Origin of the sequence: Brevibacterium sp. Mu109 (assembly GCF_900169375.1) — a bacterium.
Taxonomy (GTDB): domain Bacteria; phylum Actinomycetota; class Actinomycetes; order Actinomycetales; family Brevibacteriaceae; genus Brevibacterium; species Brevibacterium yomogidense_A.
In genome coordinates, this window is the sequence record NZ_FXZF01000020.1 from 1 (window position 1) to 55,300 (window position 55,300).

The window sequence follows — 55,300 nt, forward strand, 5'->3', positions numbered from 1 at the left end:
GCACCGGCCGCGGATTCCGCAACGCGGAGAACTACCGGACGCGTATCCTGCTCACCAGCGCCGCGAGAACCGTAGCGTGAATACCCGCCACAGCAGGGTCATTCACCACGAACCGCGAAGAGCCGCTATAGCGGACGGTGCAGCAGCGGAGTCTTCTGCCGTCAACGACGAGCGCGCGTCTCGCGAAGCGGGCGTGATACTCGCGCTCGCTGACCGAGCATCACCGGGCACGCAGCAGGTCCTCACCCGAAGGGAAGCGCCTGCGAGCACCATTCTGCTGTTCCGCGACGATAGTCAGTCGTTCCGGGCGTACGCGGCATTCATCGCGCAGGAGTTGGAACGAGCTGAGCCAGAGTTGGTGACGACCGCACGCACCTATGCACTCAGCGATTGCAACGCCTCCGCAACTGCGGAGATGCTCCAGGTGGACCGTCGGACGGTCAGTGACCGGCTCCACCGGATCTCACACCTGACAGGACTCGAGATACCCTCATTCGCGTCGAAAGTCATCATCTACCTCGCGTTCATCTCTCCCGCATCGCGATACTGATGCGGTGACTTCCCAGATGGGAAGTCACCGCACGCTAACTGCCTCATCGCGAGACAGTGACACAGGTAACAGTTGTTCCTAGGCTGGTTGACATCTGAGCTGCGAGGCATAGAAGTCCGGTTCACTGTGGCGCCGGGCAGTACGAGCACACGCTCCGCAGCTCCTGTCGGAAGCGGGGATAGTCATTCCAAGGTCCATGAATGCCAGCAGCACCCGTCTTGCAGCAGTCATCGCAGTGCTGACCCTGGCCCTCGCGGGATGCGTAGGTGGTCCGGCAACAGATTCTGACACCGTGCGGGCCCGTTTCTCCGCGGATCCGCAGAGTTTCGACCCTGCCAAGCTGGTAGGCAGCGATGACTACTACGCAAGCCGCATGCTGTTCGACACGCTTCTGCGCTATGACGACGATGGTGACATCGTCGGAGGTCTCGCTGAGGACTGGGACTTCGACGCTTCGGGCGGGACAGTCGAACTCGCTGACGGCGCCACGTGCACCGACGGCACCGCCATCGACGCCGCAGTAGTCGCTGAGTCCCTCAACCGCTTCGCATCGCCGGATACCCAATCCGGCTCGAAGATCCTGGTCTTCGGGAATGGCGACGTGACTGCGAGTGCGAAGGACTCGAATACTGTCGAGATCAGTCTGAGCGAGCCGTTCTCCGAGCTGGATGCGGGCCTGACGATGGTCGCCTCTGGGATCGTATGCCCAGCAGGACTCGAGGACCTCGACGGGCTGTCTTCCGGCAGTGTGCCCGACGCGTTCAGCGGACCGTTCACGCTGGCTTCCGCGACCAGCGGAGTCGAGTACGTGATGGAGCTTCGCGATGACTACGACATGTGGCCGGACTTCGTCAGCCGATTGGACGGTCGACCACCCGAACGGATGTCGTTCTCAGTCGGGAGCGATGTCGCAACGAACGCCAACGAGGTCCTGGGCGGATCGCTCGACGTGGCTGGGGTCAGTCCCACCGACACGGAACGGTTCCCCAACGTGGCTCTCGTCTACATCGGTGAGCAGTACATCGTGTTCAACCAGCACGACGCCAGCCCCTTCCAGGACGAAGACCTCCGTCGTGCTGTAGCCAGAACTCTGTCTGGTGAGGCGTACAACGAAGTCACTTACGCGGGCAGGAGCGAGGTGGAGTACACGATGGGAGATTCGGGGATGCAGTGTGCGAACACCGACGAAGGGCTCGTCGAGGAGTATGACCGCGAAGCCGTCCAAGCGGAGGGACTGCTCGAAGGAGTTGAGATGGTGTACTCCGCATCCAACTCGTTCGGTCCGAATGGAATCGGGGCAGAGTACGTGTACCAGGAGCTCAGCGATGCCGGTGCACACGTGGATTACCAGATCGTCGACAATTCGACATGGGCATCGCTGGTCCTGGGGCCGGACGCACCGTCATGGGACATCACCCTGTTCGGCACCGTCAATCAGACGAACACGCTGTGGACCGGGGTGAGTCGGATCATGGGGGCACCGATCGAGGACGGCGGTCGAAGTATGTCGCGTGCCGACAACCCGGAGGGCGAGCAGCTGGCCGACGAGGTCATGCGCACTACTGATCAGGACGAGAAATGCGCGACGTATCAGGAGCTCCAGCAGAACTTCCTGGAACGCGTCGATGTCGTCCCGCTGACAGCGAGTGTCGAGGTGTTCGCGCTGGCTGATGGCATCCAGTATGAGCCGCCCAACTCCCGGATGGACTACACCGCCGTCCGCGTCGCAGATTGACCGAGGAGCGGCAGATGACAAGTGTGCACAGCACCGTAGAAGGTCGCCTCGGCCATGGCGTTCCGCAGCGGTTGATTCCGGCATGGGTCGGAACTCCGTGGGCGTGGTTCCTCACCAGGAAGCTGGGGACCCTTGTCCTGTCATTCGTGTTCCTCGTCATCGTGACGTTCTCCATCGTCCTTCTCATTCCGGGCGACGCCGCCCGCGCGGCAGCCGGCCCGGACGCCTCACTGGAAGTGGTCGAGGCGACACGCCAGACGCTCGGCCTGAATGACCCCGTCTGGCAGCGGTTCCTCACGTACGTGGGTGACATCTTCTCCGGCACCCTCGGAACCTCATTCCGCGTCGGAACTGTCAGTGAGCAGATCGCCGTGCGCGCGCCATACACTCTCGTCGTCGCTGGCGCGTCGATCGTGATCACACTCGTTCTTGCCTTCATCCTCGGAGTCGGCGTGACGGTCCTTACTCGCAATGGTCGCCGCACATGGCTGGCCCAGGCGTTCAGTTGGGTCACGGCAGTCATCGACGCAGTCCCCGTCTACGTGCGTGGCACGCTTCTCATCATCCTGTTCGCCCTCACACTCGGAGTCCTCCCGGCAGGCGGAGCGCAGCAGCCATCGTCCTACGTCCTCCCGATCGTCGCTCTCGCGATCGGTCCGGTGTGCTCTCTCAGCCGCATCGTGCGCCGGGAAGCGGAGAGCGCCCTCCAGGCGAACTACATCCGCACTACAGAAGGATGGAGACTCAGCGGCCGAGTCGTGTATCTGAAGTACCTTCTCCCAAACGTGGTCACGGCTGCTCTCACGCTGTCCGGTCTCATGCTCTCGGGCATGATCGGCGGTGCGCTGGTGATGGAGCAGGTCTTCTCCTGGCCCGGACTCGGAACGAGCGTCGTGAACGCAATTCTCACGCGCGACTATCCAGTCATACAGGGCACGATCCTGGTGCTCGGCATGGTCGCAGTCATCATCAACATCCTGATTGACGTGGCTCTTGCAGCAGTCGACCCCCGCCACCTCCAGTCGAGGAGTGACGCATGAATGAGACGCGCCGTCGCAGACGCGGCAATGCGGTGTTCTGGGCCGGGGCTCTGCTGATCGCTGCGTTCGTCGCGATCGCTGTCATCGGGCCGATGGTCTTCTCCAGCTCGGCGAACGGGATCGACCCGCTGAATGCCCGAAAGTCGCCATCTCTGTCGAACTCCTTCGGGACAGATGGATTCGGACGGGACATTCTGGCCCGGGTGATAACGGCAACGCGTTTGACGTTGCTGCTCACCTTCGGGGCCAGCATCATCTCATTCGCCGCGGGCACGTTCATCGGCGTTGTCGTACGGCTACTCGGTCCCCGCCTGCAGGGTGCGATCCTGCAGGTCAATGCGGTCGCTGTTGCATTCCCCGCACTCATTCTCGCGCTTGTGGTCGCAGCTATCCTGGGCCCAGGCTCAACGTCAGCGATGGTTGCAGTGGGTATCGCAGGAATTCCCATGTACATCCGTCTCACGTCCACTCTCGCCGCGCAGGTCGTGAACGAGGACTTCGTGAGGATCGCGGAGCTCCAGCGCGTGCCGCGGGTCGTCGTCGCGATCCGCCACGTATTGCCCAATGTGGCCATTCCGCTCTCGGTCGCCGCGGCGAACTCGACTGCATTCACGCTTGTCGAGCTGTCGAGCCTCTCGTTCCTCGGACTGGGAGTCCAAGCGCCAGAATATGATTACGGTCGTCTTCTAAACGAAGGCCTGGCCGAGATGAGCAGCCAGCCCTGGGGCGTCTTCGGACCAAGCATCGGAATGGTCGCTCTTGGTCTGGGCATTCTCCTGTTCGGCGACGGCCTCGCCGCCATGGTGGATCCTAAGATGTCCGCGCCGCAGGGTGCGATCACGCGCTTCATCGAGAAAGTGAAGTCCGGCACTCGCACCTCGACGCGGTCAACCGCAGAGCCCGAACCTGCAGTGGCAGTGGAAAATCTCAGTATCGGCACGATCAGCGAAGCCGGTGACCGACACACGCTTGTGAATGGCGTCTCGCTCCATATTGCGCCTCAGGAGATTCTGGGGATCGTCGGCGAATCAGGCTCTGGCAAGTCCCTCACAGCGATGAGTATCGCCGGACTGGCTCCGAACGGGCTGTGGCGCACCGCCTCCGGGATGCGCATACGCGAGACAGACATGCTGAACCGCCCTGCTCCTTCTGTGCTCGCCCGGACGGTCTCACTCATCTACCAGGACCCCATGTCGACGTTCAGCCCGTCACTTCGCCTGGAGAGTCAGCTCGGCGACGTCTTCCGCGAGCATATGGGCTGGGATAGGGACCGGATCCACCGTGAACTGCTCGAGGCTCTCACATCGCTGAGCACGCCGAACCCCGAGCGCGTCCTGAGCCAATTCCCTCACCAGCTGTCCGGAGGACTCTTGCAGCGGTGCCTCATCGCGCAGGCGCTGCTGCTCGACCCTGAACTCCTCATCGCCGATGAGCCTACGACCGCACTCGACGTATCCGTCCAAGCCGACGTGCTCCGCAAGATCTATCGATTCCGCGCCGAGAGCGGTGCGTCCATTCTTCTCATCTCCCACGATCTGGGTGTCGTCGAGGAGCTCTGCGACCGCGTCCTGGTCATGTACCGGGGTGAGTTCGTGGAGGAGCTGACACCTGCTCAGATACGGACTCGCAACGTCAAGCATCCCTACACGCAGCGCCTTCTGGACGCCACATTGTATTTGGAAGCAGCTCGCGAAGGAGGAGACCGTTGAGTTCCCAGAAGACTTCGTCTGCGGTGGTCGACAGCGTTTCGAGCGTCAGAGTCGAGGGGGTCTCGAAGAAGTTCGGTCACGGCGTCCGTGCGAATCACGTACTGGATTCAGTGTCCTTCACCGTGGAGCAGGGTCGCTCAGTGGGGCTGGTCGGCGAGTCCGGCTCGGGTAAATCGACCATCGCGAAGATCGTGTGCGGGATGTATCGCTTGGACGCAGGTCGGCTGAACATCACGGGGACCGAGATCACTCCAGGGCAGCGGTTTCCCACTGCTGTTCAGGACGCTGTGAGCTTCATATCGCAGAACCCATTCTCGTCCTTCAACCCACGCCTATCCATCGGCCAATCGCTTACCGAGGCACTCTCGCCCCTGACGACTCGGCCGGCCAAACACAAACAGAACATCGCCGACTGGCTCGAGCGCGTGGGGCTGCCCGCGGACAGCATGAGGCGGTTTCCTCACGAGTTCTCCGGCGGACAGCGCCAACGTCTGGCAATAGCACGCGGGCTCATCCGCCGCCCGGCCGTCGTCGTAGCTGACGAGATCACGTCGGCATTGGACATGTCCGTCCAAGTGCAGGTGCTCAAACTTCTGGCTGAGCTGCGGCGTGAGTACAGCTTCTCGATGCTCTTCATATCGCACGACCTGTCCGTGGTTCGAACTGTCTGCGATGACGTCATGGTGATGCAACGCGGATCGATCGTCGAGCGAGGAGCCAGCCACGACGTCCTCACACGTCCGTCACATCCCTACTCCCAGCAGCTATTGGATTCGATTCCAGGATCACCCGGGTTCTCACTGACCGACTGACCCATATCGTCAGATGGGTAAACCGCCACACCAGCGAGGAGCGCGTCCATATGAACACTCAGAGTCTCCCCACCCCCTTGAAGGGTGGCCTGCGGGTCTTCTCCAATGCCCGCGTCTTGGCTGGTGATCACTTCACGGGCCCCTGTGACGTCATCACCGCGCAGGGACGTGTACGCGCAATCGTTCCCGCCGGGACTGGTCTCGCCGAAGCGACGTCCCCACTGGAGCAGCCCGCTGTAACGGACGTAGACGGGCAATATCTGATGCCCGGATTCGTCGAGTCCCACGGCCACCCTGTGAGTCACGGGATCAACCGTCTTCAGCTCGACATGCGGCCGGCCGCCGTCAGCAGCATCGCGGACATCCGTACAGCCGTGCGACGGAGCGCCGAGCGCAGCGCTCGAGGTTCTTGGATAGTCGGGGCCGGATTCGACGAGACATATCTCAGTGACGGCCGCATGCCTGACCGCGGGGACCTCGACGAAGCCGCCCCGGACCACCCTGTCGCCATCGCCCGCACCTGCGGTCACATGCTGGTGGCGAACTCTCGCGCTCTCGCGCTCTCCGGCATCGACGAGGCCGTCGAAGACCCACTCGGTGGCAAGTTCGTCCGCGATTCGACCGGGAGACTGACCGGTCTGGTACAGGAGGACGCCACACGGCTGATCGCGCAGCCCGAACCCGACGACGCTATGCGAGAGGAGGGCTTCTCCCTCGCACAGGACGACTTCCACTCGTGGGGAGTCACAACTGTCAACGACGCTATCGCCGAGCCGTCGCACATGCGCTTGTATCAGCGGCTCAACACCACCGGTCAGCTCCGGGTCCGCATGCGGCCCTGGCTGTACGCGATCCCTTTCTCCGGTCGTGAGGGTGTCCTCGACGACCTGGTTGCCGCCGGCATAACGTCAGGGCTAGGCAACGACATGCTTCGCGTGCAGGGCGTGAAGTTCCAGCTCGACGGCTCACTCGGAGGCCGAACTGCCGCGCTGTACGATCCCTACGCAGGAAGCGATAACCGCGGAATCCTGACTCATCCGACCGAGCGCCTGATCTCAGCTTTCCGCACCGCCGCACGCGGTGGACTTCGCATGGCGATCCACGCTATCGGCGATGCGGCGATCGGTCAGGCTCTCGAGGCATTGGAGAAGTCGGGAGAGCTGCCATGGATCATAGCCAACCGCAATCGCATCGAGCACTGCTCATTACCCACGCCTGAGCAGTTGGACACGATGGCCCAGTGGAGTCTCATCGCATCCTCGTCCATAGGGTTCGTCTACAACCTGGGAGATTCGTACCCCGAGGCGCTGGGAGACGAACGAATTGAACGGCTGCTCCCGCACCGCGATCTCATCGCACGCGGCATAGTCGCTCCCGGGAACTCCGACGTCCCTGTGACGTCCGGCAACCCGTGGCACGGCATCTTCGGTGCCATCACACGCACCACTCGTACAGGCACCGTCCTTGACCGGAAGCAGAGCATCACCCTTGCAGAGTCACTTGCGATGTATATGACGGACGCGGCTTATGCGAACTTCGAAGAGGACCGCGCAGGGATGGTTGCTCCGGGCGCTTTCGCGGACTTCCAAATCTATGATCGAGACCCGTTTGCTCAGGCGCCGGAAGAACTCCTGGAGCTCTCCCCCGAGTCGGTGTTCCTATCAGGCAAGAAGGTATACGAGCGCTCAGAACCTGTCTGAGTCCGATACGACGCAGCAAGAACCACGGTCGGCTCTTCGTCCACTTCAAGCACTGAAGGAGAAGCATGGAGATCACCCTGCCCACGGACTGCGGCAATGCCCCGCGGATCGCCATCGTCAGCGACTTCGTCGTCGCCTGGGCTGCCGGAGACATCGACGCCATGTCACCGTGGATCGCGGACGACGTGTCTTGGTCGATCATCGGCGCGCAGACGCACCACGGCCCGGACGCTGCAGAGGCAGTGGTCCCCGAGCTCTCCCCCGTACGCATCGACATCGCATCGGTCATCACGCACGGCAGACTCGCCTCGTGCGACGGATTCCTGGACGACGGCACGACGCGGATCAGCTTCAGCCACGCCTTCCGCTTCTCGAACACCACGAAGACCGGCCGCGTCGCCGAGGTCCGGACCTACGTCATCGAGTCACAGGTCGACTGAGCACGCCGCTGAGACTGCTGTCGACGGGCACAGTTCCGTTCTGCGGACCTGCCTGAGCCCATTTCCGCACCGTTGAATGCCGTGTGCCGGCCTGCGTTCTGCAGGCCGGCACACGGCATTCAACTCTCCACGCAACCGCTGTCCGGCTCACCGCCGCCGGTCATGGTGTGACCGGCGGCGGCTGGCGCGCTTCCGTCAGGCGCGGTGCCTGCGGACCGTGTACAGGTACACGCCCGCACCCAGTGCGATCAGCGCGAGACCTGCACCCAGTGCGCCCCAGGGGGACATGCCGGTACGCGGCAGCGGGTCGCCGCCATCCGGCGTCCCCTCGCCACCCGGATTGCCCGGCGTACCCTCGTCGCCCGGCTCACCCGGCGTACTGTCGTCACCCGGCTCACCCGGCTCACCCTCGTCGCCCGGCTCAGCCGGCACCTCGGGCACCTCATCGGCGTCGATCGTGTTCGTCAGCGTCACCTCGGCGGTGGTGCTTTCGCCGATCGTCACCGAATCCGTGCTGAACTCGTGACCGGTCCACTCGCCACCCTCGACCGAGGTCGGAGCAGCCTCCGTCAGCTTCAGTTCCGCACCGTAGGGCAGAGCACTGCTGGTCGTGACCATGCCGTCGGCACGCACGATCAGCTCACCGCTGCCGGCCTCGAAGCCGTTGCCCTCCGAGTAGGAGTACTCGACCGTGAACTCGGTGGTCGGGTTGACCAGCTCCGCTCCGGTTCCGTCCAGAGCCTTCACCACGGAGAAGTGACCCGCGCCCAGCTCATTGACGTTCGTGAGCAGGACGTCGACCGTCGTGCCGTCACCGATCGTCAGCGTGTCCGTGCTGAACGCGAAGTCCACCCACGTACCGCCTTCGATCTCGACGGGCTCGACCTCGGCCAGAGTCACCTCGGCGCCGTACGGCAGCGGGTCACTCTTCACGGTCTCGCCATCGGCTCGCACGATCAGTTCACCGCTGCCGGCCTCGAAGCCGCTGCCGGCCGGGTACGAGTACTCGACCGTGAACTCGGTGTCAGCCGGAACCAGACCGGAACCTGATCCCTCCACACTCTTCGTCACAGAGAAGAAGCCGTCGTTGAGACCGACCGTGTTTGTCAGCGTGACCTCAGCAGTCTCACCGTCACCGATCGTGACGGTTTCCGGGCTGAACTCGTGGCTGACCCACTCTCCACCCTCAAGGGGCTCGGGTGCGACCTCGGACAGCGTGACCTCCGCGCCGTAGGGCAGTGGATCGCTGGTCGCGACCGTGCCATCCGCCTTGACCGTCAGCTCACCGCTGCCGGCCTCGAAGCCGTTGCCAGCCGGGTATGAGTACTCGACCGTGAAGTCGGTATCCGAATCCACCAGCCCCGCACCGGACCCTGCGAGAGCCTTCACCACGGAGAAGTGACCCGAGTTGAGGTCATTCGTATTGGTCAGCTCGACCGCGACCGTCGTGCCGTCACCGATCGTCAGCGTGTCCGTGCTGAACACGAAGTCCACCCACGTACCGCCCTCGATCTGCACGGGTTCCACCTCGGCCAGAGTCACCTCAGCGCCATACGGCAGCGGGTCACTCTTCACAGTCTCGCCATCCGCCTTCACGACGAGCGAACCACTGCCCGCCTCGAAGCCGTTGCCCGCGGGGTACGAATACTCCACGGTGAACTCCGTGTCAGACGGGACCAGGCCGGAACCGGATCCCTCCACGCTCTTCGTGACAGAGAAGTAGCCCTCATTGAGGCCGAACGTGTTCGTCAGCAGCACCTCGGCGGTGGTGCCGTCACCGATCGTGATCGTAGACGGGCTGAACTCGTAGCCCTCCCACGTCGCCCCTTCGATGTTGATCGGCTCCGCCTCCGTCAGGTGCACCTCGGCACCGTACGGCAGCTGCCCGCTGGTAACGGGGGTGCCGTCTGCGGACACCTCGAACTGTCCTTCACCGGCTTCGAAGCCGTCCCCGGCCTCGTACTCGTAGTGCACGACGAAGCTGGCGTCGTCCGGAAGCAGACCGGAGCCTGCACCGTCGAGTTCCTTGGCCACGGAGAAGTTGCCCGTGTTGAGCTCGATGGCGTTCTCCAGAACGACCGCAGTGGTCTCATCCTTGCCGATCGTCAGGACATTGCCCTCGGTCCACGAGACATCGGTCCATGTGCCGCCCTCCGGATTCTCCGGAGCGACTTCCTCGAGCGTCACCTGCGCACCGGCAGGCAGGTCGGTCACGACCGCCGGATCGCCCCCGGGTGTCACGACGACCTCGCCCTCGCCGGCCTCGAAGTTCGGGCCTTCGGGGTAGGAGTACTTCACAGTGAACTGAGCATCGTCGGCCACGAGGTGGTCGCCGGTGCCGCTGACCAGCTTGTCGACGCTGAACCCGCCGAGGTCCAGCTCGATCGTGTTCGTGAGCGTCACTCCGAAGGTGGTCTCGTCACCGATCGTGAACGTCGAGTGATCGAAGGCCGAGCCGGTCCAGGTCGCAGCCGCGATGGGGCCGGGCTGGACCTCGGAGAGAGTCACCTGCGTGTCGTACGGCAGCGGCTCACTGGTCACGGCCTCGCCGTCGTTCAAGACGGTGAGCGTCCCCTCTCCGGTACCGTTCTCAGCGCCGAGCGCCTCCGGCAGCACGTAGGAGTAGCCGACCGTGAAGGCGACGGCTTCGTCGACGAGGTGCGACGCATCGCCCTCGACGACCTTCTGCACGGAGAAGTCACCGTTGTTCCACGCGATCGGGTTGTCCAGATCGATCGTGACGACCTGATCCTTGGTCACGGTGAACTCGGTCTGGCTGAACTGGGGCTCGCCCCAGCTGCCACCCTCAGGATCGACCGGGGTCATCTCCTCCAGGGTGACCTTCGCGCCTGACGGGATCTTCGGGCTGACGTCGGAGACCTCGCCGGCTGCCACGGTGAGGTCACCGGAGCCGCCGGAGAATCCGTTGATCCCCTCATAGCTGTAGGACACGGTGAACTCGGTGCCCTCGGGGATGAGCTCCTGCCCATCGCCCGAGGTCGACTTCATGACCTGGAACTGTCCGAAGTCCTGCGTGATCCGGTTCGTGACGTCGACGGTGACATTGGCGTGCTCGCCGATGGTGACCGTGTCGGGCGAGAACTGCGGAGCGTCCCACGTCGCGCCCGGGATATTCGGCACGCCCGTTTCACTGAGGCTCAGCACGGCGCCGATGGGCAGATCACCGCTGGTGACGACGTCGCCGTTCGCAGGCATCTTGAGCTCACCGGATCCGGCTGCGAAACCCTTCTCCGTGTCAGCTGGATAGCTGTAAGCAAGGGTGTACTCGTGGTCCGCCGGCAACGTGATGCTGTTCGGGTTCTCGATGAGCTTCTTGGCGGAGAAGCTGCCCTTGTCGAGGACTGCACGGTTCTTCAGCGTCAGCTGGGTGACCTTACCGAGGTTCCCGTTCTCCGCGCTGAAGGTCAGCTCCGTGACCTCGTTGCCGTCGGCATCGACGAACACCGGGTCGTCCCATGTGACGTTGCTCGGATCGGTCGGCTTGACCTCGTTGATCGCGACAGTGGTCCCGCGCCAGATCTCCGGGCTGAAGAACGAGTCGCCGGCGCGGAAGGTCGCGGTGCGCTCCTGCGCGTCCTGACCGTCCTCCTGGTACGTGTAGTCCACCTGGAACTCCGGGTTCAGCGTCGTGTCGCCGGTGAGCTCCTTCGTCAGCTGGAACTTGCCGAAGTTGCGTCCGACGACGTTGCCGCCACCGGAGGTGCGGGTCGTCGTCGACTTCTCGATCGTGCGCTTCTCGCCCGCGATCGTGTACTCGGCGCTGTTGTAGAAGACGCGGTCGCCGTTGGACTTCAGATCACCGGGGGTGTTGACGTCAACCAGCCACTGGACCTGGTAGAAGGCCCCGTCGGTGCCGCGTGTGCAGTCGACGTCCTCGCCCTGGTTCGTCGTGCAGTCGCCCGCCTTGTAGTCGGACCGGCGGCCCTCTGCAGTCGTGAAGTCGACCGTGAGGTCGTCGTTGCTCCACTCGACGCGATCAGCCGCCATCGTGCGGTAGTCGAGGGACTCCCGGCCCCAGCTGTTGTACGAGATGGTCCTGGCTTCCAGGACGCGCGGATACGTGCTGGTCTTGACGAGGGAGTAGTCATCCGGATCCATGACATCGGTGACCGTGACGTCGTCGCCGACCGTCATGCCCTGCTCACCGGCGGGGAGGTTGACCGTCCAGACGATCTGGTCTCTGATGTTGTCGTACCAGCCGTACTTGCCTGCGCCCTGCGAGCCGTACTCGCAGTAGTCGTCGCACCAGTTGACGTTGCGGTGCAGCGTGACCTCGTTCTGGAACTCACCGAAGTCGAAGGTGTGCTCGATCGTCTCCGTGTTGGTGAACGAGGAGCTCACACGGATGAAGAACGATCCGGACACGTCGTACGGGTTGTTCTCGATGAAGTCCGCGTCAGCGGTGCACGTGATCGTGTTGTTCTCGATCAGGCACTCGCCGGCGGCCTCGCCATCTGGCCCCGCCATCGAGAACCGATCGTTGGAGGCGTTGAGGCCTTCAGGCATGGCCAGCTTCACGGTGACGGGGTTCTGCGCCTCGCCGTCGATCTCCCAGGCGACATCCAGACGCTGAGTCGTGCCACTGGCGAATTCGTCGTTCTGGAAGCTGATGTCCGTGAAGACGATCGGGCTGCCCGCAGCGGGCGCTTCCCCGTTCGCATGTGCCGTCACCGGCAGCATCAAGGTGGAGCCGAGCGCTAGGAGAAGCGCCAACAAGTAGGTCGTGAAGCGCGCATATGCGCCTGGTGGAGCTTTGAGGCTTGCGAACATGATGTCCTTCTGCTGAACCGACGGGTACGGGACGCGACCCCCGCATGTGGGTGCCGCCGCCCACTTGCGCGGGCTTCCGCAAGAAGCCTACGAACGCGGTCAGTGTTCCCTGGATGAAAACTGAGAGGGTGAACGGAACTTCACCCTGAACTTCACCCCCTGGCGTTCCAACTCTCGTACGATGACGTGTGCAGCGCCGAAGCTGTGACCAGGAATGGGACGAGAGGCACCCGTCATACATGTACGTACGATCAGCTCCCACCCATCTCGTCGCAGAAACGAACCATCCAGCCTGGCTGCGCTTCCGCACAGGACTTCTGGGAACTGAATCGGTGCTCCTCATCCACGCTCCCTCAGGGCTTGGTCGAGGATGGTTCGCACAGTCGTGGTCCGACAGCGACGACGTGAGCATCGTGCACGTCGGCGAAGGAGTGCACCCGCCGCGCAGCAGCGCGTTCACCACTGCGCGTTCACTCACTGACGCGATGCAGATGTATGAACAGCAGCTCAGAGACCAGCCGGACTCCCCCACCGCACCGCGCCTCGCGCTCGTCATCGACTCCAGTGCACTCGACTGGGCCGCTCTGGCCGATCACCATTGGCGCCTCGCGCGCACCTCCGACCTCCTCATGACCGTCACGGAGATCACTGAGGCGGCAGCAGCTCTCCAGCAGGACCCGCCGCACCGTGCGGTCCAAGCTCAGGTCGCGGCTCGCCTCCTTAGGGTGACTGGTGGCTGGCTCGAACCGACCTTCACCCTCCTGCACGACCCCGCTGCTCTGACGCGAGCGCACGAAACGATGCTCCCGTTCCTGTCGCGCTGGATCGTCCAGCTGGACGACGGCTGGGAGATGGCGAAGGCGGCGTTCCTCGAACCGATCACCGAGAAGTCCCTCGCCGCCTTCTTCCGCGAGGTCCACGGATCCCCGCCGTCGATCGACGACCTGATCTCCGCAGGTCTCCTCGCAGTCGATGAGACAGGCACTCCTTTCATGCCCGACCTCATCCAGTCATGCCTGCAGGCGCTGGTCCGGCAGAACGACCGTGCGCTCGCGGATGATCTGGTCGCCGTGGCCGTCGATGCGGTAGCCGAGACTGAGAACCTCGCCTCGGCGCTCCAGCACGCAGTCTCCCGCCGACACTGGGGAGCACTGGGAGATCTGCTCATGGAGCGCTGGACCGAGCTGTTCACCTCGGACGCCAGGGTCGTGAGGGCCGTCGTCGAGGCCATGCCCACCGCGATCGTCGAACGGTGGCTGGGGGATTTCTCCGGCACCTCCATCCGCCTGCTGAAAGGGGCCGGACCGGACGGCATGTCATTCGTGCTGCCCGATGGATCAGTGGAATATGAACGTGACGGGCTCGCTCAGCGGCTTCGTGCGAAGACGAGGAGCCTCTATGGGAACCCGGGACCGAAGGCGCTGTCCTTCGGCCTCCTCGAGGTCGGGTACCTGCGACTAGCAGGACACGACGCTCAAGCGGCTATCGCTGCTCGCCATCTGCTGTCGGCGCTGGAAAGAGCGCAATCCGCGCAGCGCATCCGTCCGGTGCTGGCCTCCGTCGTGAATCTCCACGCCGGAGTCTCCCTCGCAATAGGCGGACACTATGTCGCCGCCTATTCGAGCTACCGTGCTGCCTTCTACGACGTTGCGGGGTCCGGCCACCACTTCCTCCTGTCCGACACCACGTCCAAGCTCGCACTCCTCACAGCAGTGCGCGGAGATACTCGCGAGGCACGCGAATGGATCACCGAACACGACAGATGGGTCGGGAAGGTCGGGTGGGGCCAGGAGATGGTCACCCGCAGCACCCGCCTTGCACGCGTGCTCGTGGCCCTTGCGGAGCTCGACCTCGAGGGCGCAGACGCTGCGCTGCGCGCTCTCCCGTCCACTCCGGACAGCGACGAGATGTGGCAGGTCCATGCCCACGTGCTCGCAATGCGCGACGTTCTGGCCGGTCAGCCCCGGCAAGCGCTCGTCAGCATCGCCGCGATGCGATATCAGCGTCCTCATCCGTCACAGACGCAGCTGGCGCAGCATCTCTTCGCGATCGCTGAGCACACGGCACGGGCGGCGAATCAACTCGGAGCACCAGCCGTAGGACCCTCGGAGACGCTGGCTCAACTGCCGGAGCTGCACCTGCTGGAGGCCTGCAGGGTACTGCTCATCGGTGATGTCGACCGCGCTGCGCATCATCTCAGTCAGGCGCGCTCCGACGGGCTCGGAGAGCGGTGGCTGAATCTTGCCATGCAGCTGCACATCATCCTGGACAGACAGGACAAGAGCGACATGGTCGAATACCTCGTCGACGACGTCGTATCCGAACAGGGCGCGCTGGTGGATCTGGCACTGCTGCAGCGTCACGCGGTGCTCACAGATTCCGACCTGAAGAAGCTGTCCAGTACTCAGCGAGCGCGGCTGGCCACGATCTCACCGGTCGTCGAACAGGACGGCGCCCGGCCCGCCCTGACCCCGCGGGAGCTCGAAGTGCTCGATGGACTCCGGCAGGGACTCACGCGCCGGCAGATCGCTGAGCGGCAGTTCCGATCGGAGAACACGGTCAGGTCCCAGGTCAGGAGCCTCTATCAGAAGCTCGGCGCCGGAACGCTCGACGAAGCCCTCGAGACGGCGCGCCGCTGGGGATTGTGAAGCAGGGGCTGCGAGGCGCATTCCTCACCCCTCCGCGACGCGATCCTCCAGCGCCTGAGGGTCCACCAGCGTGACCGCATCATTGTCGACGCGGATGAGCCCATCAGCAGTCAGCCGAGCCAGCGCTCTGCTCAGCGACTCGGGAGTCGTCCCCAGCAGTGAGGCGATGTCCTTCTTGTCCAACGGCAGCGTCACCTGAGCTGTCGTCCCCTGGCGCAGAGGCAGCTGCAGCAGGAAATCCGCGAGGCGGATGTCGACGCTGAGTGTGCCGAGCGTCAGGTCCTTCTCCGCTCGGGTGAGCCGATCCCCCAGAGTCCGCAGCATCCGCATCGCGATGTCCGGATAGTCGTCGACGAGTTCAGCGAAGTCCTCGTGGACGAACACGCACAGCTGGGTATCGCCCAGCGCAGTCGCCTCTTCCGCGGTCGTGTCACCGGAGAGGAACGCGTGCTCTCCCACCGTCTCGCCGGGCTGTGCCACACGCAGCAGCCGATTCCGACCATTGGGCATCGTGCGGCTGAGCTTGATCTGGCCGGTGTGCACCACGAACATCGATCCGACCCGAGCACCGGCGACATGGAGCACGTCGCCACGTTCCAACCGCATCGGCCGGGCCCTGGATGCCACCAGGTCCTGCTGTTCGGGAGTCAGCCCGGCGAAGATCGGGACGCGCCGCACGCAGTTGGTCTCTTCGCTGTGAACCTCACGCAGCGGAAGCATTCTTCGCATACCTCTGGACCATACCGGGCTGTGCGGGTTCATTCCCTCCACGAGCACTCCCACAACTCGCATCTCCACTCCCCTTCAACAGCCATCTTCGCGCCCCTTGACGAACGTCAAGGACTGTCCGCCCGCGGCTCCATAGTCTGAGAACAGCTCCTAGGAACACGGAGACGAACCACACGACTCAGTCGAAAGGAACCATCATGACTGCCTCCACCACCACTCACACGCTCCTTCGGGCCGAAGGCTTCTCCTGCCCCTCCTGCGTGCACAAGATCGAGAAGCAGGTCGGTCGGATCAAGGGTGTTGAGAACGTGAAGGTGCACTTCGCCACGGCCCGCATCGAGGTCGACCACGACGAGTCGCAGGTGTCCGTCGACGATCTCGTCACCGCTGTCGACAAGGCGGGATACAAGGCGGCTCCCTCCTTCTTCTGACATCCCGCCCCACCCCCCCCACCCGCGATCAGCCCTCCGCGCGATCCGGCAGCATAGAAAGGTCAGCCTCCGTGAATGCGCTTCAGAAGTGGTGGAACGGCAACTGGTCCATCCCGGTCACCGCCGGAATCCTCATCCTCCTGTCGTTCGGGGTGGAGCACCTCGCCGGCGGCACTTGGAACTCTGTCGTCGGTCCGCAGTGGTGGATCGACGCCGGAGAGCACGCGCACGGCTCGGGCCATGCCTTCACCCTGGCGAACCTCCTCATGCTCGCAGCCGCCGTGATCGCGGGCTACGGCATCGTCCTCAAGGCGATCCGTGCTCTCACTGCGCGGCTGATCAGCATCGATCTGCTGGTTTCGATCGCTGCGATCGGCGCCGTCCTCATCGGAAACTTCTGGGAGGCCGCCGCGGTGACCACGCTCTTCGCGATCGGTCACGCGCTTGAAGCCGCCACGATGAACAAGACGCGTTCGGCACTGGCCGCGCTCGTCGCCGTCGCCCCCGATTCCGCGGTCGTCGTACGCGACGGCGAGCAGGTCGAGATCCCCGCTCACCAGGTGCGGATGGGTGAGATCGTCCTGGTCAAGAACGGGGCGAAGGTCCCCGTCGATGGTCAGGTGGTCGCCGGCACGGGTGCTGTGGACGAGGCCTCGATCACGGGCGAGTCCATCCCGGTGGAGAAGGCGAAGTCGGACCAGGTCTTCGCGGGAACCGTCTCGCGCGGAGGCTTCCTGCAGGTGCTCGCGACGGGAGTCGGAGCGGACACCACGCTGGCGCGCATCATCCACCGCGTGGAGGAGGCTCAGGACGCCAAGGCGAAGACGCAGGCGTTCATCGACCGGTTCTCCACCTGGTACACGCCCGGGGTCATGGTCCTCGCGCTGCTCGCCGGTCTGATCACCCAGGATGTCGTCCTCGCGCTGACCCTGCTGGTCATCGGCTGCCCCGGTGCGCTCGTGATCTCCATTCCGGTCGCCATCGTCGCCGGGATCGGCCGCGCCGCCCGCAACGGCATCCTCATCAAGGGCGGCGAGTACCTGGAGACCTCCGCGAAGATCTCAGCCGTCGCCGTCGACAAGACGGGCACCCTCACGGAGGGTCGCCCCCAGCTCACGGACGTCGTGGTCCTGGATCCGTCGCTCGATCGCACAGCTGTGCTCCGATGGGCGGCCGCCGCCGAGGCCGGATCGGAGCATCCGCTGGCCCTCCCGATCCTGGAATCGGCTCGAGAAGAGGGAGTGGGACCCTCCGGCTTCCCCGGAGACGTGACGCCGGTTGCCGGCAAGGGCATCGTCTCCACCGTCGACGGCCAGCGTGTCCTGATCGGCAACGCGCCGCTCTTGGAGCAGTACGAAGTCGTCGATGAGCGCGGAGCCGGCGAGGCCGCGCACACGCTGGCCGCTGCCGGCAAGACCCCGATGATCATCGCCGTCGACGAATCGGTGATCGGCGTGATCGGCGTGGCCGACCAGATCCGGACGGACGCACCGGAGATGGTGTCCCGTCTGCACTCCGCCGGCGTGGAGAAGGTCGTCATGCTCACCGGTGACACACGTCTGGTCGCGGAAGCCATCGGACGCGCAACCGGGATCGACGAGATCCACGCCTCGATGCTGCCGGAGGACAAGCTGGACGCAGTCGCCCAGATGCAGCGCGAGGGTCACACGGTCGCCATGGTCGGCGACGGCGTGAATGATGCACCCGCTCTGGCCACTGCCGACATCGGCGTGGCGATGGGTGCCGCCGGCTCCGCCGTGGCTGTGGAGACCGCCGATATCGCACTCATGGGCGACAACCTGCTGAAGCTGCCCGAATCGGTCAGCCTGGCGAAGCGCACCGTGAGCGTGATGAAGCAGAACATCGTCATCGCACTCGCCACCGTCTTGGCACTGCTGATCGGCGTCTTCGCCGGTGGAGTGACGATGTCAATGGGCATGCTCGTCCACGAGGGCTCCGTCCTGATCGTGATCCTCAACGCGATGCGGCTCATGCGCAACGACGTTCATTCCACGGCGATGCCGAAGACCGCACGCACCCCGAACACCCCGCACAGCACACACGAAAGGAACACACTCGCATCATGACTGAGACGCATTTCAGCATCCCGGGCAACATCGAGCACTTCACCATCGCGGACATCGCGAAGGACAGCCAGGACTTCCGGAAGGTGATCTGGACCGGCAGGCACTCTCAGATCGTCCTCATGTCAGTGCCTGTGGGAGGCGAGATCGGCGACGAGGTGCATGAGAGCACCGATCAGATCCTCACCTTCGTCTCTGGCACCGGTCACGCGGATCTGGCCGGCGAGACGCATACGATCGGGGCCGGTGACCAGTGCGCCGTTCCTGCCGGTGCGCAGCACAACTTCCGCAACACCGGTGACGAACCACTCGTGCTGTACACGGTCTACTCCCCACCGGAGCACGCGGCGGACGCCCAGTACGCTACGAAGGAAGAAGCCGACGCGGTAGAGGCCTCCGGTGAGGACACCCCGCCGCAGGCCTGAGAACGCACGCCGAGCCCCGCCGGATTCACGCGCGACGGGGCCCGACACTCGAAGAGGAGAGTCAGATGTCCACAGTGCTGGTCTTCACGCAGTACGGAGGAGCCGAAGCCCAAGAGTTCATGGACCGCGAGCTGCCGCCGCCGGGCCCGTCACAGGTCGCGCTCGAGGTGAAGGCTGCAGGTGTGAACCCCGCGGATTGGAAGATCCGCGCGGGGCAGATGGGAGATCACTGGCAGCTTCCAGCACCGATGGGCCGCGAGGCGGCTGGCATTGTGACAGCGGTGGGGGTCGACGTGGATGGAATCGCGGTCGGCGATGAGGTTGTCGGCCTCGCGGCGAAGGGCCACGGAACATTCGCACAGCACACTCTGCTGGATGCGAAGCAGACCGTGCTCAAGCCCGAGGAACTCTCCTTCGCCGCCGCCGCGGCTCTGCCGGTCGCCGGCGCGACCGCCTACGACGTGACGCACCAGATCGAGTTGGAGCCTGGCCAGACCATGCTCATCCTCGGTGCCGGAGGCGGAGTGGGATTACTCGCCTCCCAGATCGGGAAAGTCCACGAGTTCACCGTCATCGGAGTCGCCAGCGCTTCGAAGCAGCAGATCGTCGAGTCCACCGGTGCCGCATTCGTCGAATCCGGGCCCGGTGCCGCTGGTCGTATTCGGGAGGTCGCTCCTGACGGTGTGGATCTGCTGATCGATCTGGTCGGCGGGCAGGCCCTGCGCGAGATCGCCGAGGTTGTGAAGGATTCGAAGAACATCGTCACCACCGCGGACCCGGACACTGCAGAGCAGCTGGGCGGCTCCGGTGTGAACCGGACCGCCGAAGGCGTGCAGAAGATCATCGAGGTCGCCCAGTACGGCTTGGTCGACCCGCATATCGGCCGGCGATTCTCACTCACCGATGCGCAGCAGGCGATCGCATCAGTGGAAGACGGCCATACCGCCGGCAAGGTCATCGTCGAGCCCTGATTCGGAGACGGCAATGGAGATCAATCCGGACTTCCCACTGTGGCTGCGTGCCACACATCTGATCAATTTCGTCCTCATCGGCATGCTGCTGCGCTCGGGGTGGGAGATCCTGTCCTCGATGCCCCGTCTGTGGTGGCGGAACGACTGTGCTCCGGGCACGGAGTGGCTGCGGTTCACCCGTCGCAGGCTGCCCCAGGAAGAGGGTGTCTACACCTCGCTGATGGACGAGAAGTCCCTGTCTCCCCTGATCGGACTGCCCGGTCGGGAGAACATCGGACTCGGCAGGCACTGGCACGGGGTGTCCGTCATGCTGTGGGTGCTGAACGGCCTCGTCTACGTGGTCCTGCTGTTCGCGACCGGTCTGTGGCGGCGGATCATCCCCACATCGTGGGACGTCCTCCCCGAGGCGTGGGAGACGTTGACTGTGTACCTGGGCTTCGAGGCTCCTGGCATCGAGCACTTCACTCCATATGACTCCCTGCAGATGCTGGGCTACAGCTTCGTCATCTTCATCTTGGCGCCGTCCCTGATCCTCACGGGGATCGCCATGGCCCCGGCCATCCGTTCCCGCTTCCCCTGGTATGTCAAGATGCTCGGTGGCCACCAGGGCGCGCGTTCCCTGCACTTCATCGCGATGGTGATGATGGCCGGGTTCGTCGTCATGCACGTCGGGCTCGTGTTCCTGGTCCACGGCGACCACAACATGGTCCACATGGTGTTCGGCGACATCAGCACTGCCCGCGCTGCGCAGGCTTACACCATCATGATCGCCACCATCGTTGCTGCAGTGCTGTTCTGGATCGCGCTGAGCTACTGGTCACTGGCTGATCGGGCGCGGGCGCAGAGGTTCACGGCCGGGCTGACGGAGATCGGCCGGAAGCTCTTCCTCAATTGGCTGCGCCCTCGGATGAGCCGACAGAACGCGTATACGGACAAGGACATCTCCGCCTTCCACTGGACCAACGGACTGCCGCCCACCGTCGACGAATCACCCGAGTGGATCGAGGCCCGCAACACCGACTGGGAGGGCTACCGGATCACACTCGGCGACGACCTCGCGGGAACCGAGAAGACCCTCAACTTGGCCGATCTCAAAGAGCTGCCTCAGGTCTCCTACGTGGCGGTCCACACGTGCATGCAGGGGTGGTCGGCAACCTCGCGGTGGACGGGCGTGCGCCTGCGCGACCTCCTCGATCTGATCGGCCCGAGGCCGGACGGCGCCGAATACGTGCTCGTTGATTCGTATGGTCTGGCGCAGGAGATGTTCGACAACCGGCCGCGCGAACCGTTCTATGCGGTGTTGGACCTGGCCACCGTCTACGAGGACGACACGATCGTTGCGTTCGAACGCAACGGCGAGCCGCTGGAGACCCACCTCGGTGCGCCCGCCCGGTTGCGGGCAGAATCGAATCATGGCTACAAGATGGTCAAGTGGATCAGTTCGATCCGTTGGATCCGCGATTACGCCGATTATGGTGATGGACGGGGAGGCACCCGCGAGGACTCCGCACTCCAGGCATTCAACGGAAGGATCTAGACACCGATGGCATCTGAGATCGTCTCGTGCCGCTTCACGGTCAGCGGCATCCGCACCGACAAGGACGTCAAGAAGGCACTCCAGTCCCTGTACGACATCTTCGCCGAGCACGGGCTGGGCCAAGCGACATTCGAGGTGACCGGTGGTGAGCACGCGGACCTCGTCATCAAGCACCAGGCGTCCGTCGAGCCGGATCCCGACATCATCGACCAGGCGCTAGCCAGGGCCGGCGACTTCCGCGTCGTCTCCGCGGACCTCCACTCCGGCTGAGCAGTGGCAGGAGTCCTCCGGGACGACGGGGCCCCCGACCAGGACCTCGGGCGCGGGAATCTCGGCCACGACCTCGGCGTTCAGCCAGCATGAAGTCCTTCGGATTCTTGAGCTTCGGCCACTACGGAGCCCCAGCCAGCGGGTACACCGCCAAAGACATGCTCACCCAGGCGATAGATCTGTCCGTCGCTGCGGACGAACTGGGGGTGAACGGCGCGTCCTTCCGCGTTCACCACTTCGCCCGGCAGGCGGCCTCGCCCTTCCCGCTGCTGTCCGCGATCGCGGCACGCACCCGGCGCATAGAGGTGGGCACCGGCGTCATCGATCTCCGCTAGCGCATGTCACAGTTATGACGCTTGACCGGACGGCACGCTGCACCTCAGGTGCTCGATGCTCGGACTGCCGCGTGCGGATCCGGATCGCCCTCGGAACCGACGCAAATCACGATCCTCCTGTCACTGATCGCTGTACGCCATGCCCATGCGCTCACGGACCTCGGACAGCGTCGTATCCGCGAGGACATTCGCCCGGCGATTTCCCTCGCGCAACACCCGCGCAGCGATGCTGCGATCGGCCGCGAGTTCGGCACGTCTGGCCCGATGCTCGGCCAGGAACGCGTTGACCGCGTCGGTCGTGAACTGCTTGAGCGCTCCGCTGCCCTGGTCTCCGACCTCGGCTGCGACCGCCTCGGGTGTGGAGCCAGTACACAGGGCCGCCGTGGAAAGCAGGCCCGCCACGCCGGGGCGTCGATCCGGCTCGTAGGTGATCGCACGGTCGCTGTCGGTGCGGGTGCGCCTGATTACCCGGGCGGTTTCATCCTCGGTCATCGACAGCGAAATTGCGTTGCCGTACGACTTGGACATCTTCCTCCCGTCCAGTCCCGGAATCTCGGGGGCATCGGTGACGAACGCTTCGGGTTCAGGGAAGGTCATGCCGTAGCGTTCATTGAAGCGGCGCGCAACGGCGCGCGTGAGTTCGACATGAGGCAGATTGTCCTTTCCCACGGGCACGAGGTTGCCCTTGCAGAACAGGATGTCGGCGGCCTGGTGCACCGGGTAGGTCAGCAGCAATCCACTGAGCGCCCTGCCGGACGCCGCATGCTCGGCCTTCACGGTCGGGTTGCGGTGCAGCTCGGCCTCGGTCACCAGGCTGAGGAACGGCAGAAGAAGCTGATTGAGCGCCGGTACGGCGGAGTGGGCGAAGATCGTCGTGCGATCCGGATCGAGGCCGGCCGCGAGGTAGTCGAGGACTGCGTTGTGAACATTATCCGCGACGTTCGCTGAGGTGTCACGGTCGGCGATGACCTGGTAGTCAGCGAGGATGACGTAGGTCTCCACACCCCGCGCCTGGAGTCGGACTCGCTCACGAATCGTCCCGAAGTAATGGCCCAGATGGAGTGCACCTGTGGGCCGCTCGCCCGTGAGCACCCGGAACCTGCCGGGATCTGCAGCGATTCGCTGTTCGAGTTCGGGCATCCGAGCCCGGGTCGCAGTGTATGAATCCGTCATGATATTGCCTCTCAGATAGATGAGGGCTGCACGGATTTATAGACCGCGAGTCGTCGCAGGCTGCCGTGCAGCCTGCGGACATGCGTCACGTGGGCTGCGAGAGCAGCCACCACCACGAAGAGCACGTTAGGGAACGCATGGCCACCATTGTAGCTGAGGCAGGCACGATCGTCGGAAAGGTTACCAGCCACTTCGCGTCTTTGGTCGGAGTCACCTTTTCCAGCCCGGCCACTTCGGCATCCCTCGGTCCTTCCAGGTCTCAACTAACCTGGCGACCCAGCGGACAGACGCGAAGAGCCCGAAGCCGGCCCCGGCGATGCCCACGGCGACCACGAGCCAGCGCCCGATGCCGAGCCACACGCTCCCGTCCACGTCCAGCGCCCACTGAGCGCCCGTGATGAGCCCGGAGATGCCCATCCAGAGTCCCGCGACGACGACGGCCACCGGCAGGAGGACGAGGCACATCGCGGCGGCAGCCGACCAGAGCTGACGCGCCTCCAGCTTCGCCGTCGCCGCGATGATCCGCTCAGCCCGATCGTTCGAGGCGTCGAGGTTCGCCGTCATCGCGGCCGAGGCCTCCCCGGCGACCTGCTCGACAGCTTTCTCAACCCGCTCCTCGGTGCGCTTCTCGATCCGCTGCACCGCGCCGCCGACCTTGCTCACGAACTCCTTGTTCGCTTCGGCCTGTGCCGCGAACCCCTCAATCGCCGAGGCCGTAGCCGCGCGATTCCTCTGCGCTTCCGTGACCAAGCTCTGCGACGCGGCGTTCAAGCTGTCGCCGTTGAGACTCCGCGCGAACTCGCCGAGCGTGCTCGCGATCTCGTTCTGCCTGCTCTCGATACTCGCGATCCTCGCGGACACGTCGCTGGAGGGCGAGGAGGTCGACGCCGGGGCCGTGATCCGCTCCAGCCGCCTCGTCGTCTCCTCGTCCATGACCTTCACGAACCCCGCGAGCTTCTTCTGCTGCTCGGCCAGCCAGTCGAGCCTCGCGTTCTGCGCCTCGACGGCGGCGAGGATCGAGGTCAACGCCTCCATCGTCTCGGGGCTGCCGAGCTGCTGCCGCTGCTCGTCCTGCGCGTTCTGCTGCTTCAATCGATCGAGCGCTGCGCTCATGGTCCTGCTCCTTCTGCTGCTGGTGGTAGTCGAAGAACGCCTGCGCGCCCTCCGGTGTGAAGTCCGCCGAGAGGGCGCTCGTGCGCTTGCGGCGCTCGGCGCGCCCGGACTCGCCGCGGCGGTCCTCGATGTAGAGCGTCCACGTCTCCTTGCCGACGTTCTTGCCCCGCTTGCTCACGGCGGTGTGCAGGCGCATCCGCGGCACCCGCTCCCCGTCGTCGCCGAGCTGCTGATTCTGCTCCGCGATCACCGCTTCGAGACCGGCCTTGTCCACCGCGCGGGGATCGGCCAGGGCGGCGCTCATCCGGTCGCCCATCTCGCGATCGAGCCCGCCTTCGGCGAAGTCCTCGCGGCGCAGCTCCCAGTCCTTCGGCGCGCGCTCCAGCCGCTTCACGACCGAGAGGCCGTACTCGCGCATCAGGTCGTCGTTCGCCGACTGCACGCCCCGCTGGCTCCCGGCCTTGCGGTCGTGGAACGTGCGGTAGTCCGAGAGCGCCTTCCCGGTGCGGTTGTTGTGGTTGATGACCAAGATGTGGTTGTGCGGCTTGCGGCCACGTCCATCCACATGGCTGACCACGAGGCAGTCCGAGTCCGGGTGCATCCTCTTCGCCAGCAGGTAGCCCAGATCATTCACCCGCTGCACGTCCTCCGAACTGTTCGGGTCGAACTCCTCATCGCTGAACGATTGCCGGTAGTGCAGGGCCTCGACATCGCGCTTCGTGTTCTGCGTGAGAGCACGGGCGCGGGCGGAGAATGCGCCGGGGCCTCCCGGCACGTCGCACGTGATCGAGACCCCGCGCTCGTCCTCCTTGCCCCGGATGTAGCGTTCCGTGTCGGCGGCGCTGGTGCTCGGGCTGTAGTGCGTGGTGCTCATGACGCAGTCCGATCACCGAGCAGGGCGCGGACCTCGTGCAGCAGCTCGATCAGCTCGGGCACGTCCGCCGACAGAGACACCGACTCACCGGCCCGTGCGCGGCGGTCCAGGTCGTTGACGTTGATCGCCAGAGGGCGCACCTGCGCGGCCAGCTCACGGGCATCAGCCGAGGCCTGCACGCGCGCCTCGACCCCGCGGAGATGTGCGGCCACGGCGGCGTCCAGCTCCTCGCTCCGAGAGGCATGGAGCGCATCCCGCACAACGGACCGAACCCATGTGCTCGGAGCCAGCCCAAGCCGCTCCGCACGAGTGCGAAGTGCCCCGAGCGTGGCGTCATCGAAGCGGGTATCGAGCCGCCCGCCGCTGCCACGACGACGCTCCGCACCGCCGTGACTCTGCCGCACAGCCTCCGCATCAGCCCGACCAGTGTTCACCTGGGAGTCGGCCTGCTGCTCCACCTGTACGCCAGAGTGGCAAGCAGTAGCCGTGTCGGACATTTCGCTGACGCTCATGTCCTCCCCGGCTGCTTGCGAGGGGCCTCCGGCCCCCTCGACCCCCTGGAAGAGCGCATCGCGTTCGGTGCTCATCACGCACCTCCCGCGACCAGAAGCCCGCCGTTCGCGCGGAGGCGCTCGACCTTCGCGTCGAGGGCCTTCCGCTTGGCGTCGGCACGACGCTTGCGCTCCTCCTCGGAGAGCGCGGGACAGTCGTCACCATGACGCGCATAGGTGCCCGACTGCGGCGTCGAACAGGTGCACAGCTTCAACTCACGGTTGTGCTCCTCCAACTCGGCGAGACGCTTGCGCTGCTGTTCCTCGACGATCTCGCGGTCACGCTTCCCCGCCTCCTCCGCCAGGGCGATCTCCTCAGCGCTCGGCTGGATCGGCAGGCCGACGTCTGCGAACTCGGCGAACAGATCGTCGCCATCGATTGCGTCCAGCACGGGACGGGCGATCCGATCGTGCTGTTCCACGATCGGCGCGACCGTACGGGCCTCGATGGCTCCGCGCACGCGCTCCCGCTCAGCCGTGTCCTTGATCGCCTTGCACTTGCGCGCCAGCAATTCCATGTCCTGGCGCATGTGCTCGTACCGCTCGTAACTCTGGTACTCGCGGGTGCCATTGAGTACCCCGGAGTTCACGAAGATCGAGAACTCGCGCTCGGCGACCGGGATGATCACCGGGAAGCGGCGAAACCCCTGCCCGAGGTTCTCCGCCTGGTGCTTGACCCGCACGCCGCCCTGCATCGACTCGTACTCGCCAGCCAACCCCCGCAGGAACTCCTCGTAGTCCTGGGGGCCGGTGACGATGTTCACCCGGTTGAGCAGCTGAGTCTTCGATCCCTTGATATTCACGATCGGCTTCTCGTCCGGCTCGCGCCACGGACCAAGGATGCGGAAGAGCATGCCGCGGCTCTTTGCCGTACGGATCATGTCACCGACGCGCATGTCCTCCCAGATCACGACCGGCTCGCCGTCGTACCCCTCCCACGAGACGTTCTCGCCGCCCACCTTGAAGTACGGCTTATCCGAGTCCGGGGCCAGAGCGCGAGCGAGCGCCTTCGCGAGCAGATCCTTACCCGTGCCGCCCTCGCCGAACACGTAGAAGTTCATGACCGACTCCGGCGCGTCCTGGTACGCGAGGTAGTCGCCGCGCAGCTTCTGGAAGTGCGCGAGGTTGCCCTTCGCGAAGTAGATCGCGGGCTCCTGGTCGCGAACCTGCTTCAACGTCAGCGAGCCCTTACCCACGGCCTGGAAGAGCTTGCTGAGCTTCGCACCCCCGCCGCCCTCCGCGGCATTGCGGCGCATCGCCATGTGCGCGTCCAGCTCCCGCCCGAAATCGAAATTCGCGACGATCCGCCCGCGGCCGTACTGATACTTGCCGGGCATGCCCTCCTGCGTCTTGTCCACGAGGTAATGCCGATCCGACTGGTGGATGCCCGGGATGGCGTTCTTCCCCCGCGACTCATGCGGCAGGTACTCGGCGAGATCGAAGAACGCTTTCTCCGCCGCGCCGCGACCCTTGTGCTCCGTGCCTTCCTGCTCGGCGGTCTCCTTCGGCGGCTTCACGCGAGCCGAGGGGATCGAGAAGGCGTCGGAGACGGTGCGGATCGTAGGGCGCGGACCATCGGCATCAGCGACCCACAACACCATGTGAGCGTGCAGGCCCTTGATCCCGCAGCACACCGTCTCGCCGGTACCCTCGTCCACCTCGACCAGTCGGTCATACGGATGCCACACATAGGCCCAGCGGTGGAGGCGATCGCCCAGCGCCGCGAGCCCTTCGTCGATCTGCTCCTGCGTGAGCATGACCTCGCCGGTCTCCGGGTGCTCTCGATACTGCATCACCGAGAACACGCGCGACTGCATACGGGCGCGCTTCACCTGCTCCGGACTCTCCGCCGCCTTCGCGGCGGCGAAGAACGTCTCCGCCTCGGCGACCTGCGCGGCCGTGGACTCAACGGCGAACGCCTCGACCTCGTCGCTGGGATCGGCTCCCGGCACGTCCAGCTCGGTGAAGTCCACGCTTGCAACCGAGGTAGGCGCCGGTGCAGCCGTTTCCGAAACGGATGCGCGGCCACCCAAGGAGGGCCGCGCATGCTGACCGGCGTTAGCTCCCTGGTCAGAGCTGGAGTCGACGGTCGTATCAGGGTCGCCGGAATCGCTCGGTGCAGCCGTATAGCCGTTTCCGACGAAATCGTCCCCGACGGCGAGAACCGGGTTCCCGTCGCTCGAAACGACGACGGGCAGCCCGCCTTCGGCGGGTGCCAGGCCAGGCCCTCCGGGCGGGGTCAGGTCGGCGGGAGCAGTGCTGTAGTTGCGGGCGTCGGTGCGCATCAGCGACCACCGCCCTTGCGGTAGCGCTTGATCACGGCCTGGTGCGTGACGCCGAGAGCGTCGCCGATCCTCGCCCAGGTCACGCCGTCGGCTCGGGCGTCGGCAACGGCGATCTCGACCGCCTCCTCCAGCACGGAGCGGAGCACGCCGAGGTCGTAGAGATGGGCCTCGGAGTCGGCGAGGGAGGGGTCACCCTGACGCCAACGGAAGCCGGTCAGGTGGTCGAAGGCGGCAGAGTTCGCGCTCATCAGCGACCACCGCCCATCACGGAGGCGACGGCGGCGCGCTGTCGCGGCGTCAGCGGAGTGAGAGCCAGACGCTCACCGGCACGGCGGCCAGCGGCGCGGGCGGCGGCGATGACGGGATCGAGCCCATCCGCATGCGGAACGGGGGTCGAGTCCTGGTCGTGCCCAGGACGGTCCAGCGCGGAAGCGCGGGGAGCGTCGATAACGACAGACATCGGAAGTCCTCAAACATGAGTGTGCTTCCGGTTCCCCGCCACGGTAGTTGGGCTGTTTGACCGGCTACTCATCCGGGAGCAGTACCGCCAGCTTCCAAGTCTGGCCCCCGGTGGGATCTTCTTGTCTGCAACCATTCTCCCATGAGTCGACTCACCATTGCAATCACGAGTCGAGTCATGGGTCAGTCGTGACGCGGCTCTATCCGAATGAGGTCGGGGTCGAACTTCACATGACCCGGTGCGATGGGCTCGATAGTCACCGTCACCAGCTCGTCCACAAGCATCCGGCGGCGGTCCACGTCCAACGCCTTCCACTTCTCCTCGACCACCTCGCGGCGCTCCGCGGTACCGACCGCCTCCTCCACGTCCACTAGCAGCTTCGCCGCCACCGACACCGAGCGGTCGAGCAGCTCCGCGTCGATCTCGTCGATGCGAGCCTTCACGTCGTTGATCGCCGCGGTGACCTCCAGCACGGGCTGGTGGATGTCGCGCAGCAGCGGGCTCAGCTCCTTGACGCGCTCGACCAGGGCGTTCCGCTCGGTCAGCAGCTCCTCGCGGTCCGGCCCGTCGTCCTCCTGCGGGATCACGAGGTCATGCACGTCCACCGAGGACAGGCGGGTGAGCACTGCCTCGGTGACCATCGCATCGACGGGCTCGCGCTGGCGGGTGAGGTGGAACTGCTCGCCGCAGCGGTACGTCGGCTGCTTGCGGCTGTTCGTCCCCGAGACGAGCGTCGCACCGCACTTCCCGCACAGGCCGATCGTGGACAGGAGGTACTTCGGCTGGTTGCCCTGCCTCGCCGACCTCCGCACGTTGTCCTCCAGCTTCGCCACCGCAGCCCGCCACGTCTGCTCGCTGACGATGGGCGGGAACGCCTTGCCCTTCACCGGGTACAGTTCGCCCGACGAGTAGTGCTTGATGTAGCCAGCGTACTGAGGGTTCGCCAACAGGTACCGCACGGCATCGACGGAGAATTCCGACCCGCGCGCGGTGCGGTGACCGGCGCTGTTCAAGTCCTCGCGGATGCGCCGGATCGACAGCGACGGCTCGCCGAGGAACGCATCGAAGGTCCGCCGGACGGCCTCGGCCTCTTCCTCGATCAGGTCGCCTTCCCTCGTCCAGCCGAACGCCTTCCAGGCCGACGCGGGGATGCCTTCGGCGCGGCGGCGCTCGTTCGACCTGATCTGGCGCTCGGCCTTGCGCCGGGCCTCGAACCGGGCGAGGGCCGCGAGCATCGTCGCTCGGAACTCGCCGTCCGCCGTCGATAGGTCGATCTCGCCGTCCACGGTGACCACGCGCAGGCCGAGGTCGATCAGCGTGTTGAGGTCCTTCGTGCTGCGCAGGAGCCGGTCCATGTCCACGGCGACGACCATTGAGAACCGGCCCGCGCGGGCGTCCTCCAGCATCTCGGCCCACCGGGTGCCAGCGCGGCGCTTTTTCGTCGCCGACACCGCGTTGTCGTCGTAGACCTCGACGACCTCCCAGTCCTTGGCCTCGGCCAGCGCCCTGATCTTCCGAAGCTGGGTCTCGACGGTCCACCGGTCGCCCTTGCGGTCCATCGAGGCGCGGACGTACGCCGCGACCTCATTCGTCTTCCTCAGTGATACCAGTTCAACCATGCAACCAAGCTTACGTGAACCGGTGTTGCAACCGCGATATGCGCTATGAGAACCCGTACTACTTCGCGGAGGAGGCCGCGGCACTCGACCTGATCTCCGACAATCGGATCGCGCTCGGAATCTCTCGCGGGTCACCAGAACCGGCGCTGCGCGGCTGGGAGGCCTTCGGCTACACCGGGTCCACGGACCCCCGCGGCGCTGACATCGCCCGGGCGACGTTCGACCAGCTGCTCGAGGCGATCTCCGGTCGTCCCGTCGCGCCCGCCGATCCCGCGCAGTTCGGGCCGGGGCAGAAGCTGCCGATCGAACCGCACTCCCCCGGCCTCGTCGAACGCCTGTGGTGGGGTGCCGGATCCCGCGACACCGCTGTCTGGGCGGCCCAGAAGGGCGTCAACCTCATGAGCTCGACGCTGCTGACGGAGGCGACCGGCCAGTCGTTCGGCGACCTGCAGGCCGAGCAGATCGATCTCTACCGCCAGGCGTGGAAGGAAGCCGAGCATGCGCAGACACCCCGTGTGTCCGTGAGCCGCAGCGTCTTCCCCGTCGTCTCGGAGCAGGACAAGCAGTTCTACCAGTTGCGTCAGGGCCAGGGTGCGGATCAGGTCGGGGTGATCGACGGACATCGATCGACGTTCGGCCGCACCTATGTGGGGGAACCGGACGAGCTCATCAGAGAACTGCAGAACGACGCGGCCGTCATGAGCGCGGACTCCCTCATGCTCACGATCCCCAGCCAGCTGGGTGTCGATTTCAACGCGCGCCTGCTGCAGTCATTCGCGGAGCACGTGGCGCCCGCACTGGGCTGGGAGCCTAACACGAAGGGCCCCACCACCGGCTACGCGGTGTGAGAACCGCGGGACTCGTCACTCCTCCGACGTGCGAGGCGCATCGCCTATGGGCGTCCACCACTCTTCGGGCCCTGCGATCGGGAACCGACGGCCGGTGACCTGCCGAGGCTGCACCCGCAGGAAGAGCGGCTTGTCACCCTTGTGCCATGGGACGAGTGGCAGGTCCACGGTCGCGAGGACATCCTCGGACTTGTGGATCCGCTGCGTGTGGCCCTTCACCACGACGCTCCACGCGTGATCGGTGTCCGGGTCGCGGCCGTCGGCTTCCACAGCCACCGGCCCGTTCAGGGCTCCGGTCACCTTCGTGCCCTCGGCCGACCGGAACACGAGCGTCCCGCCGTCCACCGCGATGTTGATCGGGAAGATGTCCGGTCCGTTCGCCGTCTGCACCGCCAGGCGCGCCACTGTCGTGGTGCGCAACAGCTCCCAGCACGTATCGACCGACAGGATCTCCACTGCTTCCGAGGTACCCACCACCGCACCGTCCTTCTTCAGTCCCGAGGCCCACACCTGCGGGTCCACAAACGACCCTTGTAACTCCCATGCAACGGTCATGTGAGTAGGATCACACGTGAACTCTATCAACCACGAATGATCGGAGTATCACAATGCGAGCTGCTGTTGTCAGAGAAGCCAACAAGCCCCTAGTCGTCGACGATATGCCGGACCCCACAGCCGGGCCCGATGATGTGGTCCTGAAAGTCGAAGCCGCAGGAATCTGTCGAAGCGACTGGCACGGCTGGCAGGGAGACTGGAAATGGATCGGCCTGGGCCTCGAACTGCCCGCGATCCTCGGCCACGAGTTCGGCGGGGAGATCGTCGAACTCGGCAAGAACGTCAAGGGCTTCAACGTAGGCGACAAGGTCACCGCACCCTTCCACCACGGCTGCGGCGCCTGCGAATTCTGTGTGGCGGGTCGCCCGAACCTCTGCCTGTACGTCTCCGTCTACGGGTTCGCGGGAACCGACGGTGCGTACGCCCAGTACCTGCTCGTCACGAACGCACGATCGAACCTCATCAAGCTTCCCGAGGGTGTGGGAGCCACCTCTGCGGCAGCACTGGGCTGCCGCTTCATGACCGGCTACCACGCCATCGCCCGCGGTCGGACCGAGCCGGGCGAATGGGTCGCAGTGCAGGGCGCCGGCGGAGTCGGCCTGTCCGCCATCCAGACAGCCGTGGCGGTCGGCGCGCAGGTGATCGCCGTCGACATCGCCGATGACAAGCTGGAGATGGCACGTAAGACCGGCGCCACCGCGGTCGTCAACTCGAAGACGCAGGACGTCTCGGAGGCGATCAAGGAGATCACCGGGGGCGGAGCGCATGTCGGAATCGACGCGCTGGGCATCCAGGCGACGATCTCGAACTCCATCGGCTCGCTCCGCAAGGGCGGTCGACACGTTCAGGTGGGCCTGACCGGCGCGGACGAGCAGGGCATCGCACAGGTGCCCATCGATGCAGTGACCGCGTCGGAGATCGAGATCATCGGCAGCTTCGGCAACCCACAGCCCAAGTACCCCGGCCTGCTGGCGCTCGTTGCACAGGGACGCCTCGACCCTCAGCCGCTCATCGAGCGGGAGGTCGGACTCGGGGACGTCAACGAGGTGTTCACCAACATGTCGGAGTTCAAGACGAAGGGGTTCAACATCATCACGAGCTTCTGATCAGATGCGGGCCTGCACAGACTCGAGCTTGCGCAGGCTCACACGAGCGGCCGGACCTCAAGGGGTCCGGCCGCTCGACATCCTTGTGATCGGGATGTCGATTCCCATGATGGTGGCAGTTGTCGCCACGGGTGAGCCGTGACCGATCCTCCGCACCGATCTGCTGGGCTGACTCGGACGAGGGTGCTTGGCCCCTCTCACGACACGCGCTTGAGCAGCCGCAGCGCCGCGAGGTCCGCACCCGCCGACTGATTCACCAGCACCGTCACCCCCGTGCCCGCTTCGGGGTTGAACGCCGCGATCGTCCGGAATCCCCCGGTGCCTCCGTTGTGCCACAGCACCTGCTTCCCCGCACGATGCCAGCCCAGCCCCATACCCGCAGGTCCGCCCGCAGGCGTCTGATGCGTCAACCGGATCGCTCCCTCGAGCGGCGTGCTCGAGGGATCCATCTGCGCCTGGAGGAACGTCAGCACATCAGCAGCCGTCGACCGCAGCGCTCCCGCCCCCGGCAGTCCCTCCAACGGCCAAGCAGCGGCCTCCCGCTTCCTGCTCCGGAATCCCTGCGCCGACCGCTCCCGCTGCTCGTCCGTCAACTGCCACTCCGTTGCCGTGTCGACCAACCCCAGCGGCTGACAGATCCGCTCCCTGATGGCCTGCCCGTATTCCTCTCCCAGCGCGTGGGCGAGCGCGTGCCCCAGCACTCCGTACCCGAAGTTCGAGTACCTCACCCCACCGGTGCCCGGCCTCCGCCGCAGCCGTGTGGTCGCCAGAGCGGCCAGCAGGTCGTCGCCGGTGAAGCCGGCGTACGGGTCGTGTCCGTGCCGCAGGAAGGCGATGTTCTCCCGCACACCGAACCGGAAAGGCGAACGCACCAGGCCCGAGGTGTGCGTCGCCAGATGCTGCAGGGTCACCTCCGCACCGTCGCGGGCGGGGACCACCGCACCTGACGGCAGCAGCTCGCGGACCGGGGTCCGCAGCTCCCAGTCTCCCCGCACCACGCCGTCGGCCAGCAGGAGTGCGGTGAAGACCTTGGTGATGGAGCCGATCTCGAAGAGGGCGTGGGCATCCAGGGTCGGACCCTGATCTGAGTTCGGACCTGGACTCTGGCCCAGACCTGAACCCCAGCCCGGACCCCGGCCCGGGCCTCGGCCGGTGTCACCGGCGCCGACGACCGCAGTCTCCGCGCCTCGCCGCACTCCGACGGCCACTCCCCTTCGGCGTCTGCCGATGCGCTCCGCCGTCTGCCGCGCCTCCGCCTCGAGCCCCCGTGCTGTCGTCATGCCGACGACTCTACGGGCACGATCATCTGCACTACGGGCACCATAATCTGCCGGAAAAGGCAGTGGCGCGCGTCAGACGCCGTCGGATACTGTCGACGCCGATCGCATCCCTTACCCGACTCAGATTCCTCAGGTGACCATGTCTTCCACGCCAGCAGCCGCACCCCAGCAGTCCGGACCCCCGCAATCAGGGTCGTTCGTCATCGGCCGGGTCGTCCATCTGGCCGTGGTCGCGGCGCTGGGCGGCTTCCTGTTCGGCTTCGACACCTCCGTCATCAACGGAGCCGTCGATGCGATGGCCGCCGAATGGGCGACGCCGGCACTGCTGACCGGGTTCATGGTCTCCTCAGCGCTGCTCGGCTGCATGGCCGGCGCAGCGCTTGCCGGGCGGATCTCCGCGCGGATGGGACGTGTCCGGGTGATGCTCATCGCCGCGCTGCTCTTCACCGTGTCCGCCGCGGGATCCGGACTGGCGTTCGGGCCCACGGACCTCATCGTCTGGCGCATCATCGGCGGTCTGGGCGTGGGCGCGGCCTCCGTCATCGCCCCCGCATACATCGCGGAGATCTCGCCGGCCTCAGTCCGCGGACGTCTGGGCTCGCTCCAGCAGCTGGCGATCGTGCTGGGCATCTTCGCCGCACTCATGTCCGATGCCGCCCTGGCCGGTGCGGCAGGAGGTGCCGCCGAGGTGCTCTGGTTCGGACTGCCCGCGTGGCGCTGGATGTTCCTCACCGAGGTCGTGCCCGCCGTCGTCTACGGCATCCTCGCACTCACGATCCCGGAATCACCGCGCTACCTCGTCCAGCAGGGCCGCGAGGAAGAGGCGACCCGCGTCCTCTCGGAGATCTTCGTCGAGGGCGTCGAGGTCCGCATCCAGGAGATTCGTCGCACCGTCGTCACGGAGACCACCCCCAGCTTCCGCGACATCCTCACTCCGTCGAAGACGAACCTCCAGCCCATCGTGTGGGTGGGCATCGTGCTGTCGGTCTTCCAGCAGTTCGTCGGCATCAACGTGATCTTCTACTACTCCACGACGCTGTGGCGCTCCGTCGGCTTCACGGAGTCCGACGCCCTCACGATCACCGTCATCACGTCCGTGACGAACATCGTCGTCACGGTGCTCGCGATCGCGCTCATCGACCGGATCGGCAGGCGGAAGCTCCTGACCATCGGCTCGGCCGGCATGACTGTGTCCCTGGGGCTCATGACTGCGGCGTTCTCGATCGGTCGCGACCCCGCCATCACCGACACCGTCATGCTGCTGCCCGAATGGGACCTCACCGCGCTGGTGGCGGCCAACGCGTTCGTCGTCTTCTTCGGGATGAGCTGGGGACCGGGCGTCTGGGTGCTGCTGGGCGAGATGTTCAACAACCGCATCCGTGCGATCGCCCTGGGCATCGCCGCTGCCGCCCAGTGGCTGGCGAACTTCCTCATATCCACGACGTTCCCGTCCATGGCGGAGGTGGGCCTGTGGTTCGCCTATGGCTTCTACACGATCGCCGCGTTCGCGTCGTTCCTCTTCGTGTGGAAGTTCGTGCGCGAGACGAACGGGGTCGAGCTCGAAGACATGCGGTGATCAAGCGGGAGGCGCGTGCGGGTGCGACCCTGCGCCCATTCGCCGCCGCCCGGGACCCGTTCGCCGCCTCCGTGAGCTCACTCGCCGCCACCCTGCGCTCGCTACCCCAACCCTGCGCCCATTCGCCGCTCCCGTGTTCCGCTGACCGCCGCAGACACCGGCCAACGGAGCACGGAGGCGGCGAGCGGCTCAGCCCCCTCGGGTTTTCCCCACCTCACCCATGGGCCAGCGCCACTGCCGCGCCGCGTCCATCGCGCGTACCGTCGATGTCATGAACGCATTCTTCTCGTCCATTCGCAGCCTTAGATTCCGTCGCGGTCCCCAGCGCCTTGCCGGAGGGATCTCGGGCGGACTCGCAGCCGCCACCGGACTCAACGTCTGGCTGGTCCGTCTGCTGGTCCTCCTCGCCTTCCTGCTGCCCGTGGTGGGGATCGGTCTCTACGTGGTGGTCTGGATCCTGACGCCCTGGCAGGACGGGTCCATTCCGCTCGAGCAGCTGTTCGGCGGTCGCGAGATCCGCTGAACCGCCCCGCCGCCGAGGCCGCCGAAGCCCACCGCCCCGCCGCCGTGGCCCCCACACCCACCTCCACCACACCCACCACACCCACCACTCCCCTCTCACATGCGGCAGGATGGTGGGCATGACTTCCGTGTACCTCTCCACCGACCCGCAGGCCGATGAGCTGCTCACCCACGACCGCTTCGCCCTCATGGTCGGCATGCTGCTCGACCAGCAGGTCTCGATGGAATCCGCTTTCGCCGGGCCGCAGAAGCTCGTCGAACGGCTGGACGAGTTCTCCCCCGCAGCCGTCGCCGCGCTGGACCCCGACGCCCTGCTCGAGGCGTTCAAGGAGAAGCCCGCCGTCCACCGCTACCCCGGTTCGATGGCCACCCGCGTCCAGGCGCTGGCCCAGACCCTCGTCGACGACTACGACGGCGTCGCGGAGAACCTCTGGACCGCACCCACCAAAGATGGTTCCGCCCCCACCGGCAAAGACATCCTGCGTCGCCTCAAGGCGCTGCCGGGCTTCGGCGATCAGAAGTCGAAGATCTTCGTCGCGCTGCTGGGCAAGCAGTTCGGCCTCACGGCTGACGGCTGGCGCGAGGCCGCCGGTGACTACGGACCGGACGACGCGTTCCGCTCGATCGCAGACGTCCGCGATGAGGACTCACTGTTCCGCGTGCGTGAGAACAAGAAGGCGATGAAGGCAGCGGCGAAGGCCGCCAAGGAGGCGAAGAAGAGCTGACGAAGCTGGGCTGACGAAGCTGGGCTCACGAAGCCGCGCTGACAGCGACCGCACTCTCAGCCTGTGCCGTCGGGGATCGCGCCGAACCGCTTCTTCGCGTCGGTGAGGAGGTCCACCAGCTCCGGCCGGCTGATGGCCAGCGGCTGGTACAACAGGATCCGTTCACCGCGGAGTTCACCGGTGAATGTCTTCCGGACCACTTGCCGCCGCGCGACTCCCGAGGCTCCCAGGGCCATGACCGACGGCATACTCATCGACCCGAGCTGATAGCCGACGCGGAGCGTCCCCACACTGCGAACGTTCACCCACGTCGCACGGTGCAGCGTCTCCTTCCTGCCCCGGATATACCGAACAAAGGCGAAGTCCTCCGGGGTGAGCACCAGGTTGTACTCCTGCCCGTGCTGCCTCAGAACGAAGTACGGCACCACGAGGCCCATGGCCACGAACAACAGGAACCCGACGACGCTCATCATGCTCTCGGCTCCCACCGCCATACCGACCAGCCCCAGCAGCCCGATCAGCACACAGACGACGATGCGCACGACCACGCCCTTCGCCGGCCCGCGGCCGATCACCAGCCGACCTTTCTCCTCCACCTGGTCCAGTCGATCAGCGTTCCGCTCACTCCGCGTGAGGCCTGCCGCGGCCACGCTAGAGTGCCTTCGCGTTCGTTGAACCGTCCTGCTCCTGCGGCGCGAACCGCTTGCGCGCTTCACGGAGCAGATCCACCAGCTCCCACCGGCCAACGGCCAGCGGCTGACTCAGCGTGACCCGCTCACCGCGGATCTCTCGGGAGAAGAAGGTGCGGACCGTCGGACGACGCGCCCCGCCCGAGGCCCCCACGACCACGACGGACGGGACACGCATCCCCTCGGGCCGGCCGGTGCTGCTCACCGTTCCGACGTGGATGATGTCCACCCACCTGACGCGGTGCACGAACTCCTGCGAACCGCCCACTCGCCGGATCAGGGTGAACTCCTCCGGCGTCAGCTCCAGGCTGTAGTCCTGTCGGTGCCTCTTCACGGTGAGGACCGGGCCGAGTATCCCGAAGAACCCGAAGAAGAGGAGCCCCAATACCAGGATGAAGCCCTCGCCTCCCATCACCGGCACGGCGAGACCGATCAGACTGATGATCACGCTGCCCACAACGCGCACGATGGCCCCGGTTCTGGAGCCACGTCCGATCACCAGCAGGCCGTTCTTCTCCACCAGATCCAACCGGTGGCGGACGCGCTCGCTCTTCGACGCGCCCGCGGGGAGGTCCAGCGGCCGCCCGTCACCCGCCGCCGATTCGCGGTACTGATTGCCCGACGATCCCGTCGTCATCGCGTTCCCGGCCCCGCACTGTCATCGTCCGTGCCGGACACATCATCCGCCGCCGAGGTCCCGGTCACCTCGACCGTCGCCCCCGCCTCCACGTGGGCGCCGGCTTCGATCGTGCGGGAGACGGTGCAGTGGGTGTCGTGGGCGACGTGCAGCAGCTTCTCGACGAACGCCTGGGGGTCCTGCTTCCGCGTCCAGTCGGCGAACGCCACATCGAAGTCCAGGCGGAGGTTCTGCAGACGCGTCGCCATCGACTCGTCCTTCAGCTTGTCCGCGACGACGCTGATATCGAACCGCTCCGGCTCCGCCGCCCGCGTGAGCGGCTTGTCGATGCTCACCGCCATGCACCCGGCCAGGCCGGCGAGCATCATGTCGACGGGGTCGACCAGGCCTTCGCCTCGCCCGAACTCCAGCTCCACACCGGCCTTCGTCGTCACTGTGTACCGTTCGAAGCCGGTCCGCGTGACGTTCACTCCACGCTGTTCGGCCACGTGCTCCGGGTTCGTCGTCTCATCCATCCGTCCAGACTATGTGCCGGAGGCTGAGCCGGCGCAACGCACCCAGCACAACTCACCGGACACAACGCACCCGGCGCACGCCGCCCTGCGACTCACCCGGCCACCGCCTCACGGGCTCAGCAGCTTCTCCAGATCCGATGAGTCCACCAGCGGATCGTCCAGGTCGACCGTGACCCGCGAGTGCGCCAACAGGCGCGCTCCCCCGGTGATGGTCGAGTGCCACGCCGGGAAGTCTCCGACCATGGCCTCTCCGAGCACAGTGCCCACGAAGCGATTGCCGCGCGGCGAGATCGTCTCCAGAGTGTCACCGGAGCCGAGGTCCCCCTCGCCCGCCATGAGCGCGAGCCGTGCCGACGTTCCGGTCCCCGTCGGACTCCTGCAGATCACGCCCGGGTGGACGTAGGTCGCCGAGCGGGACTCGACCTTGCCGTTCTCCAGCGTGCGTACCCGGCCCATGAAATGGGCGAACGGCAGCGGACCCACGTCTCCCAGTGCGGGGTGCTCCTGACGCAGTCCGGGACGCGCCGCGCGCACGAAGGCGTCGCCGAACGCCGTCAGCGCGATCTGCTCGTCAGGAGTGAGGTCGAAGCCGTGGTCGGCGGCGTGGATCATGGCGTAGTAGGCCCCACTCCACACCAGGTCGAACTCCACGCGGCCGTAGTCCGGCACATCGACCGACAGGCCGCGCTCGGCCACATAGGCGGGCTCGCCCTGCGTCGTGATCGACTCGACGCGGCCGTCGACGTTGCGCGCGCTGACCCGCGCCAGCCCCGCCGGTGATTCCAGGACCACGTCCTGCAGCCCCTCGGTCATCTCGATCATGCCGCTCTGCAGCAGGACGGTCGCGACGCAGATGGTGTTCGACCCGGAGTACAGGGGGTAGCCCATGGCCTCCATGATGATGTAGCCAGCCTGCGCTTCCGGATGGCCCGGTTCGACGATCAGGTCGACGGACATCGCGGGGTCCCCGTACGGCTCCGACAGGAGCAGCCGGCGCAGCCCGTCCCCCTCGCGCTGGAGGTACCGGGCCTTCTCCAGTGCCGTCGCACCCGGGATCGGCTCGATACCGGCAGTGACCACGCGGGACACGTCGCCGCCGGACTGCGCGTCGATCAGATCGAGGCTCCGCTCACGGCGCATAGTGTGCCCCCACGTCATCCCAGTGCCGGTCAGGCACCACCACCAGCTTGCCGATGTACGACTTGCCCACGAAGGTGCGCTGGGCCTCGAGGAAGTCGGAGAGCCGGAAGGTGCGGTCCAGCAGGGGTCGGATCCTGCCGTCCTCGATGTACCCGACCAGGCGGCGGAAGGCGGTGCGGGTCCCCTGGGAGGAGCCGTGCAGCTCGAGGTGCTTGAGGTACACCGTGCGCAGGTCGAGGTCGACCACGGGGCCGCCGATGGCTCCCGCGGTGGTGTAGCGGCCCTCGGGACGCAGGATCCGCAGCAGATCGTTGAACAGCGGTCCTGCGACCAGATCGGCGACCACGTCCACCGGTCCGTCGATGACCCGTGCGGCCTCGGCGACGAGGTCATCGGTGTCGCGCGTGAGGACTCCCTCCGCGCCGATCTCACGCAGTGCCGACTCCTTGCCGACGCTCGTGACGGCGTACGGAATCGCGCCGCGCACCCGGGCCAGCTGGATGACGGCAGAACCCACCCCGCCCGAGGCCCCTGTCACCAGGATCCGCTCGCCGGCTGCCAGCCGGGCCCGGTCGAGCATCTGCTCGGCGGTGAGGTAGGCGCAGCAGAAGGTGGCGAGGCCCGCATCGGATACGTCTGCGGTGACCTCGTAGGCGTTCTCTGCGGGGACAGTGACGTAGTCGGCGTAGCCGCCGTCGCGGCCGTGGCCGATGTAGTCGATGTCGGCCAGCGACTCATCACTCTCGGGCCGGTTGTAGAGGCTGAAGTCGACCATCACCCGCTCACCGATGCGGTCCTGGTCGACACCTGGTCCGACGCCGGCGATGCGGCCGACGATGTCGGCACCCTGGATGCGCGGGAACTCGAGTGTGGAGCGACCACGCCGCCAGGTGGAGACCTCTTGGGGTCGGTGTCGCTGCCGTAGGCGCCCTCGCGCACCCACACGTCGGTGTTGTTCATCCCGCAGGCGTGCACATCGATCAGCACCTCCCCGTCTGCGGGAAGCGGCACGGGCACGTCATCGGAGTAGACCAGCTGTTCCGGGCCGCCGTGGCCCACCAGCTGTACGGCGCTCATGGTCTGTGGAATCGGCATCGATCTCCATCCCCTCTGCGGAGCACGCGAACCGCACCATCGCGGTTCAGGGGCAGGCTGACATGCCGCAGCCGTCCGCGTCTATGCCTCGACGTGGCCAGCATCGAGATTCAGCTTCGCGATGTCGGTCGCCGTCCTCCCTGTCGTGCGGACCAGCCGCTCAGTAGTGGTAGCGCGCCTGGAGGATGACCAGGTCATCGCCATCGACGAGGTACACGAGCCGGTGCTCGTCAGTGATGCGACGCGACCACGCGCCCTGCGCGCCGTACTTGAGCTGCTCGGGCTTCCCGATCCCCGCGTACTGCTCCCGAAGGCACGCGTCGATGAGCGTGTTGATCCGCTTGAGGATTCGACGGTCAGCGGTCTGCCAGTGCTTGTAATCTGCCCACGCGTGCGAGTCCCAGACCGGGCGCACTCAGTCCTCCCGGTCGAGTTCGTGCGCCTCCGTCTGGCCCCCGGTGGCGCGCTCGTAGGAGTCAAGGAGCCTACGAGCATTGGCAGGCGAGCGGAACAGGTAAGCAGTCTCCTTCCACGCCTCGTATTCGTCAGCCGGCATGAGAACAGCATTGCCGTGACGGGAGACGATCTCGACAGCATCACGGTCGTCGTTCACACGCTCGATGAGCGGGAAAAGCGTCCTGCGGGCCTCGCTGGCGCTGATTGACATGTCGCCACTCCCTCTACTCACTACTCACACGACCCGTACCCGTTTATTGTACCACCTGTAGTGGTCGCGTGTGCAGCAGAGCACGACGTTCTCGCGTCAGTCTCCTGCGAGAACGACAAGCTGCTGGGTGGACCGGGTCATCGCCACGTAGCGGTCGACCGCGCCCCGGATGCCTTCTCCCCATGACGTCGGGTCGATGAGCACCACGAGGTCGGCCTCGAGCCCCTTCGCGGATTCCGGAGTGAGCACACGGACCCGGGCCTCTTCGACGGACTCAGACGAGTCAGCCTCCGTAGAGGTGGCGCCCCCTGTCGAGGCGACACCGCCGACCGCGCTCACACGCTCGGCCGGTGCGATGACGCACGCCGTGCCCACCGAGTTGGTGCGCAGCCACTCGCCGGGGACCCGATCGAGGTCCGTGACAGAGGCGTGGCGCACGGGCTCCCCCGCCTCACGCACGGACCCGGGAACATTCGCATCGGGAAGCGCTGCGCGGATGACCGGCTCGGCTTCGGCCATGATCTCTGCGGGCGTGCGGTAGTTGACGCTCAGGCGGGAGATCTCCACGCGATCGCCGGCCGCCTGGCTGAGGCCCACTCGAGCCAGCCTCTCCGTCCATTCCTCCGCGAAGCCGCGTCGTGCCTGAGCACGGTCGCCCACAATCGTGAGACTGCGCGATGGGCACCGGGCGAGGACCACCCGCCACTCGGCGTCCGCGAGCTCCTGCGCCTCGTCGATCACGATGTGTGCGAAGGGGCCGACTAGGCGGTCGATCGAATCGGCTCGCGCGCTCGCGGATTCCCCCGCTTCGTCGTCGAGCGCACCTTGCAGGTCGTGTCCGGCTGCGGGCGCGCGCCAATCGACGTGGAGACGGTCGCCGTGTTCGGCAGCAAGGCCGACGCGACCGATGTAGACGGGTTCGTTTTCGGCGGCGAACACCATCCGGCCCAGACAGACGTCGACGTCGAAGCGCTGCAGGAGGCGCAGCTGCGCGGTGAGCCGATGAATCTCCGTATCGCGCTCGAGTGCGGCCTCACCGTGGGAACCGGCGCGCTGCCGGAGCGCGTCGAGGCGGCCGTCCAGTTCCGCAGCCTGGCGGTGGAGGCTTCTGGCGACCGCGGAGAAGTGTTCGTCGTCGCGAGCAATGAGCTCGGGGACCGTCTTCGCATCGAGACGGTGAGGCAGGTCGAAATACGAGGTCGTGGCAGGGCGGAGTGAGGGCGCAGAGGACACGAAGAGAGCTCCCGGATCATGAGAAAGAGGCGTCAGAATCAACAGCGAAGATCCGATTCTGGCCCACGGAGGGGGTCTTGCGGCAAGGCCCCGTCCTCCGGATATGCTGACCACGGCAGGGTTCCCGTGCAGCTTCGACGTGCAGTCGCGGAGGCCCACTGCTTCAGAACCAGCGGAAGAAGGATCACTGATGATCGGCACGCTGAACACCACCGCCATGGATTGCCCCGTACCGCTCGACAACGCCCGGTTCTACCAGGCACTTCTGGGCGGGACCATCTCTCCCGACGAGGATGCCGAGTGGGTCGACCTGCACGAGCCGTCGGGCAGGCTGATCCTGTCCTTCCAGCGTGCGGAGAACTTTGTCGCACCGACCTGGCCGGACAACACCGTCCCGCTGCAGGCGCACATCGACATCCGGGTCGACTCCTATGAGGCTGCCGAACCGACCCTCTTCGCCGCCGGCGGCACGCTGCTCGAGGACGACACGGATCACTCAGACTTCCGCGTCTACGCGGACCCGATCGGTCGTCCCTTCTGCCTCGTGCTGCCGTGAGCGGCTCTGCCTTCCCACTGTGGTGAGCCGGGGCCCTCCGCCCTGGTTGACGTCGGCTTCCCTCGCGTGTTTACCGTGTATACGACCACAACTCAGGTTGTCATCGGAAACGAGGAGGCCGACGCATGCAGCTGAACGAGATCCGGCACGTCTACGACGGACAGGGGCCCTTCGTCACGGTCTACCTGGAGGGCCACTCCCCTTCTGAGGACGCACAGCAGCAGGTGAGGCTCCGGTGGGAGAGTCTCCGCGACCAGCTCAGCGAAGAGGGTGCCTCTGACAGCGCCCTGTCCTCGCTCGACGAGGCGGTGCTCGGCGCAGAGCCGGGTGAGGTGCAGTCGAACGGTCGCGTCCTGGTGGTCGATGCCACCGGGGTGATCCTCGACAAGGCATGGGATGCAGCATTGGGCGCCGGTGATGCGGCGCACCTGGGCGAGGAGCCTCAGCTGGGAGCCTTCGTCCGCGAAAGGGAGCGCTCCGCGCGTCTGCTCGTGGCCGTCGCGGACCAGCACGGTGCACTCGTGCGGCAGGTGGCGGTCTCCGAATCGCACACCGTCGATACGCGGGCCGAAGGAGTCGTCAGCAGCGACTCCGACTCCGTGCACAAGCCTCGCGAAGGCGCGCTGTCGCACAAGCAGATCCAGAACCGAGCCGACGAGGTGGTCAAGCAGAACGTCCGCGACGTCGCAGACCACCTCGACCGGGTGGCGAAAGCGTGGAAGCCGGACCTCGTGGTCCTGGCCGGCGAAGTGCAGGGCCGCACAGCCCTGCGCGATGAGCTGTCCTCCGCGCTGCAGGACGCCTACGTCGAGATCGATTCGGGCGGGGTGTCCGACGACGGTGCCGAGGAGGTCCTGGCGGACGAACTTCGCCGCCTCGCGGCAGAGCGCAGCGATGAGGCAGCACAGCAGCGAGCAGAGCAGTTCTCTGCCGCGCAGTCACGCGGACTGGCGCTCGAAGGCTCCAGCCGCACTGCGCAGGCACTGGAGATGGGAGCTGTCGAGACACTCCTGCTGGAATACGACCGGACTGCCGAACGAGAGGCCGAGCTGCTCGCGGCGAGCGTCCGGACCGATGCCGAGGCCGCGCTGACCGACTCCCAGCTCGCGGACGCGGTCGGCGCGATCCTGCGCTTCGACGTGCCCGACCAGTGACGGCAGACAAGTCGTCAGAGAAGTAATGAGAACACAAGCAGTGAGAACAGAGGAGAACCGCCATGACCGCACGTGATGAACTCCGCGCCGCGAAGGCCCTGCAGGGAGTCGAATTCCCCGCGACGAAGGACGAGCTGATCGAGTACGCCTCCACGCGAGGGGCAGACGCGAAGACCCTGCAAGCACTGCGGACGATGCCCGAACGACGCTTCGAGAACAAGGACCAGGTCGTCGAGGCGGTGCCGCAGGAGCCCGAGGGCGACGCCCCGGGCGGAACCGACCGCTGAGCGCGGACGACAGGAAGGGAAACACCCATGCAGACAGTTGAGTACTTCGACCGCGTGCAGCAGCGCGCCGACCTTGAGACCAGTGACGAGGCTTCACGCATGACGAGCTCCGTGCTCGGCGTCTTCGGCACGCTGGACCTCCGCGGTGAGCTGAAGGACGCCGCGGCCCAGCTGCCGCAGGAGATCGGGCCCATGCTCTTCGCCCGTGAAGCCTCGGAATCTTTCTCTGCCTCCGAGTTCGTCACCGCCCTCGGGACGGAGCTGAACGTCAGCGAGGCTGAGGCGGAGAAGGCTGCGACCGCCGTGCTGACCACCCTCCGAGAAGCCCTCAGCGACGGCGAGTTCCTGGGAGTGAACGCGGTCCTGCCCGACGACTTCCACCGCTTCCTCACAGAGCGGTGAGCCCCATCCTCACTGTCCACGGGAGACACGCAGACATGTGAAGGCAGCCGGGGTCCGGAGCGGGCCCCGGCTGTCGCGCGCAGTGAGGAGGCTCAATGTCCAGGGGTCTCAACCGCACGAGGATCCTTGAAGCCGCAACCGACTACATCGACGCGCATGGTCCCGAGTCATTGACGATGCGCAGGCTCGGCTCGCATCTGGGCGTCGAGGCGATGGCCCTATACCGGCACATGGAGGGCAAGGACCGCCTGCTGGGTGACGTGGTCGACGGTCTCGTCGACGATCTGCTCGACGACCCGCGCATCACCTCCGGCGCAGATACCTGGCAGGAGTACCTCCGCAGCGTGGGCACTGCGATGCGTGACCTGGAAGCCGACCACCCGCGAGCGTTCCCGCTGGTCGCGACCCGACCGCCGGAAGCGCCCTGGCTGCGACCGCCCCTTCGCAGCATCCGCTGGGTCGAGCACTTCCTCTCCGCCCTCGTCGCCCATGGGTTCTCCCACCACCGCGCAGTCCGGACCTACAAGGCGTTCACCAGCTTCCTCGTCGGCCATCTCCTCCTGGAGGCCTCGTCCCGGGGAGAGCAGGTCTCCCCCATCAGCGCCGGCACGGCCGCTGCGGGGAATGAGGGGCCCGGCGCCACCGAGGACCCCGCGGACCACCCCACCGTCATGGAACTGCAGCACCTGCTGTCCGCAGACCACTCGGACCGCGAGTTCGATGAGGGCCTCGACGCCCTCATAGAACGCATCCGCCTCCCCGGTGGGTGACGACAGCCGGATCAACAACCGAAGAGGAAGGCCGCATCAGATGGATCAGAAAGAGCAGCGTCAGCGACTGGGCGGCAACGACTTCGACCTCGAGGACGAGCTGGTCGATGAAGCGACCACGACCGTCGTCGAAGGCTCCAAACGGCTCAACAGGAAGTGGCCTGAACTCGTCGTCACCGGCTTCTTCGGAGGGGTCGACGTGGGTCTGGGCATCCTGGCGATGGTCCTCGTCAAACAGGCCACCGGCTCCGACATCCTGGCGGGCATGGCATTCGGCATCGGGCTGCTCGCATTGAAGCTGGCGCATTCCGAGCTGTTCACCGAAGAGTTCCTCCTGCCTCTGAACGCCGTGATCGCCGGACAGGGCACGTGGGTGCAGATCGTCCGCCTGTGGTCGGTCACCCTCGTGACGAACCTGCTCGGAGGCCTGGCCTTCTCGTGGCTCATCGTACTGGGGCTGCCGGACTACCATTCAACGATCATCGACTACGCGGTCAGCTACATCGACCAGTCATCGCTGCCCGTCATGATCGCGCTGTCCATGCTCGCCGGTGCCACCATCACGCTGTCCACCCGGATGCAGCAGGGGTCGTCGAACGACGTCGTCACCGCCCTCACGTGCATGGTGACCGGCCTTCTCGTGATCGGCCTCGGCATGCTCCACGGAGCGCTCAACGCGATCGTCATCTTTGCCGCAATGCTCGCTGGAGCGGATATATCGGTCCTCGACTTCGTCCAGTGGTTCGCGATCGTCATCCCGCTCAACATGCTCGGCGGCCTGCTGGTCATCGCTCTGCCTCGCGTGGTCCGCACTCGACGCATCCTCTGGGGGGTGCGCACCGGCCAGTTCTCCCTCGAGGAGCTGCAAGAGCAATCACGCTGACCGGTCCAGCAGCGCTGCCGTCGACGGCAGCAGCAGCCCCGCCGCCACAGGCCACATCAGATCCTCCACAGGGGCGAGACCCACCCGCCATCCCGTCAACTGGTCCTCGTCGAAGCGGAAGAGGTCCGCAGCGATCATGAGATTGTCGAACACGATCGTCAGAACCAGCAGCACGACGATCGTCGCAGCTGTGAAGCCCCACCATCGGCCGGACAGTCTGCAGCGCCACGTGGCGTAGATGGCCACGGCGACGGCCGGGGTCAGGAAGACCAGGGCGAGCGCGAGGTAGCTCACTGGCCCACCTCCCGGTCGGCTTCGTGGGACGGCGTCCTACGAATCCACTGCGCGCCCCGGATGATCAGCCCCCTAAGCACGAGGGTCAGGTAGCTCAGGAACGTGATGAAGACGATCTCCTCGATCGGCAGCTCGGGAGCGACCATGATCCCGGTCATCGCCGTGGTCCGGCCCGCTCCGTAATGGCCGAAGGCGATCGCCGCCAGATCCCAGATGAGGAAGAACACGACGCCGATCAGCACCGTCACCGCGCCGCGCCACGCTCTGCCTCGCGGTGTATGCCACAGCACCAGCCGGAAGCGGTGGTCGAGCAGGCCCATGCACACGGTGGAGACGAGCAGCGCAGCCAGGTAGAGGATCGCGGTCATGGGCGCTCCACGACCCCGCGGGCGAATACCCGGAGAAGGATCATCGCCTTGCTGCTGTCCGGGACCCTCACCCGCCTGCGGCGGATGTCGGAAGCCGGTGTCCGCCTCAGCCTCTGGGACAGAGCACCGAAGAGCGCGTGTGCGGCCTGGACGGCACGGCGGCTGCCGACCGGCAGTTCCGCGATGCCGACCGCCGCCGCTGCCAGATCGTCATCGATGTCGTCGAGGAGCTCGTCGCGATGGGCGTCGCTGAAGCGCGCCGGGTCCAGCTGAGGGAAGTACCGACGACCGAGCACGTCGTAGTCATCGGCGAGGTCGCGCAGGAAGTTCACCTTCTGGAAGGCGGAGCCCAACCTGCGGGCGGACGGGCTCAGCCGTTCGTACGCGGCGGCATCACCGGCGATGAAGATCCTCAGGCACATCAGCCCGACGACCTCCGCTGATCCGTACACGTACTCGTCCAGGCTGTGACCCGTGTGGTCGGTCTGCGTCAGGTCTGCGCGCATCGACGCGAAGAACGGCTCGATCAGAGACGCATCGATCCCGTGCTTCCGAGCCACCCTCGCGAAGGCATGGACGACGAGGTTGGCGCTGCGTCCGGAGTCGATGGTGCGAAGCGTCTCCGCTTCGAGACCGTCCAGCAGGCGTCGGCGCAGCGCCGGATCGGGGCCGAGGTCCGGGTCGTCGACGATCTCGTCGGCCACCCGGACCAGCGCGTAGATGCTGCGGACGTCTCCGCGCTCCGCCTGGGCGAGCAGCCGGGTCGCCCACCCGAACGAGGTCGAGTAGCCGCTGATCACGGCGGCCGCGCTCGCCTGGGCCACCCTGTCATAGCGGGGGGCAGATCCTGCCGCGGTCATCGCGGCGGCCCGGTTCCGGGCGTGAGCTGCGGGAGCTGTTCGACGAGCCACGGGCTGAAGGCGAACGGTGCGGCCTCCACCGCCGCACGGAGGTCCTCCGGTCGCACCCACGCCCACTCTGAGACCTCGGACGGATCGGGCTCCAGGTCGCCGTCGATGACCGCGGTGTGCACGGGGCAGATCTCGTTCTCGATGATCCCGCTCGCGTCGATCGCACGGTAGCGGAAGCCGGGGATCTCACAGGAGACATCGCGCACGGTCGCTCCCAGCTCTTCCCGGGCCCGGCGGTGGACCGCCTCGGGAAGCTCCTCCCCCGGGCCCGGGTGACCGCAGAAGCTGTTCGTCCAGACGCCGGGCCATGTGCGCTTGGTAAGCGCTCGTCGCGTCACCAGCACTGCGCCCGCTTCGTCGAACAGATAGCAGGAGAACGCGAGGTGCAGAGGCGTGTCCTGGCCGTGGACCTCGGACTTGAGCGCCGTTCCCGCAGGACGACCATGATCATCGAGCAGGACGACCCGTTCGGGTTCTGGCATGACACCTTGCTCCTCGCCGGATGGCTGCAGTGGATCACCGCCATACTAGCGCACTGGATACAGTCAACCGACCGCTACTTAAGCCGAATGTCCGTCGATATCGAACAAGGACCTCCAGTTCTGCGACCACAGCCAGTGCGGTTCGTGCACCGTGCTCCTGGACGGACGCCGCCACTCTGTCCAACAGGGGTTCATCGCCCACGACGGCTTCCAGTGCGGCTGCTGCACCCCGGGCCAGGTGTGCTCGGTGATCGGCATGCTCGACGAGGCCGAGCACGGTCACCCCAGCCACGTGACCGAGCACCTCGAGGCCGACGTCGACCTCGACGATGACGAGATCCGCGAACGGATGAGCGGCAACCTGTGCCGCTGCGGCGCGTACGTCGGCATCCTGAACGCGGTGAGGGAGGCGACGGGACGAAGAAAGAGATGACCTACGAGGTGCCGGCAACCACCGAAGCCGCTGTGGACGCCGTCAGCGGTGACGAGCGCGCCCGTTACCTGGGCGGCGGAAGCAACCTGGTCGACTGGTGGATATCAGCAGGTTGCCGCTGGACGACATCGAAGAGACCGAGTCAGGCCTGCGCATCGGAACGAATGTCCGCAACAGCGACCTCGCCGCCGACCCCCTGGTGCGCCGGGGCTGGCCGGGCGTCAGCCGAGCCCTGCAGTCCGGCCCCGACGGGCAGCGACGAATCCCGATCGGGGATCTGCATACCCTGCCCGGCGACCGCCCCGACGTCGAGACGACACTGGCTCACGGTGAACTGATCACCGCTGTCGACCTGCCGGCCTCCCCGCTGGCCCGCCGTTCGACCTACTACGAGTTGGGACGGATGGCTCGTGATCTCCAGCAGCGGACGCCGGAGGACATGCTGGAGGCGATGGTCCGCGCTGCCGTCAACTTGATCCCGGGAGTCGAGGACGGTGCGATCAGCATCGTGCTCGGCCGCAAGACGGTCATGGCCCAGGCCGCGACGAGCGACCTCCCGAGCCGGGCCGACGCCATCCAGATGGAGGAGCGCGAAGGCCCGAGCCTCGACGCTGTGTACGAGGAGACCACGGTGCGGGTCCCGGACATGCGCACTGGCCTTCGCCGAATCACGTCAGGAAGTCCACTTCCGCGAGGCGATCGCCATCCGGGACATCATCGGACAGGCCAAGGGCATCCTCATGGAGCGGTACAAGATCACCTCGCAGCAGGCGTTCCTGCTCCTCAGCCACGCGAGCAGCACCACCAACGCGAAGCTCGTCGCAGTGGCGGAGCACCTCGTGTCCACCGGCGAACTGCGCACGCGACGCGGATGAGGCGGCCTCGCGGCTCAGCCGACGCAGTCAGCGCAGACCGGCTCGTCCCCTTCTTCGCTCGCCAGCTGGGAGATGTGGTGGACCAGGAAGCACTCCATACAGGTGAACTCGTCGCTCTGCTGAGGCAGCACCCGTACGGTGAGCTCTTCGCCTGAGAGATCTGCACCCGGCAGTTCGAGTCCTTCGGAGACGACGGCTTCGTCCTCATCGATCTGATTCGTCTGCCGCTGGGCACCCTGATTCGTGAACTCCTCGAGAGGAACGGTGTTCTTCTCCTGGTCCTGATTGCGCGGGGCGTCGTAGTCGGTGGTCATGTCAGATGTTCGCTTTCTGTCAGTGGGGACAGCTGGTGACGCACGGCCCCGAAGATCGGTGAGCGCGGCTCCAGCAGGGGTACGGCGGCGTCGGGCAGCATCGAGATCGACACCGGCGTGCTGCCGGGCGAACTCCAGTAGTGGGCGGTCGACGGCGACACGTCGAACAGCATCGGGCGGAAGGCTCTGGACTCGTTCTCGATCTTCGGATCCATTCCCCACGACACCAGTTTCTGCTCGAGGTTCTCATGATGCGGGGTGGCCCGCCCGAGGATCGATACCCAACGGGCGTCGTCGACGATCGTCAGCGTGACATCGCGCGTGTCGAGTTCGTCATCGACCTGATCGTACGGCACCCAGGCGAAGAACCACAGACGGTCTTCCTCATCGATATCGATGATGGTCCTGGGTTCCGAAGCGACCTGTATATCGTCATCGACGACGTGGAACATGCACACGCGCACGTCCCGGGCCTGGGCGATGACTGCGGCCCTGTCGATCACACTCATGAGCGGCCCTCCGCGACTCCAGCATCACTGAAACGTGCGGCTTCTTCGACGCGCGGAACCTCGGTCTCGTCCAGAGCGTCTGCCGTGTCCATCGATGGACCGACGATCAGCCGCACGTTCGCAGGCACTCCCCCGGCCAGTGTCGCGGCCGAGGCCGCCAGCCACGCGATGCTGCTCGGATGCAGGTGGTTGCGCTGCTCGATATCGAGTGCCGGAACAGCGAAGCACCAATCGTCGTCTGCATCGTGCCGGACATAGGCCTCGTGCCAGACATAGGCCTCGTACTCGGTGAGAGACGAACCGATGGGGTTCGCAGCCGCTGTGTGGTGGCGATTCCTACTCAGGCTCTCTGCGACCAGAGACAGATTGGACAGCAGTTCCGCGTCGTTGGACTCGGTGCGCCTGGCCGTCTCCGACCCCGCGGACCTGCCTGCTCCCGGCAGCGACGCCGCACTGCTGTCGGAGGGTTACGCGACGCTGACCGCCCTGCGCTCCATCGCGGAGGACCCGTCAGTGCCGGTGGAGGACATGCTGCACCCAGAGTGACCGCAGTGGCGCTCTCCCCACCAGGGTGACGCGGTCCTCTACTCCGCGGGTCCCGTCATCGCCTGCTCGTTGCCGCTCATGTCCGCGAGGGAGTACGGCGGCCACGGGCCCAGGAAACGGATGTCTGCAGCTGGCTTCTTCCGCAGGCGCGGCGACGATGACGTTCATCCCGGCGCTGAGTGCGGCTGTGGCCAGGCGCCGCACGCCGGCCGGTCGGCCATCTCCTCTTTGAGCTGCTTGATCTCCGAGCTGTCCTCGACGAATGCGCTGCGATCCAGGGAGATCTCACCCCGCAGCTCCGGGGAACCCGCGAGCTCTTCCAGCCGCGAGCTCAACTGCTCCCCCGCCGAGGCCAGCCAGGCTTCCAGCTGCTGCCTCGCCGTCGCGCCGGTCTCCGCACCCGGACGGACGATCACGTTGAAGGACACCGGCGTGCCACAGCGAAGAACTGCGTCACTGCGCAGTTCGCACTCTCGCATGAGACAGCACGTTGACATCGGGTCACAGCAGGGCAGACTAGAACTGCTGAACAAACATTCGATGAAATACGCGCTCGCGGCACGTCAGCCGCAGCACCCCATGTGAGAGGACAGTAGATGAAGGACTTCAATGACGTGGTCACTCTGGAGATTGAGGAGGGAATCGCGGTCGTCACCCTGAACTCCCCTCCAGTGAACGCACTGTCGCATGCAGTACGCACCGGCCTGCGCGACGCGTTCGCCGCCGCCAACGCCGACGACACCGCAGAGGCCATCGTGCTCATCTGCGCCGGCCGCACATTCATCGCCGGCGCAGACATCTCCGAGTTCGGAAGCGACGCCCCGAAGGACACGGGAGCCTCGATCTTCTCCGTCCTGGACGATTCCCCCAAGCCCGTCGTTGCAGCCATCCACGGCACCGCGCTGGGCGGTGGCCTCGAAGTCGCGCTGAGCGCGCACTATCGAGTCGCGACCACCTCGGCGAAGGTCGGCCTGCCTGAGGTCCACCTGGGCCTGCTCCCGGGCGGCGGCGGCACGCAGCGCCTGCCCCGCCTCACCGGCGCCGCCACCGCGCTGGACCTCATCACCTCCGGTCGCCATGTCCCCGCCGCCGAGGCCCTGGCCCTGGGAATCGTCGACGAAGTCGTCTCCGATGACGACCTGCGCGGATCCGCCGTCCACTTCGCCCGGCAGATCGCCGACAAGGGAGGCCCACTCACCCGCGTCCGCGACCTGGACGAGAAGGTCGCAGCCGACCGCGACAACCCGGAGCTGTTCGACCGGTTCGTGGAGTCGAACCCCAAGCTGTTCCGCGGCTTCATCGCACCGACAGAGATCGTCGCCTGCATCCGCGCAGCCGTCACCCTGCCCTTCGACGAGGGCATGGCAGAAGAGCAGGCACGCTTCCAGACACTCCTGAACAGCCCGGAGTCCGCCGCGCAGCGCTACTACTTCTTCGCGGAGCGCGCCGCCCGCAAGATTGCAGACGTCCCCGCGGACACACCGCGCATCCCCGTCAACACGGTCGGCATCATCGGTGCCGGCACCATGGGCGGCGGCATCGCGATGAACTTCGTCAACGCCGGCATCCCCGTCACGATCGTGGAGCAGAAGCAGGAGGCGCTGGATCGCGGGCTTGCCACGATCCGCAAGAACTACGAGCGCACCGCCTCGAAGGGCCGCATCACGACCGCACAGGTCGAAGAGCGCATGGGACTGATCACCGGCTCCGTCTCGATGGACGACCTCGCGCCGGTCGACATGGTCATCGAGGCCGTGTTCGAGCGCATGGACGTGAAGAAGGACGTCTTCACCCAGCTGGACCGCATCTGCAAGCCCGGCGCGATCCTCGCCACGAACACCTCTGCCCTGAACGTGGATGAGATCGCTGCGGTCACCTCGCGGCCGGAGTACGTCGTGGGCACGCACTTCTTCTCGCCCGCTAACGTCATGAAGCTGCTGGAGAACGTCCGCGGAGAGAAGACCTCCAAGGAGGTCATCGCAACCGTCATGGCGCTGTCGCGCACGATCGGCAAGATCGCCGTGCTCGTAGGCGTCTGCCCCGGCTTCGTGGGCAACCGCATCCTCTACGCCCGTTCGCGCGCATCCGAGCAGCTGGTCATGGAAGGCGCGATGCCGTGGGACGTGGACCGTGCGCTGACGAACTTCGGCCTGCCCATGGGCACGTATCAGATGAGCGACCTCGCAGGCCTCGACATCGGCTGGGTCAAGGGCGAACCCACGGCCTACCCGATCAAGGACGCGCTGTGCGAGCTGGACCGCCGCGGACAGAAGACCGGCGCCGGCTTCTACGACTATGACGAGAGCCGCAAGGCGACTCCCTCCCCCATCACAGCGCAGATCGTGGAGGACGAGCGGGCGAAGGCCGGCGTCACCCCGCGTGAGATCAGCGAGGAGGAGATCCTCGAGCGGGCCCTCCTGCCGATGATCAACGAGGGCTTCAAGATCCTGCAGGAGGGCATGGCGGAGAGGGCGTCGGACATCGACGTCGTCTACGTCAACGGCTACGGCTGGCCCGTCTACCGGGGCGGCCCGATGTTCTACGCGGAGCAGCTGGGTGCGGAGGCAGTGCTGGAGAAGCTGCGCGGCTACCAGGAGCGCTTGGGCGAGGACTTCGCACCTGCCGCACTGCTGGAGGCGGTCGTCGCGAAGGGCCAGTCGATCTCGACACTCACCAAGGCGGACGCAGCCAGCCTCACGGCTGACTGAGAGCCCATCATCAAGAAGGGGTGTGTGGGGTGATCGCCAAGGCGGTCACCCCGCACACCCCTTTCTTGTGCTGCGCAGACGGCGTCTACTCCGTGGCGCCGGAGAATCCAGGACTGAGGGATCTGCCAAGGTAGCTTACTGTTGCATCATGCGTGGATTCGATACCAGCAAGTCCCGAGGCGCACTCACGCCGATGCTCGAACAGGACCTGCGCGATACTGCAGGCGATGCGGAGGCGGCACTGCGCCTGGCCCCATCGGTCGTGCAGGAGCTGGACACAGCGGACGGGGATGTCCGCCGTCAGTGGGAGGTTCTCGCGGGGCTCGGCGCCATCGACCTGACCGTGGCGCGCGCACTCGAACCGCACATCGACGCAGCGACGATCCTCCAGCAGGCCCACGAGTCCGAATCGCAGCCTGCGATCACAGCGCCCCATGGCGCCACGTGGGGAGTCTTCGCCGCGGAAGGTCCGGGGTCGCGCCTGGTCGCACGACAGAGCGCCGACGGTCACTGGGCCCTGCACGGGGAGAAGCCGTGGTGCTCCCTCGCCGGTTCCGTCTCCCACGCCCTCATCACGGCGTGGACGTCCGACCATGGCCGCACTCTCTTCGCGGTCTCTCTGTCCGAGCCGGGCGTGACGATCGGCGCGGGGAACTGGGTGTCCCGAGGACTGAGCGGAGTCCGCACTGTGCCTGTCTCCTTCGCTGACGTGCCAGCACAGCCCATCGGCGGGGAGGACTGGTACCTCTCCCGTCCGGGCTTCGCACTCGGCGGCATCGGCGTGGCCGCCGTCTGGTGGGGTGCGGCAGCCTCGCTCGTGACAGCGCTGAGAGACGCGTACCGCGTGAGGGAACCGGACCAGATCGCCCTCTACCAGCTGGGGCGCGCGGACTCCGCACTCCACGCAGCCGGTGCCGTGCTCGCGGACACGGCACGCC

At 66.0% G+C, this 55,300-nt stretch carries 58 protein-coding genes and 3 pseudogenes (1 of these 61 cut by a window edge); 32 read left to right on the top strand and 29 right to left on the bottom strand.

All coding sequences use genetic code 11. The features are described 5' to 3' along the window. Positions 1-358 precede the first annotated feature (358 nt). From BSP109_RS18005 to BSP109_RS12200, 7 genes are all read left to right on the top strand, one after another. Positions 359-550 carry a helix-turn-helix domain-containing protein gene (locus tag BSP109_RS18005; RefSeq protein WP_180959721.1) on the top strand — a complete coding sequence of 64 codons (192 nt, stop codon included), beginning with the start codon at positions 359-361 and terminating at the stop codon, positions 548-550. Positions 551-746: 196 nt separating this feature from the next. Continuing rightward, entirely contained in the window at positions 747-2,285 is a 1,539-nt protein-coding gene (locus BSP109_RS12175) for an ABC transporter substrate-binding protein (protein WP_101600970.1), read from the top strand. Between the two features lie 14 nt (positions 2,286-2,299). Next, positions 2,300-3,325, top strand: coding sequence for an ABC transporter permease (locus BSP109_RS12180; protein ID WP_087008518.1), 1,026 nt, complete (start codon positions 2,300-2,302; stop codon positions 3,323-3,325). A 32-nt stretch (positions 3,326-3,357) separates the two neighbouring features. Continuing rightward, entirely contained in the window at positions 3,358-5,034 is a 1,677-nt protein-coding gene (locus tag BSP109_RS12185; protein WP_180959722.1) for a dipeptide/oligopeptide/nickel ABC transporter permease/ATP-binding protein, read from the top strand. Continuing rightward, positions 5,031-5,846 carry an ABC transporter ATP-binding protein gene (locus BSP109_RS12190; RefSeq protein ID WP_101600973.1) on the top strand — a complete coding sequence of 272 codons (816 nt, stop codon included), beginning with the start codon at positions 5,031-5,033 and terminating at the stop codon, positions 5,844-5,846. Before BSP109_RS12185 ends, BSP109_RS12190 begins: the two co-directional genes overlap by 4 nt. 50 nt (positions 5,847-5,896) lie before the next feature. After that, the gene (locus BSP109_RS12195; protein WP_101600975.1) at positions 5,897-7,546 is read left to right on the top strand and encodes an amidohydrolase; all 1,650 of its coding nucleotides are present in this window, start codon (positions 5,897-5,899) and stop codon (positions 7,544-7,546) included. A 65-nt stretch (positions 7,547-7,611) separates the two neighbouring features. Beyond that, complete coding sequence (locus tag BSP109_RS12200; RefSeq protein WP_101600977.1) at positions 7,612-7,986, top strand: nuclear transport factor 2 family protein; 375 nt, start codon at positions 7,612-7,614, stop codon at positions 7,984-7,986. Between the two features lie 195 nt (positions 7,987-8,181). On the opposite strand, the gene BSP109_RS12205 is transcribed toward BSP109_RS12200, so the two are convergent. Next, positions 8,182-12,777, bottom strand: coding sequence for a DUF5979 domain-containing protein (locus tag BSP109_RS12205; RefSeq protein ID WP_146001149.1), 4,596 nt, complete (start codon positions 12,775-12,777; stop codon positions 8,182-8,184). Between the two features lie 404 nt (positions 12,778-13,181). On the opposite strand from BSP109_RS12205, the gene BSP109_RS12210 reads away from it, so the two are divergent. Further along, entirely contained in the window at positions 13,182-15,425 is a 2,244-nt protein-coding gene (locus tag BSP109_RS12210) for a LuxR C-terminal-related transcriptional regulator (protein ID WP_180959723.1), read from the top strand. A gap of 24 nt (positions 15,426-15,449) precedes the next feature. Here BSP109_RS12210 and BSP109_RS12215 read toward each other — a convergent pair whose 3' ends face one another. Then, on the bottom strand, positions 15,450-16,154 hold the full coding sequence (locus tag BSP109_RS12215) for a Crp/Fnr family transcriptional regulator (protein WP_179207175.1): 705 nt from the start codon (positions 16,152-16,154) through the stop codon (positions 15,450-15,452). A 197-nt stretch (positions 16,155-16,351) separates the two neighbouring features. Here BSP109_RS12215 and BSP109_RS12220 point away from each other — a divergent pair, with 197 nt between their 5' ends. The 7 genes and pseudogenes from BSP109_RS12220 to BSP109_RS12250 all read left to right on the top strand — a co-directional run. Then, on the top strand, positions 16,352-16,585 hold the full coding sequence (locus tag BSP109_RS12220) for a heavy-metal-associated domain-containing protein (protein WP_087008502.1): 234 nt from the start codon (positions 16,352-16,354) through the stop codon (positions 16,583-16,585). Positions 16,586-16,656: 71 nt separating this feature from the next. Further along, positions 16,657-18,672 carry a cation-translocating P-type ATPase gene (locus BSP109_RS12225; protein ID WP_101600983.1) on the top strand — a complete coding sequence of 672 codons (2,016 nt, stop codon included), beginning with the start codon at positions 16,657-16,659 and terminating at the stop codon, positions 18,670-18,672. Next, positions 18,669-19,094, top strand: coding sequence for a cupin domain-containing protein (locus BSP109_RS12230; RefSeq protein WP_101589922.1), 426 nt, complete (start codon positions 18,669-18,671; stop codon positions 19,092-19,094). Before BSP109_RS12225 ends, BSP109_RS12230 begins: the two co-directional genes overlap by 4 nt. Positions 19,095-19,159: 65 nt before the next feature. After that, complete coding sequence (locus BSP109_RS12235) at positions 19,160-20,065, top strand: NADP-dependent oxidoreductase (RefSeq protein ID WP_101600985.1); 906 nt, start codon at positions 19,160-19,162, stop codon at positions 20,063-20,065. A 13-nt stretch (positions 20,066-20,078) separates the two neighbouring features. Further along, positions 20,079-21,602, top strand: coding sequence for a molybdopterin-dependent oxidoreductase (locus BSP109_RS12240; RefSeq protein WP_101600987.1), 1,524 nt, complete (start codon positions 20,079-20,081; stop codon positions 21,600-21,602). Between the two features lie 6 nt (positions 21,603-21,608). Then, a complete protein-coding gene (locus tag BSP109_RS12245) occupies positions 21,609-21,872 on the top strand; it encodes a hypothetical protein (RefSeq protein ID WP_101600989.1) in 264 nt (87 codons plus the stop codon). 89 nt (positions 21,873-21,961) lie between these two features. Beyond that, positions 21,962-22,204 (top strand): annotated as a pseudogene (locus tag BSP109_RS12250) (LLM class flavin-dependent oxidoreductase); the annotation flags it as partial. Between the two features lie 123 nt (positions 22,205-22,327). Here the strand turns inward: BSP109_RS12250 and trpS are convergent. From trpS to BSP109_RS12290, 8 genes and pseudogenes are all read right to left on the bottom strand, one after another. Next, entirely contained in the window at positions 22,328-23,380 is a 1,053-nt protein-coding gene (gene trpS / locus BSP109_RS12255; RefSeq protein WP_101600990.1) for a tryptophan--tRNA ligase, read from the bottom strand. A 210-nt stretch (positions 23,381-23,590) separates the two neighbouring features. Beyond that, the gene (locus tag BSP109_RS18010; RefSeq protein ID WP_374700162.1) at positions 23,591-24,493 is read right to left on the bottom strand and encodes a hypothetical protein; all 903 of its coding nucleotides are present in this window, start codon (positions 24,491-24,493) and stop codon (positions 23,591-23,593) included. A gap of 412 nt (positions 24,494-24,905) precedes the next feature. Next, a pseudogene (locus BSP109_RS18015) lies at positions 24,906-25,367 on the bottom strand (relaxase/mobilization nuclease domain-containing protein); the annotation flags it as partial. Continuing rightward, the gene (locus BSP109_RS12270; RefSeq protein WP_101600995.1) at positions 25,364-25,954 is read right to left on the bottom strand and encodes a hypothetical protein; all 591 of its coding nucleotides are present in this window, start codon (positions 25,952-25,954) and stop codon (positions 25,364-25,366) included. The pseudogene BSP109_RS18015 and the gene BSP109_RS12270, both read right to left, overlap by 4 nt. After that, positions 25,954-27,891 (bottom strand): RNA helicase, encoded by a 1,938-nt coding sequence (locus tag BSP109_RS12275; protein ID WP_101601065.1) that lies wholly within the window; start codon positions 27,889-27,891, stop codon positions 25,954-25,956. The genes BSP109_RS12270 and BSP109_RS12275 overlap by 1 nt, the downstream gene beginning before the upstream one ends. A gap of 311 nt (positions 27,892-28,202) precedes the next feature. Further along, positions 28,203-28,451 carry a helix-turn-helix domain-containing protein gene (locus tag BSP109_RS12280; RefSeq protein ID WP_101600996.1) on the bottom strand — a complete coding sequence of 83 codons (249 nt, stop codon included), beginning with the start codon at positions 28,449-28,451 and terminating at the stop codon, positions 28,203-28,205. Continuing rightward, entirely contained in the window at positions 28,451-28,663 is a 213-nt protein-coding gene (locus BSP109_RS12285; RefSeq protein ID WP_101600998.1) for a hypothetical protein, read from the bottom strand. Before BSP109_RS12285 ends, BSP109_RS12280 begins: the two co-directional genes overlap by 1 nt. 182 nt (positions 28,664-28,845) lie before the next feature. Next, positions 28,846-30,282, bottom strand: coding sequence for a recombinase family protein (locus tag BSP109_RS12290; RefSeq protein ID WP_101601000.1), 1,437 nt, complete (start codon positions 30,280-30,282; stop codon positions 28,846-28,848). A gap of 38 nt (positions 30,283-30,320) precedes the next feature. Between BSP109_RS12290 and BSP109_RS12295 the strand changes: the two genes are divergently transcribed. Continuing rightward, complete coding sequence (locus tag BSP109_RS12295; RefSeq protein ID WP_101601001.1) at positions 30,321-31,130, top strand: LLM class flavin-dependent oxidoreductase; 810 nt, start codon at positions 30,321-30,323, stop codon at positions 31,128-31,130. Positions 31,131-31,145: 15 nt separating this feature from the next. On the opposite strand, the gene BSP109_RS12300 is transcribed toward BSP109_RS12295, so the two are convergent. Beyond that, complete coding sequence (locus BSP109_RS12300; RefSeq protein ID WP_101601003.1) at positions 31,146-31,685, bottom strand: pyridoxamine 5'-phosphate oxidase family protein; 540 nt, start codon at positions 31,683-31,685, stop codon at positions 31,146-31,148. Positions 31,686-31,789: 104 nt separating this feature from the next. Here BSP109_RS12300 and BSP109_RS12305 point away from each other — a divergent pair, with 104 nt between their 5' ends. Then, a complete protein-coding gene (locus BSP109_RS12305; protein ID WP_219618545.1) occupies positions 31,790-32,791 on the top strand; it encodes a zinc-binding dehydrogenase in 1,002 nt (333 codons plus the stop codon). Positions 32,792-32,988: 197 nt separating this feature from the next. Here BSP109_RS12305 and BSP109_RS12310 read toward each other — a convergent pair whose 3' ends face one another. Further along, the gene (locus BSP109_RS12310; protein ID WP_101601007.1) at positions 32,989-34,071 is read right to left on the bottom strand and encodes a serine hydrolase; all 1,083 of its coding nucleotides are present in this window, start codon (positions 34,069-34,071) and stop codon (positions 32,989-32,991) included. Positions 34,072-34,210: 139 nt separating this feature from the next. Between BSP109_RS12310 and BSP109_RS12315 the strand changes: the two genes are divergently transcribed. The 3 genes from BSP109_RS12315 (at position 34,211) to BSP109_RS12325 (ending at position 36,894) form a co-directional block, all read left to right on the top strand. Beyond that, a complete protein-coding gene (locus BSP109_RS12315; RefSeq protein WP_101601009.1) occupies positions 34,211-35,647 on the top strand; it encodes a sugar porter family MFS transporter in 1,437 nt (478 codons plus the stop codon). A gap of 271 nt (positions 35,648-35,918) precedes the next feature. Beyond that, positions 35,919-36,170 (top strand): PspC domain-containing protein, encoded by a 252-nt coding sequence (locus BSP109_RS12320; RefSeq protein WP_087008475.1) that lies wholly within the window; start codon positions 35,919-35,921, stop codon positions 36,168-36,170. A 118-nt stretch (positions 36,171-36,288) separates the two neighbouring features. After that, positions 36,289-36,894: an HhH-GPD-type base excision DNA repair protein gene (locus tag BSP109_RS12325; protein ID WP_180959725.1), complete on the top strand. Its 606-nt coding sequence runs from the start codon at positions 36,289-36,291 to the stop codon at positions 36,892-36,894. Positions 36,895-36,950: 56 nt separating this feature from the next. Here the strand turns inward: BSP109_RS12325 and BSP109_RS12330 are convergent, their stop codons facing one another. The 9 genes from BSP109_RS12330 to BSP109_RS12365 all read right to left on the bottom strand — a co-directional run bounded on the left by BSP109_RS12330 (position 36,951) and on the right by BSP109_RS12365 (position 42,870). After that, positions 36,951-37,436, bottom strand: a complete 486-nt coding sequence (locus BSP109_RS12330) for a hypothetical protein (RefSeq protein ID WP_146001150.1) — start codon at positions 37,434-37,436, stop codon at positions 36,951-36,953. A 109-nt stretch (positions 37,437-37,545) separates the two neighbouring features. Continuing rightward, a complete protein-coding gene (locus tag BSP109_RS12335; RefSeq protein WP_087006639.1) occupies positions 37,546-38,220 on the bottom strand; it encodes a hypothetical protein in 675 nt (224 codons plus the stop codon). Then, the gene (locus BSP109_RS12340; RefSeq protein ID WP_087006637.1) at positions 38,217-38,735 is read right to left on the bottom strand and encodes an OsmC family protein; all 519 of its coding nucleotides are present in this window, start codon (positions 38,733-38,735) and stop codon (positions 38,217-38,219) included. Before BSP109_RS12340 ends, BSP109_RS12335 begins: the two co-directional genes overlap by 4 nt. 108 nt (positions 38,736-38,843) lie before the next feature. Next, positions 38,844-39,875 (bottom strand): proline racemase family protein, encoded by a 1,032-nt coding sequence (locus tag BSP109_RS12345; RefSeq protein ID WP_101601014.1) that lies wholly within the window; start codon positions 39,873-39,875, stop codon positions 38,844-38,846. Beyond that, entirely contained in the window at positions 39,865-40,728 is an 864-nt protein-coding gene (locus BSP109_RS12350; RefSeq protein WP_257944683.1) for a zinc-binding dehydrogenase, read from the bottom strand. The genes BSP109_RS12345 and BSP109_RS12350 overlap by 11 nt, the downstream gene beginning before the upstream one ends. Continuing rightward, complete coding sequence (locus BSP109_RS17515) at positions 40,650-40,970, bottom strand: hypothetical protein (RefSeq protein WP_219618547.1); 321 nt, start codon at positions 40,968-40,970, stop codon at positions 40,650-40,652. Before BSP109_RS17515 ends, BSP109_RS12350 begins: the two co-directional genes overlap by 79 nt. A gap of 160 nt (positions 40,971-41,130) precedes the next feature. Next, positions 41,131-41,385, bottom strand: a complete 255-nt coding sequence (locus BSP109_RS12355; RefSeq protein ID WP_101601016.1) for a Txe/YoeB family addiction module toxin — start codon at positions 41,383-41,385, stop codon at positions 41,131-41,133. After that, the gene (locus BSP109_RS12360; protein ID WP_101601018.1) at positions 41,386-41,637 is read right to left on the bottom strand and encodes a type II toxin-antitoxin system Phd/YefM family antitoxin; all 252 of its coding nucleotides are present in this window, start codon (positions 41,635-41,637) and stop codon (positions 41,386-41,388) included. It lies immediately after the preceding gene. Positions 41,638-41,733: 96 nt separating this feature from the next. After that, positions 41,734-42,870: a helicase gene (locus tag BSP109_RS12365; protein WP_101601020.1), complete on the bottom strand. Its 1,137-nt coding sequence runs from the start codon at positions 42,868-42,870 to the stop codon at positions 41,734-41,736. A 190-nt stretch (positions 42,871-43,060) separates the two neighbouring features. Between BSP109_RS12365 and BSP109_RS12370 the strand changes: the two genes are divergently transcribed. From BSP109_RS12370 to BSP109_RS12395, 6 genes are all read left to right on the top strand, one after another. Further along, positions 43,061-43,426 carry a VOC family protein gene (locus tag BSP109_RS12370; protein WP_101601021.1) on the top strand — a complete coding sequence of 122 codons (366 nt, stop codon included), beginning with the start codon at positions 43,061-43,063 and terminating at the stop codon, positions 43,424-43,426. 125 nt (positions 43,427-43,551) lie between these two features. Next, positions 43,552-44,580 carry a Vms1/Ankzf1 family peptidyl-tRNA hydrolase gene (locus BSP109_RS12375; protein WP_101601023.1) on the top strand — a complete coding sequence of 343 codons (1,029 nt, stop codon included), beginning with the start codon at positions 43,552-43,554 and terminating at the stop codon, positions 44,578-44,580. A gap of 62 nt (positions 44,581-44,642) precedes the next feature. After that, on the top strand, positions 44,643-44,867 hold the full coding sequence (locus BSP109_RS12380) for a DUF2795 domain-containing protein (RefSeq protein WP_101601025.1): 225 nt from the start codon (positions 44,643-44,645) through the stop codon (positions 44,865-44,867). Positions 44,868-44,894: 27 nt separating this feature from the next. After that, positions 44,895-45,269 carry a DUF2267 domain-containing protein gene (locus BSP109_RS12385; RefSeq protein WP_101601026.1) on the top strand — a complete coding sequence of 125 codons (375 nt, stop codon included), beginning with the start codon at positions 44,895-44,897 and terminating at the stop codon, positions 45,267-45,269. 95 nt (positions 45,270-45,364) lie between these two features. Beyond that, positions 45,365-46,039, top strand: coding sequence for a TetR/AcrR family transcriptional regulator (locus BSP109_RS12390; protein ID WP_101601027.1), 675 nt, complete (start codon positions 45,365-45,367; stop codon positions 46,037-46,039). Positions 46,040-46,079: 40 nt separating this feature from the next. Further along, entirely contained in the window at positions 46,080-46,922 is an 843-nt protein-coding gene (locus tag BSP109_RS12395) for a formate/nitrite transporter family protein (RefSeq protein ID WP_101601029.1), read from the top strand. Here BSP109_RS12395 and BSP109_RS12400 read toward each other — a convergent pair. The 4 genes from BSP109_RS12400 to idi are packed head-to-tail and all read right to left on the bottom strand — an operon-like array spanning position 46,914 to position 48,977. After that, positions 46,914-47,216, bottom strand: a complete 303-nt coding sequence (locus BSP109_RS12400; protein ID WP_101601031.1) for a lycopene cyclase domain-containing protein — start codon at positions 47,214-47,216, stop codon at positions 46,914-46,916. The two genes, BSP109_RS12395 and BSP109_RS12400, sit on opposite strands and share 9 nt — an antisense overlap. Then, a complete protein-coding gene (locus BSP109_RS12405; protein WP_101601032.1) occupies positions 47,213-47,584 on the bottom strand; it encodes a lycopene cyclase domain-containing protein in 372 nt (123 codons plus the stop codon). Before BSP109_RS12405 ends, BSP109_RS12400 begins: the two co-directional genes overlap by 4 nt. After that, entirely contained in the window at positions 47,581-48,495 is a 915-nt protein-coding gene (locus tag BSP109_RS12410; RefSeq protein ID WP_308297914.1) for a squalene/phytoene synthase family protein, read from the bottom strand. The genes BSP109_RS12405 and BSP109_RS12410 overlap by 4 nt, the downstream gene beginning before the upstream one ends. Then, positions 48,441-48,977: an isopentenyl-diphosphate Delta-isomerase gene (idi, locus tag BSP109_RS12415; protein WP_101601034.1), complete on the bottom strand. Its 537-nt coding sequence runs from the start codon at positions 48,975-48,977 to the stop codon at positions 48,441-48,443. The genes BSP109_RS12410 and idi overlap by 55 nt, the downstream gene beginning before the upstream one ends. 151 nt (positions 48,978-49,128) lie before the next feature. On the opposite strand from idi, the gene BSP109_RS12420 reads away from it, so the two are divergent. Both BSP109_RS12420 and BSP109_RS17775 read left to right on the top strand, forming a co-directional pair. After that, a complete protein-coding gene (locus BSP109_RS12420; RefSeq protein WP_306298549.1) occupies positions 49,129-49,410 on the top strand; it encodes a 2Fe-2S iron-sulfur cluster-binding protein in 282 nt (93 codons plus the stop codon). Between the two features lie 97 nt (positions 49,411-49,507). Further along, a pseudogene (locus BSP109_RS17775) lies at positions 49,508-49,591 on the top strand (hypothetical protein); the annotation flags it as partial. On the opposite strand, the gene BSP109_RS17780 reads toward BSP109_RS17775, so the two are convergent. Further along, positions 49,553-49,738: a hypothetical protein gene (locus BSP109_RS17780; RefSeq protein WP_257944681.1), complete on the bottom strand. Its 186-nt coding sequence runs from the start codon at positions 49,736-49,738 to the stop codon at positions 49,553-49,555. The pseudogene BSP109_RS17775 and the gene BSP109_RS17780 overlap by 39 nt on opposite strands. 412 nt (positions 49,739-50,150) lie before the next feature. Between BSP109_RS17780 and BSP109_RS17785 the strand changes: the two genes are divergently transcribed. Further along, on the top strand, positions 50,151-50,285 hold the full coding sequence (locus BSP109_RS17785) for an ANTAR domain-containing protein (protein ID WP_256970182.1): 135 nt from the start codon (positions 50,151-50,153) through the stop codon (positions 50,283-50,285). A gap of 14 nt (positions 50,286-50,299) precedes the next feature. Here the strand turns inward: BSP109_RS17785 and BSP109_RS12435 are convergent, their stop codons facing one another. Both BSP109_RS12435 and BSP109_RS12440 read right to left on the bottom strand, forming a co-directional pair. Then, complete coding sequence (locus tag BSP109_RS12435; RefSeq protein ID WP_101601036.1) at positions 50,300-50,599, bottom strand: DUF4193 domain-containing protein; 300 nt, start codon at positions 50,597-50,599, stop codon at positions 50,300-50,302. Then, a complete protein-coding gene (locus BSP109_RS12440) occupies positions 50,596-51,102 on the bottom strand; it encodes a pyridoxamine 5'-phosphate oxidase family protein (protein ID WP_180959726.1) in 507 nt (168 codons plus the stop codon). Before BSP109_RS12440 ends, BSP109_RS12435 begins: the two co-directional genes overlap by 4 nt. 372 nt (positions 51,103-51,474) lie before the next feature. On the opposite strand from BSP109_RS12440, the gene BSP109_RS12445 reads away from it, so the two are divergent. Beyond that, the gene (locus BSP109_RS12445; RefSeq protein ID WP_146001151.1) at positions 51,475-51,654 is read left to right on the top strand and encodes a hypothetical protein; all 180 of its coding nucleotides are present in this window, start codon (positions 51,475-51,477) and stop codon (positions 51,652-51,654) included. 164 nt (positions 51,655-51,818) lie between these two features. On the opposite strand, the gene BSP109_RS12450 is transcribed toward BSP109_RS12445, so the two are convergent. Then, positions 51,819-52,082 carry a GvpL/GvpF family gas vesicle protein gene (locus BSP109_RS12450; protein WP_101601039.1) on the bottom strand — a complete coding sequence of 88 codons (264 nt, stop codon included), beginning with the start codon at positions 52,080-52,082 and terminating at the stop codon, positions 51,819-51,821. Positions 52,083-52,250: 168 nt separating this feature from the next. Here BSP109_RS12450 and BSP109_RS12455 point away from each other — a divergent pair, with 168 nt between their 5' ends. Further along, positions 52,251-54,362: a 3-hydroxyacyl-CoA dehydrogenase NAD-binding domain-containing protein gene (locus BSP109_RS12455; protein WP_101601041.1), complete on the top strand. Its 2,112-nt coding sequence runs from the start codon at positions 52,251-52,253 to the stop codon at positions 54,360-54,362. Between the two features lie 148 nt (positions 54,363-54,510). Continuing rightward, on the top strand, positions 54,511-55,300 hold the 5' portion of the coding sequence (locus tag BSP109_RS12460) for an acyl-CoA/acyl-ACP dehydrogenase (RefSeq protein WP_101601042.1). It continues 266 nt past the right edge of the window; only the first 790 of its 1,056 coding nucleotides appear in the window; it begins with the start codon at positions 54,511-54,513; the stop codon falls past the right edge of the window.

What these genes read in the sequence shown, in the direction of transcription:
- BSP109_RS12175 (WP_101600970.1), top strand. Translation starts at nt 747, where the DNA reads ATGAATGCCAGCAGCACCCGTCTTGCAGCAGTCATCGCAGTGCTGACC.
- BSP109_RS12180 (WP_087008518.1), top strand. Translation starts at nt 2,300, where the DNA reads ATGACAAGTGTGCACAGCACCGTAGAAGGTCGCCTCGGCCATGGCGTT.
- BSP109_RS12195 (WP_101600975.1), top strand. Translation starts at nt 5,897, where the DNA reads ATGAACACTCAGAGTCTCCCCACCCCCTTGAAGGGTGGCCTGCGGGTC.
- BSP109_RS12200 (WP_101600977.1), top strand. Translation starts at nt 7,612, where the DNA reads ATGGAGATCACCCTGCCCACGGACTGCGGCAATGCCCCGCGGATCGCC.
- BSP109_RS12205 (WP_146001149.1), bottom strand. Translation starts at nt 12,777, where the DNA reads ATGTTCGCAAGCCTCAAAGCTCCACCAGGCGCATATGCGCGCTTCACG.
- BSP109_RS12215 (WP_179207175.1), bottom strand. Translation starts at nt 16,154, where the DNA reads ATGCGAAGAATGCTTCCGCTGCGTGAGGTTCACAGCGAAGAGACCAAC.
- BSP109_RS12220 (WP_087008502.1), top strand. Translation starts at nt 16,352, where the DNA reads ATGACTGCCTCCACCACCACTCACACGCTCCTTCGGGCCGAAGGCTTC.
- BSP109_RS12230 (WP_101589922.1), top strand. Translation starts at nt 18,669, where the DNA reads ATGACTGAGACGCATTTCAGCATCCCGGGCAACATCGAGCACTTCACC.
- BSP109_RS12235 (WP_101600985.1), top strand. Translation starts at nt 19,160, where the DNA reads ATGTCCACAGTGCTGGTCTTCACGCAGTACGGAGGAGCCGAAGCCCAA.
- BSP109_RS12240 (WP_101600987.1), top strand. Translation starts at nt 20,079, where the DNA reads ATGGAGATCAATCCGGACTTCCCACTGTGGCTGCGTGCCACACATCTG.
- BSP109_RS12245 (WP_101600989.1), top strand. Translation starts at nt 21,609, where the DNA reads ATGGCATCTGAGATCGTCTCGTGCCGCTTCACGGTCAGCGGCATCCGC.
- trpS (WP_101600990.1), bottom strand. Translation starts at nt 23,380, where the DNA reads ATGACGGATTCATACACTGCGACCCGGGCTCGGATGCCCGAACTCGAA.
- BSP109_RS18010 (WP_374700162.1), bottom strand. Translation starts at nt 24,493, where the DNA reads ATGAGCGCAGCGCTCGATCGATTGAAGCAGCAGAACGCGCAGGACGAG.
- BSP109_RS12270 (WP_101600995.1), bottom strand. Translation starts at nt 25,954, where the DNA reads ATGAGCACCGAACGCGATGCGCTCTTCCAGGGGGTCGAGGGGGCCGGA.
- BSP109_RS12280 (WP_101600996.1), bottom strand. Translation starts at nt 28,451, where the DNA reads ATGAGCGCGAACTCTGCCGCCTTCGACCACCTGACCGGCTTCCGTTGG.
- BSP109_RS12285 (WP_101600998.1), bottom strand. Translation starts at nt 28,663, where the DNA reads ATGTCTGTCGTTATCGACGCTCCCCGCGCTTCCGCGCTGGACCGTCCT.
- BSP109_RS12290 (WP_101601000.1), bottom strand. Translation starts at nt 30,282, where the DNA reads ATGGTTGAACTGGTATCACTGAGGAAGACGAATGAGGTCGCGGCGTAC.
- BSP109_RS12295 (WP_101601001.1), top strand. Translation starts at nt 30,321, where the DNA reads ATGCGCTATGAGAACCCGTACTACTTCGCGGAGGAGGCCGCGGCACTC.
- BSP109_RS12300 (WP_101601003.1), bottom strand. Translation starts at nt 31,685, where the DNA reads ATGACCGTTGCATGGGAGTTACAAGGGTCGTTTGTGGACCCGCAGGTG.
- BSP109_RS12305 (WP_219618545.1), top strand. Translation starts at nt 31,790, where the DNA reads ATGCCGGACCCCACAGCCGGGCCCGATGATGTGGTCCTGAAAGTCGAA.
- BSP109_RS12310 (WP_101601007.1), bottom strand. Translation starts at nt 34,071, where the DNA reads ATGACGACAGCACGGGGGCTCGAGGCGGAGGCGCGGCAGACGGCGGAG.
- BSP109_RS12315 (WP_101601009.1), top strand. Translation starts at nt 34,211, where the DNA reads ATGTCTTCCACGCCAGCAGCCGCACCCCAGCAGTCCGGACCCCCGCAA.
- BSP109_RS12320 (WP_087008475.1), top strand. Translation starts at nt 35,919, where the DNA reads ATGAACGCATTCTTCTCGTCCATTCGCAGCCTTAGATTCCGTCGCGGT.
- BSP109_RS12325 (WP_180959725.1), top strand. Translation starts at nt 36,289, where the DNA reads ATGACTTCCGTGTACCTCTCCACCGACCCGCAGGCCGATGAGCTGCTC.
- BSP109_RS12335 (WP_087006639.1), bottom strand. Translation starts at nt 38,220, where the DNA reads ATGACGACGGGATCGTCGGGCAATCAGTACCGCGAATCGGCGGCGGGT.
- BSP109_RS12340 (WP_087006637.1), bottom strand. Translation starts at nt 38,735, where the DNA reads ATGGATGAGACGACGAACCCGGAGCACGTGGCCGAACAGCGTGGAGTG.
- BSP109_RS12345 (WP_101601014.1), bottom strand. Translation starts at nt 39,875, where the DNA reads ATGCGCCGTGAGCGGAGCCTCGATCTGATCGACGCGCAGTCCGGCGGC.
- BSP109_RS17515 (WP_219618547.1), bottom strand. Translation starts at nt 40,970, where the DNA reads ATGCCGATTCCACAGACCATGAGCGCCGTACAGCTGGTGGGCCACGGC.
- BSP109_RS12360 (WP_101601018.1), bottom strand. Translation starts at nt 41,637, where the DNA reads ATGTCAATCAGCGCCAGCGAGGCCCGCAGGACGCTTTTCCCGCTCATC.
- BSP109_RS12370 (WP_101601021.1), top strand. Translation starts at nt 43,061, where the DNA reads ATGATCGGCACGCTGAACACCACCGCCATGGATTGCCCCGTACCGCTC.
- BSP109_RS12375 (WP_101601023.1), top strand. Translation starts at nt 43,552, where the DNA reads ATGCAGCTGAACGAGATCCGGCACGTCTACGACGGACAGGGGCCCTTC.
- BSP109_RS12380 (WP_101601025.1), top strand. Translation starts at nt 44,643, where the DNA reads ATGACCGCACGTGATGAACTCCGCGCCGCGAAGGCCCTGCAGGGAGTC.
- BSP109_RS12385 (WP_101601026.1), top strand. Translation starts at nt 44,895, where the DNA reads ATGCAGACAGTTGAGTACTTCGACCGCGTGCAGCAGCGCGCCGACCTT.
- BSP109_RS12390 (WP_101601027.1), top strand. Translation starts at nt 45,365, where the DNA reads ATGTCCAGGGGTCTCAACCGCACGAGGATCCTTGAAGCCGCAACCGAC.
- BSP109_RS12395 (WP_101601029.1), top strand. Translation starts at nt 46,080, where the DNA reads ATGGATCAGAAAGAGCAGCGTCAGCGACTGGGCGGCAACGACTTCGAC.
- BSP109_RS12405 (WP_101601032.1), bottom strand. Translation starts at nt 47,584, where the DNA reads ATGACCGCGATCCTCTACCTGGCTGCGCTGCTCGTCTCCACCGTGTGC.
- idi (WP_101601034.1), bottom strand. Translation starts at nt 48,977, where the DNA reads ATGCCAGAACCCGAACGGGTCGTCCTGCTCGATGATCATGGTCGTCCT.
- BSP109_RS17785 (WP_256970182.1), top strand. Translation starts at nt 50,151, where the DNA reads ATGGAGCGGTACAAGATCACCTCGCAGCAGGCGTTCCTGCTCCTCAGC.
- BSP109_RS12435 (WP_101601036.1), bottom strand. Translation starts at nt 50,599, where the DNA reads ATGACCACCGACTACGACGCCCCGCGCAATCAGGACCAGGAGAAGAAC.
- BSP109_RS12455 (WP_101601041.1), top strand. Translation starts at nt 52,251, where the DNA reads ATGAAGGACTTCAATGACGTGGTCACTCTGGAGATTGAGGAGGGAATC.